Annotated in this window: 56 protein-coding genes and 3 pseudogenes (2 of these 59 cut by a window edge); 40 read left to right on the top strand and 19 right to left on the bottom strand. The window is 73.4% G+C overall.

What is annotated here, in order from left to right:
• Positions 1–167 carry the end of a class I SAM-dependent methyltransferase gene (locus ACTMS9_RS19830; protein ID WP_441165658.1) on the top strand. 625 nt of this gene lie to the left of the window's left edge, so only the last 167 of its 792 coding nucleotides appear in the window; the start codon falls outside the window, past its left edge; its stop codon occupies positions 165–167.
• Between the two features lie 557 nt (positions 168–724).
• A complete protein-coding gene (locus tag ACTMS9_RS19825) occupies positions 725–952 on the top strand; it encodes a hypothetical protein (RefSeq protein ID WP_441165657.1) in 228 nt (75 codons plus the stop codon).
• A 287-nt stretch (positions 953–1,239) separates the two neighbouring features.
• Here ACTMS9_RS19825 and ACTMS9_RS19820 read toward each other — a convergent pair whose 3' ends face one another.
• Both ACTMS9_RS19820 and ACTMS9_RS19815 read right to left on the bottom strand, forming a co-directional pair.
• Entirely contained in the window at positions 1,240–1,815 is a 576-nt protein-coding gene (locus ACTMS9_RS19820; protein ID WP_441165656.1) for a flavoprotein, read from the bottom strand.
• Entirely contained in the window at positions 1,812–3,155 is a 1,344-nt protein-coding gene (locus ACTMS9_RS19815; protein ID WP_441165655.1) for a hypothetical protein, read from the bottom strand. Before ACTMS9_RS19815 ends, ACTMS9_RS19820 begins: the two co-directional genes overlap by 4 nt.
• Positions 3,156–3,536: 381 nt before the next feature.
• Between ACTMS9_RS19815 and amcA (ACTMS9_RS19810) the strand changes: the two genes are divergently transcribed.
• The 6 genes and pseudogenes from amcA (ACTMS9_RS19810) to ACTMS9_RS19785 form a co-directional block, all read left to right on the top strand.
• Positions 3,537–3,701 (top strand): multiple cyclophane-containing RiPP AmcA, encoded by a 165-nt coding sequence (gene amcA, locus ACTMS9_RS19810; RefSeq protein WP_441165654.1) that lies wholly within the window; start codon positions 3,537–3,539, stop codon positions 3,699–3,701.
• Positions 3,698–4,030: a hypothetical protein gene (locus tag ACTMS9_RS19805; RefSeq protein ID WP_441165653.1), complete on the top strand. Its 333-nt coding sequence runs from the start codon at positions 3,698–3,700 to the stop codon at positions 4,028–4,030. Before amcA (ACTMS9_RS19810) ends, ACTMS9_RS19805 begins: the two co-directional genes overlap by 4 nt.
• Positions 4,027–4,826: pseudogene (locus ACTMS9_RS19800) on the top strand (hypothetical protein). The gene ACTMS9_RS19805 and the pseudogene ACTMS9_RS19800 overlap by 4 nt, the downstream one beginning before the upstream one ends.
• A complete protein-coding gene (gene amcA, locus ACTMS9_RS19795) occupies positions 4,823–5,005 on the top strand; it encodes a multiple cyclophane-containing RiPP AmcA (RefSeq protein WP_441165652.1) in 183 nt (60 codons plus the stop codon). Before ACTMS9_RS19800 ends, amcA (ACTMS9_RS19795) begins: the two are co-directional and overlap by 4 nt.
• A gap of 73 nt (positions 5,006–5,078) precedes the next feature.
• A complete protein-coding gene (locus tag ACTMS9_RS19790) occupies positions 5,079–5,765 on the top strand; it encodes a pentapeptide repeat-containing protein (protein ID WP_441165670.1) in 687 nt (228 codons plus the stop codon).
• A 286-nt stretch (positions 5,766–6,051) separates the two neighbouring features.
• Positions 6,052–6,221: pseudogene (locus ACTMS9_RS19785) on the top strand (cyclophane-forming radical SAM peptide maturase AmcB); the annotation flags it as partial.
• A gap of 31 nt (positions 6,222–6,252) precedes the next feature.
• Here the strand turns inward: ACTMS9_RS19785 and ACTMS9_RS19780 are convergent.
• The gene (locus ACTMS9_RS19780) at positions 6,253–7,326 is read right to left on the bottom strand and encodes a uroporphyrinogen-III synthase (RefSeq protein WP_441165651.1); all 1,074 of its coding nucleotides are present in this window, start codon (positions 7,324–7,326) and stop codon (positions 6,253–6,255) included.
• Between the two features lie 263 nt (positions 7,327–7,589).
• On the opposite strand from ACTMS9_RS19780, the gene ACTMS9_RS19775 reads away from it, so the two are divergent.
• From ACTMS9_RS19775 to ACTMS9_RS19760, 4 genes are all read left to right on the top strand, one after another.
• Positions 7,590–8,834 carry a CmpA/NrtA family ABC transporter substrate-binding protein gene (locus ACTMS9_RS19775; RefSeq protein WP_441165650.1) on the top strand — a complete coding sequence of 415 codons (1,245 nt, stop codon included), beginning with the start codon at positions 7,590–7,592 and terminating at the stop codon, positions 8,832–8,834.
• Between the two features lie 206 nt (positions 8,835–9,040).
• On the top strand, positions 9,041–9,835 hold the full coding sequence (gene ntrB / locus ACTMS9_RS19770) for a nitrate ABC transporter permease (RefSeq protein WP_441165649.1): 795 nt from the start codon (positions 9,041–9,043) through the stop codon (positions 9,833–9,835).
• Entirely contained in the window at positions 9,832–10,638 is an 807-nt protein-coding gene (locus ACTMS9_RS19765) for an ABC transporter ATP-binding protein (protein ID WP_441144736.1), read from the top strand. Before ntrB ends, ACTMS9_RS19765 begins: the two co-directional genes overlap by 4 nt.
• 165 nt (positions 10,639–10,803) lie before the next feature.
• Positions 10,804–11,523: a Clp protease N-terminal domain-containing protein gene (locus ACTMS9_RS19760; RefSeq protein ID WP_441165648.1), complete on the top strand. Its 720-nt coding sequence runs from the start codon at positions 10,804–10,806 to the stop codon at positions 11,521–11,523.
• A gap of 187 nt (positions 11,524–11,710) precedes the next feature.
• On the opposite strand, the gene ACTMS9_RS19755 is transcribed toward ACTMS9_RS19760, so the two are convergent.
• Positions 11,711–12,232: a hypothetical protein gene (locus ACTMS9_RS19755; RefSeq protein WP_441144732.1), complete on the bottom strand. Its 522-nt coding sequence runs from the start codon at positions 12,230–12,232 to the stop codon at positions 11,711–11,713.
• Between the two features lie 113 nt (positions 12,233–12,345).
• Positions 12,346–12,546, bottom strand: a complete 201-nt coding sequence (locus ACTMS9_RS19750; protein WP_154943277.1) for a DNA repair protein — start codon at positions 12,544–12,546, stop codon at positions 12,346–12,348.
• A 221-nt stretch (positions 12,547–12,767) separates the two neighbouring features.
• On the opposite strand from ACTMS9_RS19750, the gene ACTMS9_RS19745 reads away from it, so the two are divergent.
• Both ACTMS9_RS19745 and ACTMS9_RS19740 read left to right on the top strand, forming a co-directional pair.
• Complete coding sequence (locus ACTMS9_RS19745) at positions 12,768–13,430, top strand: GNAT family N-acetyltransferase (protein ID WP_441165647.1); 663 nt, start codon at positions 12,768–12,770, stop codon at positions 13,428–13,430.
• A gap of 334 nt (positions 13,431–13,764) precedes the next feature.
• Entirely contained in the window at positions 13,765–14,157 is a 393-nt protein-coding gene (locus ACTMS9_RS19740) for an STAS domain-containing protein (protein WP_441165646.1), read from the top strand.
• Positions 14,158–14,199: 42 nt separating this feature from the next.
• Here the strand turns inward: ACTMS9_RS19740 and ACTMS9_RS19735 are convergent, their stop codons facing one another.
• A complete protein-coding gene (locus ACTMS9_RS19735; protein ID WP_441165645.1) occupies positions 14,200–15,657 on the bottom strand; it encodes a glycoside hydrolase family 3 protein in 1,458 nt (485 codons plus the stop codon).
• Between the two features lie 153 nt (positions 15,658–15,810).
• Between ACTMS9_RS19735 and ACTMS9_RS19730 the strand changes: the two genes are divergently transcribed.
• Positions 15,811–16,986 (top strand): ROK family transcriptional regulator, encoded by a 1,176-nt coding sequence (locus tag ACTMS9_RS19730; RefSeq protein WP_441144724.1) that lies wholly within the window; start codon positions 15,811–15,813, stop codon positions 16,984–16,986.
• Positions 16,987–17,122: 136 nt separating this feature from the next.
• Here ACTMS9_RS19730 and ACTMS9_RS19725 read toward each other — a convergent pair whose 3' ends face one another.
• Together ACTMS9_RS19725 and ACTMS9_RS19720 are read right to left on the bottom strand one after the other, a co-directional pair.
• Entirely contained in the window at positions 17,123–18,136 is a 1,014-nt protein-coding gene (locus tag ACTMS9_RS19725; protein ID WP_441165644.1) for an ABC transporter permease subunit, read from the bottom strand.
• On the bottom strand, positions 18,133–19,152 hold the full coding sequence (locus ACTMS9_RS19720) for an ATP-binding cassette domain-containing protein (protein WP_441165643.1): 1,020 nt from the start codon (positions 19,150–19,152) through the stop codon (positions 18,133–18,135). Before ACTMS9_RS19720 ends, ACTMS9_RS19725 begins: the two co-directional genes overlap by 4 nt.
• A 75-nt stretch (positions 19,153–19,227) precedes the next feature.
• Between ACTMS9_RS19720 and ACTMS9_RS19715 the strand changes: the two genes are divergently transcribed.
• A complete protein-coding gene (locus ACTMS9_RS19715; RefSeq protein WP_357615232.1) occupies positions 19,228–20,127 on the top strand; it encodes an ABC transporter ATP-binding protein in 900 nt (299 codons plus the stop codon).
• 72 nt (positions 20,128–20,199) lie between these two features.
• Positions 20,200–21,102, top strand: coding sequence for a ribokinase (locus ACTMS9_RS19710; protein ID WP_441165642.1), 903 nt, complete (start codon positions 20,200–20,202; stop codon positions 21,100–21,102).
• Between the two features lie 35 nt (positions 21,103–21,137).
• On the opposite strand, the gene ftrA is transcribed toward ACTMS9_RS19710, so the two are convergent.
• Complete coding sequence (ftrA, locus tag ACTMS9_RS19705) at positions 21,138–22,097, bottom strand: transcriptional regulator FtrA (protein WP_441165641.1); 960 nt, start codon at positions 22,095–22,097, stop codon at positions 21,138–21,140.
• A 73-nt stretch (positions 22,098–22,170) separates the two neighbouring features.
• Here ftrA and ACTMS9_RS19700 point away from each other — a divergent pair, with 73 nt between their 5' ends.
• Positions 22,171–22,629, top strand: a complete 459-nt coding sequence (locus ACTMS9_RS19700; RefSeq protein WP_441144714.1) for a rhodanese-like domain-containing protein — start codon at positions 22,171–22,173, stop codon at positions 22,627–22,629.
• 111 nt (positions 22,630–22,740) lie between these two features.
• Here the strand turns inward: ACTMS9_RS19700 and ACTMS9_RS19695 are convergent, their stop codons facing one another.
• Positions 22,741–23,511 carry a hypothetical protein gene (locus ACTMS9_RS19695; RefSeq protein ID WP_441144712.1) on the bottom strand — a complete coding sequence of 257 codons (771 nt, stop codon included), beginning with the start codon at positions 23,509–23,511 and terminating at the stop codon, positions 22,741–22,743.
• A 112-nt stretch (positions 23,512–23,623) separates the two neighbouring features.
• Between ACTMS9_RS19695 and ACTMS9_RS19690 the strand changes: the two genes are divergently transcribed.
• Positions 23,624–25,129 (top strand): alpha/beta hydrolase, encoded by a 1,506-nt coding sequence (locus tag ACTMS9_RS19690; RefSeq protein ID WP_441165640.1) that lies wholly within the window; start codon positions 23,624–23,626, stop codon positions 25,127–25,129.
• A 164-nt stretch (positions 25,130–25,293) separates the two neighbouring features.
• Here the strand turns inward: ACTMS9_RS19690 and ACTMS9_RS19685 are convergent, their stop codons facing one another.
• Positions 25,294–25,776 carry a DUF6232 family protein gene (locus tag ACTMS9_RS19685; RefSeq protein ID WP_154943292.1) on the bottom strand — a complete coding sequence of 161 codons (483 nt, stop codon included), beginning with the start codon at positions 25,774–25,776 and terminating at the stop codon, positions 25,294–25,296.
• A gap of 561 nt (positions 25,777–26,337) precedes the next feature.
• Between ACTMS9_RS19685 and ACTMS9_RS19680 the strand changes: the two genes are divergently transcribed.
• On the top strand, positions 26,338–26,505 hold the full coding sequence (locus ACTMS9_RS19680; RefSeq protein WP_441144707.1) for a hypothetical protein: 168 nt from the start codon (positions 26,338–26,340) through the stop codon (positions 26,503–26,505).
• Here the strand turns inward: ACTMS9_RS19680 and ACTMS9_RS19675 are convergent.
• Positions 26,451–26,972 carry a DUF6232 family protein gene (locus ACTMS9_RS19675; RefSeq protein ID WP_441144705.1) on the bottom strand — a complete coding sequence of 174 codons (522 nt, stop codon included), beginning with the start codon at positions 26,970–26,972 and terminating at the stop codon, positions 26,451–26,453. The genes ACTMS9_RS19680 and ACTMS9_RS19675 overlap by 55 nt on opposite strands.
• Before the next feature lie 97 nt (positions 26,973–27,069).
• Here ACTMS9_RS19675 and ACTMS9_RS19670 point away from each other — a divergent pair, with 97 nt between their 5' ends.
• The 4 genes from ACTMS9_RS19670 (at position 27,070) to ACTMS9_RS19655 (ending at position 31,519) form a co-directional block, all read left to right on the top strand.
• Positions 27,070–27,843 (top strand): enoyl-CoA hydratase-related protein, encoded by a 774-nt coding sequence (locus ACTMS9_RS19670; protein ID WP_210777107.1) that lies wholly within the window; start codon positions 27,070–27,072, stop codon positions 27,841–27,843.
• A 123-nt stretch (positions 27,844–27,966) separates the two neighbouring features.
• On the top strand, positions 27,967–29,589 hold the full coding sequence (locus tag ACTMS9_RS19665; RefSeq protein ID WP_441144701.1) for an acetolactate synthase: 1,623 nt from the start codon (positions 27,967–27,969) through the stop codon (positions 29,587–29,589).
• 149 nt (positions 29,590–29,738) lie between these two features.
• Positions 29,739–30,710 (top strand): ATP-binding cassette domain-containing protein, encoded by a 972-nt coding sequence (locus tag ACTMS9_RS19660; protein ID WP_357617395.1) that lies wholly within the window; start codon positions 29,739–29,741, stop codon positions 30,708–30,710.
• On the top strand, positions 30,707–31,519 hold the full coding sequence (locus tag ACTMS9_RS19655; RefSeq protein ID WP_280840654.1) for an ABC transporter permease: 813 nt from the start codon (positions 30,707–30,709) through the stop codon (positions 31,517–31,519). Before ACTMS9_RS19660 ends, ACTMS9_RS19655 begins: the two co-directional genes overlap by 4 nt.
• Positions 31,520–31,628: 109 nt before the next feature.
• On the opposite strand, the gene ACTMS9_RS19650 is transcribed toward ACTMS9_RS19655, so the two are convergent.
• The 3 genes from ACTMS9_RS19650 to ACTMS9_RS19640 are packed head-to-tail and all read right to left on the bottom strand — an operon-like array spanning position 31,629 to position 32,785.
• On the bottom strand, positions 31,629–32,039 hold the full coding sequence (locus ACTMS9_RS19650; RefSeq protein WP_441144698.1) for a PLDc N-terminal domain-containing protein: 411 nt from the start codon (positions 32,037–32,039) through the stop codon (positions 31,629–31,631).
• A gap of 27 nt (positions 32,040–32,066) precedes the next feature.
• Positions 32,067–32,366 carry a DUF202 domain-containing protein gene (locus ACTMS9_RS19645; RefSeq protein WP_441165639.1) on the bottom strand — a complete coding sequence of 100 codons (300 nt, stop codon included), beginning with the start codon at positions 32,364–32,366 and terminating at the stop codon, positions 32,067–32,069.
• Positions 32,363–32,785 carry a YidH family protein gene (locus ACTMS9_RS19640; protein ID WP_441144696.1) on the bottom strand — a complete coding sequence of 141 codons (423 nt, stop codon included), beginning with the start codon at positions 32,783–32,785 and terminating at the stop codon, positions 32,363–32,365. Before ACTMS9_RS19640 ends, ACTMS9_RS19645 begins: the two co-directional genes overlap by 4 nt.
• A gap of 11 nt (positions 32,786–32,796) precedes the next feature.
• On the opposite strand from ACTMS9_RS19640, the gene ACTMS9_RS19635 reads away from it, so the two are divergent.
• Both ACTMS9_RS19635 and ACTMS9_RS19630 read left to right on the top strand, forming a co-directional pair.
• Complete coding sequence (locus ACTMS9_RS19635) at positions 32,797–33,594, top strand: GNAT family N-acetyltransferase (protein WP_441144694.1); 798 nt, start codon at positions 32,797–32,799, stop codon at positions 33,592–33,594.
• A gap of 2 nt (positions 33,595–33,596) precedes the next feature.
• Positions 33,597–34,004: a hypothetical protein gene (locus tag ACTMS9_RS19630; protein ID WP_441144692.1), complete on the top strand. Its 408-nt coding sequence runs from the start codon at positions 33,597–33,599 to the stop codon at positions 34,002–34,004.
• A gap of 3 nt (positions 34,005–34,007) precedes the next feature.
• Here ACTMS9_RS19630 and ACTMS9_RS19625 read toward each other — a convergent pair whose 3' ends face one another.
• Positions 34,008–34,214 (bottom strand): hypothetical protein, encoded by a 207-nt coding sequence (locus ACTMS9_RS19625; protein ID WP_441144690.1) that lies wholly within the window; start codon positions 34,212–34,214, stop codon positions 34,008–34,010.
• Positions 34,215–34,432: 218 nt separating this feature from the next.
• Between ACTMS9_RS19625 and ACTMS9_RS19620 the strand changes: the two genes are divergently transcribed.
• Together ACTMS9_RS19620 and ACTMS9_RS19615 are read left to right on the top strand one after the other, a co-directional pair.
• A complete protein-coding gene (locus ACTMS9_RS19620; protein ID WP_154943305.1) occupies positions 34,433–35,212 on the top strand; it encodes an electron transfer flavoprotein subunit beta/FixA family protein in 780 nt (259 codons plus the stop codon).
• Between the two features lie 11 nt (positions 35,213–35,223).
• Positions 35,224–36,183 carry an electron transfer flavoprotein subunit alpha/FixB family protein gene (locus ACTMS9_RS19615; protein ID WP_441144688.1) on the top strand — a complete coding sequence of 320 codons (960 nt, stop codon included), beginning with the start codon at positions 35,224–35,226 and terminating at the stop codon, positions 36,181–36,183.
• 171 nt (positions 36,184–36,354) lie between these two features.
• Here ACTMS9_RS19615 and ACTMS9_RS19610 read toward each other — a convergent pair whose 3' ends face one another.
• Positions 36,355–36,750 (bottom strand): anti-sigma factor, encoded by a 396-nt coding sequence (locus tag ACTMS9_RS19610; RefSeq protein ID WP_441165638.1) that lies wholly within the window; start codon positions 36,748–36,750, stop codon positions 36,355–36,357.
• Positions 36,751–36,757: 7 nt separating this feature from the next.
• On the opposite strand from ACTMS9_RS19610, the pseudogene ACTMS9_RS19605 reads away from it, so the two are divergent.
• The 6 genes and pseudogenes from ACTMS9_RS19605 to ACTMS9_RS19580 all read left to right on the top strand — a co-directional run.
• Positions 36,758–36,958, top strand: a pseudogene (locus ACTMS9_RS19605) (class F sortase); the annotation flags it as partial.
• Between the two features lie 123 nt (positions 36,959–37,081).
• Positions 37,082–38,257, top strand: a complete 1,176-nt coding sequence (locus ACTMS9_RS19600) for a cysteine desulfurase family protein (RefSeq protein WP_441144684.1) — start codon at positions 37,082–37,084, stop codon at positions 38,255–38,257.
• Between the two features lie 196 nt (positions 38,258–38,453).
• Positions 38,454–39,527, top strand: a complete 1,074-nt coding sequence (gene mnmA, locus ACTMS9_RS19595; protein WP_441165637.1) for a tRNA 2-thiouridine(34) synthase MnmA — start codon at positions 38,454–38,456, stop codon at positions 39,525–39,527.
• A 50-nt stretch (positions 39,528–39,577) separates the two neighbouring features.
• Positions 39,578–40,582, top strand: coding sequence for a methionine synthase (locus ACTMS9_RS19590; RefSeq protein ID WP_441144680.1), 1,005 nt, complete (start codon positions 39,578–39,580; stop codon positions 40,580–40,582).
• Positions 40,583–40,618: 36 nt separating this feature from the next.
• Positions 40,619–40,987 (top strand): VOC family protein, encoded by a 369-nt coding sequence (locus tag ACTMS9_RS19585; protein ID WP_280840642.1) that lies wholly within the window; start codon positions 40,619–40,621, stop codon positions 40,985–40,987.
• A gap of 37 nt (positions 40,988–41,024) precedes the next feature.
• Complete coding sequence (locus ACTMS9_RS19580) at positions 41,025–42,038, top strand: ADP-ribosylglycohydrolase family protein (protein ID WP_441165669.1); 1,014 nt, start codon at positions 41,025–41,027, stop codon at positions 42,036–42,038.
• A gap of 93 nt (positions 42,039–42,131) precedes the next feature.
• Here the strand turns inward: ACTMS9_RS19580 and ACTMS9_RS19575 are convergent, their stop codons facing one another.
• Entirely contained in the window at positions 42,132–42,635 is a 504-nt protein-coding gene (locus tag ACTMS9_RS19575) for a type II toxin-antitoxin system PemK/MazF family toxin (RefSeq protein ID WP_441165636.1), read from the bottom strand.
• A 175-nt stretch (positions 42,636–42,810) separates the two neighbouring features.
• Between ACTMS9_RS19575 and ligA the strand changes: the two genes are divergently transcribed.
• The 6 genes from ligA to ACTMS9_RS19545 all read left to right on the top strand — a co-directional run bounded on the left by ligA (position 42,811) and on the right by ACTMS9_RS19545 (position 53,473).
• The gene (gene ligA / locus ACTMS9_RS19570) at positions 42,811–44,946 is read left to right on the top strand and encodes an NAD-dependent DNA ligase LigA (RefSeq protein WP_441165635.1); all 2,136 of its coding nucleotides are present in this window, start codon (positions 42,811–42,813) and stop codon (positions 44,944–44,946) included.
• A 157-nt stretch (positions 44,947–45,103) separates the two neighbouring features.
• The gene (locus ACTMS9_RS19565; RefSeq protein WP_441165634.1) at positions 45,104–47,488 is read left to right on the top strand and encodes a putative bifunctional diguanylate cyclase/phosphodiesterase; all 2,385 of its coding nucleotides are present in this window, start codon (positions 45,104–45,106) and stop codon (positions 47,486–47,488) included.
• Between the two features lie 215 nt (positions 47,489–47,703).
• Positions 47,704–48,009: an Asp-tRNA(Asn)/Glu-tRNA(Gln) amidotransferase subunit GatC gene (gene gatC / locus ACTMS9_RS19560; RefSeq protein WP_088963593.1), complete on the top strand. Its 306-nt coding sequence runs from the start codon at positions 47,704–47,706 to the stop codon at positions 48,007–48,009.
• Complete coding sequence (gatA, locus tag ACTMS9_RS19555) at positions 48,006–49,481, top strand: Asp-tRNA(Asn)/Glu-tRNA(Gln) amidotransferase subunit GatA (RefSeq protein WP_154943319.1); 1,476 nt, start codon at positions 48,006–48,008, stop codon at positions 49,479–49,481. Before gatC ends, gatA begins: the two co-directional genes overlap by 4 nt.
• Before the next feature lie 13 nt (positions 49,482–49,494).
• Entirely contained in the window at positions 49,495–50,994 is a 1,500-nt protein-coding gene (gene gatB, locus ACTMS9_RS19550; protein ID WP_441144667.1) for an Asp-tRNA(Asn)/Glu-tRNA(Gln) amidotransferase subunit GatB, read from the top strand.
• A gap of 121 nt (positions 50,995–51,115) precedes the next feature.
• On the top strand, positions 51,116–53,473 hold the full coding sequence (locus tag ACTMS9_RS19545; protein ID WP_441165633.1) for a transketolase-like TK C-terminal-containing protein: 2,358 nt from the start codon (positions 51,116–51,118) through the stop codon (positions 53,471–53,473).
• A gap of 593 nt (positions 53,474–54,066) precedes the next feature.
• On the opposite strand, the gene ACTMS9_RS19540 is transcribed toward ACTMS9_RS19545, so the two are convergent.
• On the bottom strand, positions 54,067–54,515 hold the end of the coding sequence (locus ACTMS9_RS19540; RefSeq protein WP_441165632.1) for a metallophosphoesterase. It continues 1,129 nt past the right edge of the window; only the last 449 of its 1,578 coding nucleotides appear in the window; its start codon lies off the right edge, out of view — the gene reads right to left on this strand; it ends in the stop codon at positions 54,067–54,069.

The raw sequence follows: 54,515 nt of genomic DNA, 5'->3' as shown, positions 1-54,515 counted from the left end.
GCCGCTACGCGGAGATCTCGCTGGGCCGCATCCGCCACGGCCTGGAGGACCGCCTCCCGGCCGAGGACCTGGCCGCCCTGGAGCAGCTGGCCGCCGACCTTCCGCACCGCACCGACTTCACGGTGCGCGCGGAGCGTACGGTCTGGCTGGCCCGTCGCCCCACCTAGCTAGGCCGCCTACGGGGCGGTCTGATCGTTGCCTGGGGTCAAGGAGTCCCTGACCCCCGTACGACCCCAACGGCAATGCAAAAGCGGCACGGGGAGCAAGACCAGCACGGGGCTCCGTAGCAGGTCACACACGATGGCCGCCACCGAGCGAGGGTCCTCTTAATCTGCGGGTTCCGGGTTCGAGTCCCTGGCGGCGCACCAACGATCAAGGCCCTGACCTGGTGGTTCACACCGGGCCGGGGCCTTTTTCGGGTACGTCGGTGGTGGGTGGGTCGCTCTGTGGGTGCTCCGGAGCCGTCGGACCGGGTCGACGCCGGTTGGACGCGGCGGGTGTTCGGGGACGCCGTTCGGTGGCGGCCAGGTATGGGGTGGCCGGGTGGACGGGGTCGCGGCTGTCGGTGGTTTCCGGGTGGCCTAGCGTTGGGGGCGGGCCGATCTTGCTTGAACGCGTTATGCCGGTTCTGTGGCTTCCGTAGTCGGCTCTTCGGTTAGCGCATGGGACTGGTCCGAGCCCGTGGGACCTAGACTCCTGCTGGCGCGGCAACGGGAGGCCACCCATGATCGAGAAGATTCTGCGGGCGCTCAGTGGCGCCGCGTCTGACCGCACCGGCAGCAATACTCGGACGCTCTACCACTGGCGCTGCTCGTGCGGCGCCCACTCTCGCGGTCCTGGCGGTTGGCTCATTTCCCTGGACGCGGAGTACGCCGCCCAGCGGCACCAGTGGAACAAGGGCGCCGAACACCAGATGCCGGAGGTCTACTCGACCGAAGAGGAAGTCCCGTAGAGCGTCCCATAGGCGCCCGCTTATTTTGATCGACTTTAGAACTGGTGCGGAACGAGAGCCGGCGTTCATCGCGCTCGCTTCGGGACGTCGAGGGGGCACACCCCCGGTTTCAAAGTCGTCGTAGTAAACGGCGTCGAGGCGGGTCAGCGGGTGGCCGAGGAGCGCCGCGACCTGCCGGGCGAGGGTGAATTTGCCGCTGCCGCCGCAGTCAATGACAGCGATCCGGTTCATCTCTTCGCGGGCAGCTGGATGGGTGCGGCGTGACACGGTGGCTGACTCGATCGAGGTCAGGGGTGGCCGGGAACGGCCGATCGAGCTTCCTTGGCAAGCTGGGTTGCTGTCTCGAACGCCACCGCCCAGGGAAAGACTTTCTGCCGCTCGTTGCCGCCGCCGGGCTGGTGCGGATCCCATCCGTCCTCGGAGCCCAGCACGACGCGTATCCGCTCGTCGCGTAGGGCCGCCACCGCGCGTTGAAAGGGCGCCCGTGCGGCGAGGGCGGCGTTGACGAAGGGGACGATGACGGTCGGTACCTGCCGTCCGATGAGTTCGGCGACGGAGGTCATGGCGTAGTTGTCGGCCAGGCCGAGGGCGATCTTGCTGATCGAGTTGTAGGTGGCGGGCGCGACGACCAGCGCGTCGGCGGGAGGAAGCGACCGGCGAGCGCCGGGTGATGACTGGTAGCTGGACCGGATGGGACTGCCCGTTGCTGCCTCGATCGCGGTCGGATCGATGAAATCCAGGGCGCTGGGGGTCGCGGTGACGGCCACCGTCCAGCCACGTGCGCCCGCGACCTGGGCCAGTTGGAGTACGTCGGTGGCGGGCCCGGCGCCGCAGACGACGACTTGGAGGTGACCGGCGGTCACAACCGGATCCCGGCGTCGTGGGCGAAGCCGACAGCGGCAGTGCGGACGAAGCCGTTGGCGAGCATGGCGAGGTCGCTAGCGGTGCGCTGGACCGCTGGTCGGCAGCGGATCTCTTCCGGTGCCACCTCGTACGCGGTGCGCAGCGCGCTGAGGCCTTGCTCGTAGCGGCCCCACTGGGTGTAGGCGCGTGCCACGTCAACGAACAGGGACGCCTTGCGCTCAGCCAGCGTCACTTTCTCAAGCGGCACCTTGCGGGCGATCGCGATGGCCGTTCCGGCGTCGCCGAGGGTCAGCGCGATGTTGACCCGGTGCAGCAGGACGTTGGTGGCGCCGAAGCCGGTCCACCGGTCGTTGCCGTCGTAGCCGAGGCGGGTTGCAGCGCGGGGTGCCTCATCGAGCATCGCGTGTGCGGTGTCCCGGTCGTCTCGGCGGGCGGCGGCGATGGCCCCTCGAAGGACGAGGGCGCCGTAGACGGCCACCGCATCGGTCGACGCGAGGCGGGTGTCCCGGTCGAGCGAGTCGGCAGCATTCCCAGCGAGGGTCACCGCCTGGGCGTCGTGGCCGTTGCCCATGAGCGCATGGGTCATGATCCGGGCGCTCGCGGCGATCGCCACCGGGTCCTGGCTCATGGCAGCGGCCCTGGTGCTTCTCTCGGCCGCTACCAGGGCCATCCCGCGATCGCCCACCTTCAGCAGGACGCTGCCAACGACGTGGTACAGGTCGGCGGCCAGGACCTCGACCCGTGGCCGCTGATCGCCCTCCGCGCCGGACTTCACCGGTTCGAGGGACGGCAGCAGCGTCACAAGCCGGTCGAGTACGCGCTCGTACCGGCATGCCTGATAGTCGACCTTGGCGGAGGCGACGGACCGGGAGAACTGCGGGAAGGAGAGAGCCGCACCGTCCGAGTGCGCGGGCGAGAAGAACGCGTCGAGCAGCGGAGCGACGTTGGGCGCGGCAGCGACGCCGATCGCCGCCCCGCGTAGAAGGTCTCTCCGTCTCACGTCACCCCCCGAGCCCGAGCCCGAGTCACCGTCTCCGTCATCGCCAGTATCCGCATGCGCGCCGGCATCCGGCCGCGCGGCACCCACAGCTGCACCGCTGGTGCCAACCGCACGCAGCGCCTCGAAGCGTTCCCGTACCTCAGGTGTGGCTCGGGCCAGCACGGTGTCCAGCGCGGCTTGCATGTCCGCGCGGGGGAGCACCTTGTCGCCCTGGCTGCTCCACTTGGCCACGGTCCGCCGCGCCGCGCCGAGGTGCTCGGCGAAGGCGGTCACGCTCATCCGCAACGCATTCCGGAGCGCGTTCGCGTCCTGGCCGGTCCAGGTCGTCACCGCAGCCATCGCACCTCCTTCCGGAACGGACAGTCATCGGTGGAGGTGATGGTAGCCGCACGTGGGGTGACGGCAGGTGCACTGCGGGTGCACCGGCGAGACATTCCGTCCGGCCACCGCCCAAGCCAGCCTGGATGTGCCGACGCGCCGGCCCACAGCGGTGCGCCGGTGGGCCAGCGGCAACCTCACGGCAGGGAGATCAAGATGGACGTGCCGATCGGCGACAGGTCGGAACGCGACCCGACGCACCGGCAAGTGCTCGCGCCGGGCACTCCGTCGACCGCACGGATGACTCCCCGTTCGCGTACCGCCAGCAGGGCTGCGTGGGCGGGTGACCGGCGGTCTGCTCCCAGCCGCCGGCCGACGGCCGGCGCCGGCCGGGGGCCGGCTATGACGGTGTACGTGTCGCGGTACGCCGCGACTGGCGAGCTGACGGCAGACCGCGCAGCGGCGGCTCCGGCGTTGGCACGGCCGGGCTCCACCGATCCGCCGCTGCTGACGCACGTCTGGCGGATCGTGTTCGAGCGGCAGGCGCGGGAGAGCGACCGTCGATGAACGGCGACGGCCCATCTGCCGCTGAGGCTGACCCGAAGATGCCGTCGGAGCATCTGCCGCTGCGTCCGCTCTGGCTGTGCAGGGCCTGCGGGCAGCCCTGGCCGTGCGGACGGGCCAAGCTCGCTCTCCTGGCCAGCTACCAGGACAGCCGGCTCAACCTGCTGCTCTACCTGTCCGGCTGCCTGCACGAGGCCATCGACGACCTGCACCGACTCAACCCGCGAACCACGGGCGACGTCAGGGACATGTTCGACAGATTCCTCGGCTGGCCGGCCCGGCACCGCAGCCGCCCGGCCGCCACCGAACCGCAGATACCGGAGGAGACATGACCGTCCGGGACATCGGCATCATCGCCACGACAGGACAGCAGGCCATTGTCGGGGCCTTCCACACTCTGTTCCTGCAGCCCACCAGCTTCTGCAACTTGGACTGCAGCTACTGCTACCTACCCGACCGGCGCTCCCGCCAGCTCATGTCCGTCCCGGTTGCGACCGCCTGCGCGCGCGTCGTCACACCCGAAACCATCGGCCACGCCGACGACCTCGTCGAGTTCTTCACCGCCCTGCCGGGCTGCGAGTCGGTGGGTTTCAACATCGAGGAGCAGGAAGGCGCCGCCCGCACGCCGGTGCCGGAGGAAGCCGCGTACCGGTTCTGGTGCCGACTCGTCCGGCACCGGCTCGCCGGCGATCCACTCCGGATCCGCGACCTGGATCGCTTGGCCGACTACCTCGGCGCCACCCGCGCCGGTCTCACCGACCAGGCCCGTACGAACCGATCCCCACAGTCGCCCACGACGGTCAGGTGGTCCTGCTGTCACCGGAACTGCTCGGCATCACAAGCCCGCAGTACGCCGACTTCATTGCGGGCAACGTCCTTCGCGAGCCGATCGGCGGCATGCTCGCCCGCGCTCAAGAGCTGCGATACGTCAGCGAGTTCGTGACGGCGCTCAACGATTGTGCGGACCGCTGCACGTTCTACGACTTCTGCCGGAGCGCCCAGGCCGGCAACCGCTACTTCGAACACGGCACCTTCACCGCCCGGGAGACCGCTTACTGCCGCACGACCCGGCAAGCCCTGATCCGCGCCGCCGCGGATCACCTCACCCCTCAAGGAGGACCGTCATGACCAACGCCCTCGCCGCGCTTCTCGGCGCCTCGCCGGACCGCCTCGCCCTCCTCGGCGTCGACCCGGAGCACGCGGTAGCGTCGATCGACGCGGCCAAGTTCGACAACCGCCCCACCTGGGACAACAAGGGGAAGTTTGACAGCCGCCCCGGCCGGGACAACTGGAACAAGAAGAAGTAGCCCGTCCGACCGGCGGCTCGAGTCGACGCGCGGGGTGGCGTGCCCGCCCCGCGCCCGAACAGGTTGGAAAGACATGCGTACGACCACCGTGGGCGACGTGACGATCCTCCTGCCCGACCTCGACCCGGAAGACCTCGACCAGGTCACCGACCTACCCGACAGCGACCTCCGCGACGGCCTCGTGGAGAACGTCTCCTGGCGAGGTCAACAGATCGCCGACTGGAGCATCCGAGGCTGCCGGGTTACCGGAGCGGATCTCGGTGAGATCAACTGGGAGGGCGGCGCACTCTACGGCTGCGAGATCGTCCGGACGGACCTGTCCGGGGCGGCCCTCACCGGCGTCGGCATCGAGCGGTGCTGGGTCACCGGCTCCCGATTCACCGGGAGCCGACTCATCGACGTTCGCCTGAAGGATGTCCTGTTCGACAACTGCCGGTTCGACTACGCCACCCTGAACCGCGTCAGCGCCGCCGGTTCGGTGGCCTTCACCGACTGCACCCTCGTCCAGGGCACCTGGTCATTCTGCCGGCTCTCCGGTGTCGCATTGCGGTCGTGCGACCTGAGCGATTTGGAACTGGACTCCTGCCGTCTCGACGGTGCCGATCTGCGGGGCAGCCGGCTGCACGCCTTCGCGGCACCACTGGACAATTTGCAGGGCGTCGCCCTCACCGAGGACCAGCTTCCCGAGCTGACCCGGATGGCCGTCGATGCCCTGAGCATCGACGTCCGCGCCGATGCGGCGCGCGGCCACGACCGCTGACGCCGCTACCGGCTGCGGCTTTGATTGAGATAGCAGCCGCGAGACCGAGCGAGTGGTCCCCGTCGGTCGCAGACACCGTCCACGGCTCATGAGGCCGTCTACCTGGTCGGGAGCGCGGCTCCGTCCTCGAGGTAGACGCCGCCGCGTCCGATCGTGGTAATCGCCGCGGTGACCCGCCGAGCCAACCGGGGGATCAACGTCGCCGTCCGAGTCGAAGTCGTGAATGCCGCCTTCGCCAGCATGGTGGTGCGTGTCCGTGACGGGCAGCGTCGCGGGATGCGCACCGCTGGTATCTGCTCTTACCAGTGCTACCGGCCATCCGGCGATCGCCGGTAGCTTCCACACCCTGGTCATGCAGCCCCCACCAGCTTCTGCAACCTCGACTGCAGCTACTGCTACCTGCCCGACCGCAGGTCCCGCCGCCTCATGAGCAATGCGGTCGCGCAGGCGTGCGCCGTTCCAGATCTCGGCAATGGACGGACCGCGCTCAGTCCACGATGAGGCGGTAGCCCCGGCCGATGTCGGTGGCCACGAGCCAGCCGTATTCTCCGAGCTCCGCCCGCAGGCGCCATACGGCCTGGTCGGCGCCGAAGCTTCCGCCGCGGTGGGACATGGGTACGAACCGTTCGATGGTGCTGCGGGACAGCGTGTGACCCGGGTAGTCGGCGAGGGAGCGCATGACGGTCGCCGGCCGCGACCCGAGCCGGATAGTCGTACCGTTGACCAGCACGGCATTGCCCTGCACGGTGAAGCGATGACCGCGGGCATGGAACTGCCGGCGGCGCGCCACCAGGACCTCCACGAGGTGCCGGGCGAGTTCGTCGGAGCTGCCGTCGGCCGCCCAGGAGACCGGTATGTCCCGGGAGCGGAAGAACGAGGCCGACTCCGCGTGGGCGGTCGCGACCGCGACGTCCGTCGCCAGCGCACGCAGCAGCAGGTACCCGCGACCGGCCCGGGTCGTGAAGTCGACCAGCGCGCTCGCTCCGGCGGCGGTGGCGAACGTGACCGCGTGCACCTCGCGCTGGATGACCATCTGTGCGAGCCGGTTCAGCGGTGCCAGGCCGACTGGTCGAGCCGAGCCACGGGTCGGCACGACCATCACCTCGATGCCGTGCGTGCGGAGTCTGTCGACCGATCGCGCCGGCAGCGCGTCGTCGGTCGTCACCGCGACCCGGCGGCTCACCGGGTCGCGGCCGAGCAGCCAGGTCACCGCCTCGCCGAGGTCGCCGGTCGACGACACCCAGTCGTGGGTGAAGCCGGTCTCCACCAGTGAGGCGCTGACCGACTCGTTCATCGACAGGATGCTCGCGGAGCTGAGCCCGGACCGGAGCGGATCCGCCAGTCCCCATGCTGCCGCCGCGGACAGCCACCGTGTCCATCCCGCCGCGGTGGTGGCGAGGACATGATCGACCGGAGCCTGGATGAGCCGCCGGGTGGCGATGCGCAATCTCGCGTCCCGGTAGCCGGGCACGGTACGCAACACCGGTAGGTCAACGATCACCGCCCCGTGCTGACGTAGCAGCGCCGCGACATGTTGCAGGCCGCTGTCGGTAACGACCACCGTATATCCTGTCAACGTCGGGCCAGCTCCGGTCGACGTCATGCGGGGAGTCTGGGGGCGGTGCGTTTCTGGTACGTTGCCGGCCGTACAGCAAGTGGTGAGCCGTTTCTCCCATCGAAGCTCTTCGTGGCATGATGTCTCCGACACATCCGCTCGTCGGATTCATTAACCGCGGCGCAACAAATGCCTTGTGCACCTCGCCTCACGTGGAGTTGATGGCTCGGCAATGCCCATGATTTCCGGCGACCCTACGGTCTCGGGCCATGACCACCTCCCTGAACCGCCGCGGCTTTCTTCGCCTCACCGGATCTGCTGCCGCCGTGGCGGCTGCCGGTAGCATCCTGACCGCGTGCGCTGTCGATGAAAACCCCGGCCAGGCCGCCGGCGCTGGCGGTAAGAACCTGCGCAAGGTCAAACTCGGATTCATCGCGCTCACCGACTGCGCGCCATTGATCGCGGCCAAGCAGCTCGGCTACTTCGCCGAGCGTGGCCTGGACGTCGAACTGATCAAGCAGGCATCGTGGCCGGCGACCCGGGACAACCTCCTGAGCGGCGAGATCGACGGCGGGCACGTCCTGTTCAGCATGCCGCTGTCGGTCGCGATGGGCATCGGCGGAAAGGCCGGCACGACCGACCTCAAGATCGCCATGGTGCTGAACAACAACGGCCAGGCCATCACGCTGAAGAAGGCGTACGCCGGTGCCGGTTACGGTGACCTCGGTGCGGCGAAGGAGCTCCTCGAGAAGGAGAAGCCCAAGCTGGCCATGACCTTCCCGGGCGGCACCCACGACACATGGCTGCGCTACTGGCTCAAGGCCACCAAGGCCGACACCTCCAACATCCAGGTCTCGGCGGTTCCGCCACCGCAGATGGTGTCCAACATGGCCGCCAACAACCAGGACGGGTACTGCGTGGGCGAGCCGTGGGGTGCGGTGGCGGTTCAGAAGGACATCGGGTTCACCCACATCACCACTCAGGACATCTGGCAGCACCACCCGGAGAAGGCGCTGGTGGTGGGTGCCAAGCTCACCAATGACCAGGACACGTTGGCCGACATCATGAAGGCCACGCTCAAGGCCGCCAGGTGGCTGGACGACCTCGCCAACCGCGACAAGCTGGCCGACATGCTGGCGCCGGTGGGCTACGTCAACGCGCCGGCCGCCAACATCAAGGGCCGACTGCTCGGCCAGTACGACCTCGGCGCCGGCCTCGGCGCCAAGACCTACACCGGCGATCAGATGATGTTCTTCCGGGACGGCGAGACGTCGCTCCCGCGACGCTCCCATGTGTACTGGTTCCTTGCCCAGTACCAGCGCTTCGGCCTCGTCAAGGAAACTCCGGACTACGCCAAGCTCGCCGACGAACTCATCCTGCACGACCTTTATGCGAAGGTCGCCGCCGCCGAGGGCATCAAGATTCCGGACGACGACATGGCACCCTTCCACATCAAATTGGACAACATCATGTTTGACCCGAAGAACGTCGCGGACGAGGCCAGGCGGCCATGACCTCGGGCGACGCAACACCGAGCGCCGTCGCGCCGGCCGCGAACGACTCGAGTGGTCCCACGCTGACGTCAGTCGCCCCGGCCGATGGGGCAGGCGAGGGAATCGGCGCGCCGGCGACGCCAGCCGCCGGAAACGGATCGCGGTCGGCGCCCCCGACCGCAGACATCGACGTTGCCGGCCACCGTGGCCCGGCGACACCCTCCTGGTTGACCGCGTGGGGCAGTCGACTGGCCAGCTTCGTGGTGGCCGCCCTCTGGGCCGTGGTCGGTCTCGCGGTGTTCGTGGCGCTGTGGCAGTTCGCGACCCTTGGCTCAACCGCGGTGCCGGGTCCGCTCGACAGCGCCCGGACCCTCGGCGACCTGCTCAGCCGACCGTTCTTCAACACCACCAACGACAAGGGCATCGGTCTGCACCTGTACGTCTCGCTGAGGCGGGTGTTCCTGGGATTCGGTCTGGCCGCGCTGGTCGGCATCGCGCTCGGGCTGATCATGGGCGCGGTCCGACCCGTCTGGTCCGCGCTCAACCCGCTCGTGCAGGTGCTCCGTCCGGTGTCGCCACTGGCCTGGTTCCCGATCTGGCTCTACATCGTCGAGGAACCGGCACAGTCGGCGGTCATCGTCATCTTCATCACCGCGCTGTGGCCCACTCTGATCAACACCGCGGCGGGTGCCGGTTCCATCCCCCGCGACCAGCGCAACGTGGCACTGGTCTTCAAGTTCCGACCGCTGGCGTACCTGTGGCACGTGCTGATACCCAACGCGCTGCCCTCCATCATCACCGGCCTGCGGCTGTCCATGGGCATCGGCTGGATGGTCATCGTCGCGGTCGAGATGCTCCAGGGCAACTCCGGCATCGGTTACTTCGTCTGGAACTCGTACAACGCCCTGGAACTCGACAAGGTGGTCGCGGCAATCGTGCTCATCGGTGTGGTCGGGCTCGTCCTCGACACGATCCTGCTCATGCTCTCCCGGTGGGTCACTCCTGAGGAGGTACACGGATGACCATCGCCATCAACGGCGTCCGCAAATCGTTCCGGCGCCGGGGGCACGCGCCCCAGGAGGTGCTGCGCGGCGTCGACCTGACCATCGACACCGGCGAGTTCGTCTCCTTCATCGGGCACTCCGGCTGCGGAAAGTCGACCCTGCTCAACATCGTCGGCGGGCTGGTCACTGCGGACAGCGGCACGGTGCGGATCGACGGGCAGCCGGTCACCGGGCCGGGGCCCGACCGCGCGATGGTGTTCCAGAACTACTCGCTGCTGCCGTGGCTGAGCCTGCGGCAGAACGTCCGGGTTGCGGTGCAGGAGTCCCGCCCGGACTGGAAGCGGGCCCGGGTCGACGAGATGGTCGAGCGGTACCTGACCGCGGTATCGCTGTGGGAGCACCGCAACAAGCGGCCGGGGCAGGTCTCCGGCGGCATGGCCCAGCGTGCGGCGGTGGCCCGGGCGTTCGCGGTTGCGCCCCGAACACTGTTGCTCGACGAGCCGTTCGGCGCCCTGGACGCGCTGACCCGCTCCCGGCTGCAGCAGCAACTCGTCGACCTGTGGGACAGCGAGTCGGAGACCGAGACCGTGTTGATGGTGACGCACGGTCTGGACGAGGCGATCCTGCTTGCGGACCGGATCGTGGTGATGGCCAACCTGCCCTACCCGTCGGTGCGCACCACCATCGACGTACCGATTCCCCGGCCACGCAACCGTACGACTGTCGTGCACCATCCCGCGTACGACGGCATCCAGAAGCAACTCGTGGATCTCCTCATCGCGGACAACGACGTGGAGCCCGTCGAGGCTGCGGTGGCCTGAGCGCAACCGACGACGCCTCGGCCGGATCTTGGAGGCTTGCGGGAACACGCCGTGAGAATCCAAGGTCCGGCTCCCACGTCCCATCGGCGCATCATCGCCGCCCACGTCGATCCCGGTCGTCAACCAGTGGTTGACGCACGAGGGTCGTCAACCTATGGTTGACGCATGACGGATCCCATCCAGATGACGAACCCGGTACGCCTCGACGACCTCATCCGGGCCATCAAGAAGGCCCATCCCGACGCGCTCGACCAGCTCAGCGACGCGGTCATCGCGGCCGACCACCTGGACGAGCTGGCCGACCACCTGATCGGCCACTTCGTGGACCAGGCCCGGCGCTCCGGTGCCTCGTGGACCGAAATCGGCAAGAGCATGGGGGTCAGCAAGCAGGCCGCCCAGAAGCGCTCCGCCGCGAAGGTCGACGCGGCCGCCGCCCTCGACCCGAGCGCCGGCTTCGGCCGCTTCACCCCGCGGGCCCGCAACGTCGTGATGGCCTCGCAGAACGAGGCCCGGGCCACCGGGCACGCGGAGATCCGCGCCGAGCACCTGGTGCTGGGGCTGCTGGCCGAGCCGGACGCGCTGGCCGCCAAGGCGATCGTCGACGAGGGCGTATCGCTGGACGCCGTGCGGCAGGCGGCGACGGCGGCGCTCCCGCCCCCCGCCGACCAGGTGCCCGACCTGATCCCCTACGACGCGCAGGGCAAGAAGGCCCTCGAACTGACCTTCCGGGAGGCGCTGCGCCTCGGGCACAACTACATCGGCACCGAGCACATCCTGCTCGCCCTGCTGGAGCTGGAGGACGGCTCGGGCGTGCTCTCCGGGCTGGGACTGGGCAAGGACGGTGTCGAGGAACGGATCATGGCCACCCTGGCGCTGTACCGGTGACCCTCGCGGGGGACGCAATGTCCCCCGCACCGGGGAGTTCCCGCCCTCCGGATGTCGGCAGAGTCCCAGGTGGACCATCTCCGCCGGCGCGCACGGCCGGCGCGCGCGGCCGGCGCGGGGGCGGTGACGGTCCGTCGGTGGCCGGGGCGCGGCACGGGGGACGCCCCGGCCATCGACGGGTACGGGGTCAGGCGACGGCGACGGGGAAGCCGTAGCGGGCGGCGTGCTCGGGGTCGGTCGGGTCGACCTGCCGGATCCCGGCGTCGGCGAGGCGCTTGTTCACCTCGTCCAGCTGCTCGCGGACCAGTCGGGCCTCCTCCTCGGTGACCCGGCCGCGGTGCGGCCGGCCGGCGTGCTCGATGGTGCCGTAGTCGATCTTTTCGGCGCTCTTGCGCGCCTTCGGCGGGCGTACCCGCTCGGCGGTGCGCAGCAGTTGGGCCATCGGTACGTCGGTGGCCATCGCGTCGAACTCGCTGGCGGTCAGCACCACCCGGCGCGGCTCGCCGCCGCCGTGCCGGTCGTGGATCTCCACCACCGCCACGTCCAGCGCCGCGTCGTCGATGCTCTCCACCTCGATCGGGGTGGCGTCCAGTTGCACGGGCCCGGCCACCAGGTCAGGGTGCTCCAGCACGACGACCTTGACCACCTCGTCGTCGGCCTGCAGTACCGTGCCACTGAAGTCGGAGACGTGGATCGTCTTCTTGCCCATGCGCGGAGCTTCTCCTGTCGTAGGCCGAGTTTCGGACCACAAGACGCTACCCGACAGGTGTGCGAAAGCCCCGGCTGGACGCCCCGGGTGTGTCGCCGCTTTCTCCGGCGCGGTCAGCGGGCGGTGAGGCCCCGGCGGGAGGAGACGCCCGCGGGAAGGCTGTTGAGGTCGCCCCAGGAGAGCGCGGCGTTCACCCCGCGCCCGGTCCGCGCCTCCCGGTACGGCGGTTGGGCCGGAAATCGCCCGGCGGCCTCGGCCGCCCGCCAGATCCTCGCGGTGTCCTGCTGGTACCGGTCATTCGGCTGATTCGGCATGACCATTACCGTCCCAAAAGAAGTTGTACATGTATGGAAATGAATATGACGGTCGATCGATGTCTCGGGTTCCCGGACATCGGCCTCGCTCAGTACGTCTACCCGGGCGGCCAGGCCGTCAACCGGCCCCCGTCGAGCGCAACGGAAGGTCGGCCCGGCCGGCACGGCGTACGGTGATCACGACGAGGTGGTCGTACCCGAGCGGGCGAGGGAGGTGTCCGGTGCTCGACCGCCGGCTCTACCTGCACCTGGTCACCTGGCTGGGCCAGTGGCCGGCCGGCCCCGGCCTGCACGTCGTCGGCTCCCGCCGGCGCGGGCGACCGTCCTGGGACGGGCGGCTGCGACCGGCGATCGCCGTCCAGGCCGCCGGCAGCACCGTGCTCTCGGTGCCGCCGGAGCGGGTGGCGGCGATCCGCGCGCTGGCCCGTGGGCCGGAGGCCGAGCTGCTCGCGGCGCTGCCCGCCGCCGTCGGCCAACCGGACTGGATGCTGGCCGACGACGTCTTCCGGTGGTGCCTGGACCCGGCCCCGCTGCCCGAGGTGGGGCGCTGGGTCCCGCCGACCGACCCGGCGTTCCCTCCCTGGCTGCGGCTGTTCGACCGGGAGGTGCTGGTGGTCCGGGACACCGACGGCGGCTACCTCGCCGGTGTCGGGATCAAGCGACACGACCCGCACGGACACGAGCTGGCGGTGGGTACGACGCCGGCCGCGCGCGGCCGGGGCCTGGCCCGCCGGCTGGTCGCCCAGGCCGCCCGGCGGGTGCTCGACGAGGGCGCCGTCCCGACGTACCGGCACGACCCGGCCAACGTCGCCTCGGCCCGGGTGGCGGAGGCGGCCGGCTTCCCGGACCGGGGCTGGCGATCGTACGGCGTCTATCCCCGGTGACCGGTCGCGCGGGTGTGGCGCCGCGCTGACCGCGCCGCGCGGCGTCGTGCTGGCAGGGCGCGGACCGTGGATTCCGGGCCGAATCCACGGTCCGCAGCCTTCCCCCCAGGCCCTCCGTGTGCCGGCGTACCCGCCGACCGGTCCCGTTGATGGTGACGCTACGTACGGATCGGCCCGTGAGCAAGAGGTAACCGACCGTTTCGGCGTGTCCGGTAGTGGACTTGAGCTGCGGCAAGGGTCGTCGACCCGGTCGACGGCGATGGTGACGGAGCGTGCGGGGTGAGCGGACGGCGGACCGCGACCCAGGCTGTCGCGCCGCCCGGCGGGTATCGTCGTGCCGCGACGGTGGCAGCTCGGCGAGGAGCGGGACATGCGGGTGGACAGGCGGCACGAGGACGGCGGGCGGATCGTCCTGCGGCCCGTCGGCGACCTGGACATCGCCACCGCCGCCGTGGTGCAGGACGCCCTGGACGCCGCCCTCGACCTGCCGGACACGGTGGAGCTGGTCGTGGACCTCGCCGAGGTGCCCTTCCTGGACTCGACCGGCGTCGCCGCCCTGCTGCGCGGGGCCGCCGAGGCCGTCGGTCGGGGCGCCAGCCTCCGGGTGGTCGACCCGCAGCCGGTGGTGGCCCGGGTGCTGCGGATCACCGGCGTCGACAGCCTGGTCGGGCTCGCGCCCCGGCACCGGAACCCGTCCGCCGTCGACCCCGACGCCCCCGCCGCCTAGGAACCGGCCACCCTTGTCGGGGGGCAGCGCCGCAACCAGGTCTCAGCCGATCAGCCCCAGCCCCAGCGCCTCCGCCGCCGCCCGGCCGTTGGCGTGGCTCGCCCCGTAGGTGGTGACGAAGGCGCGCGCGCCGGTCGGCCGCCAGCGCCCCGGCCAGCCCATCTCGACCACGGTCACCGGGTACGCGGCGGCCAGCGCGTCGACCAGCTCGGCGCCGCCGGGCAGCCGGTGCAGGTGCCGCCCGACCAGCACGATCGGCCGGCCGTCGGCGAGCCGCCCCAGCGCGGCGGCATCCGTCTCGGTGGCGACGACGCGTACCTCCTCCAGGCCGTCCAGGTGCGGGCCCAGGCCCCACGGCACCCGCCCCTCGGCCATGGTGGCGGTGGCGTGCAGCTGCACCACCAGCGGCCGGGCCAGCCCGTCGACCTCGCCCTCGACGCGGACCGCCCGGCGCGCGGCGGCGTACCCGAGGTCGGTGGGGATGGTCGGCGGGATGCCGGCGGCCCGGGTCCAGGCGGCGAGCGCGGCGGTGCGGCCGGCCGCCTCCTCGACCCGGGCGCGGTCCAGCCGGCCGTCGCCGATCGCCGCGACGATCTCGCCGGCCACGTGCTCGACCAGGGCGGCGTCGACCTTCGCGCCGATGCAGAGCAGGTCCGCGCCGGCGGCCAGCGCGCGCACGGCGGCCGGCCCGACCCCGCCGGCGGCCAGCGCGGCGCCCTGCATCTCCAGCGCGTCGGTGATCACCGTGCCGGTGAAGCCGTACTCGCCGCGGAGCAGGTCGACCAGGACGGCCCGGCTGAACGTGGCCGGCCCGTCCCCGGTGAGCGCCGGCACCCGGATGTGGGCGGTCATCACGGCCCGGGCGCCCGCCTCGACGACCGCCGCGAACGGCGGCAGGTCGCGCTCGCGCAGCAGGGCCGGGGACACGTCCACGGTGGGCAGCTCGTGGTGCGAGTCGGCCACGGTGGCGCCGTGCCCGGGGAAGTGCTTGGCGCAGGCGGCGACCCCGACCGACTGGAGACCCTCGACGGCGGCGGCGGAGTGGGCGGCGACCCGGGCCGGGTCGGCGCCGAACGACCGGGTGCCGATCACCGGGTTCTCGTCGGCGGTGTTGACGTCGACGGTCGGGGCCAGGTTGACGGTGATGCCGAGGGCGGCCAGCTCGGCGCCGATGGCCGCGTAGACCCGGCCGGTGAGCGCGGTGTCGTCGACCGCGCCGAGCGCCGCGTTGCCCGGGTACGGGCTGCCGGTGGCGTGCGCCAGCCGGGTGACGTCGCCGCCCTCCTCGTCGATGGCGATCAGCACGTCCGGCCGGCCGGCGCGCAGCGCGAGGGTGCTCGCGGCCACCTGCGCGGGATCGTGGACGTTGGTGCCGAACAGGGTGTGCCCGGCCAGCCCCTCGGCGACCAGGTCGACGGCCCACTCCGGCGGCACCGGCCCCGGGTACGCGGCGAGCAGGGTGCCCAGCGCGAGCCGGCGCAGTCCTGGATCCAGCCCCACGTGTCTTTCCCCCTTCGGTGCCGGACGGCACGAGTGTCGCACCGGGAGCGGTCGGTCGTCCGAGTTCCCGGGTACGGGGTGGCCGATACGCTACGGGCACCCGCCCGCAGGTCGATTCGGTTGGCGAAGTTTACGGAAATCAGAGGACGTGGCATGAGTGCGACCCGGCTGCCCGGCACACCCCGCCTGTTGCGGGCGCTCAACGACCGAGCGGCACTGGAACTGCTGCTCGAACGGGGCCCGCTGACCCGGGCCCGGCTCGGCGAGCTGACCGGCCTGTCCAAGGTCACCGCCTCGCAGCTGGTCGAGCGGCTGGAGGAGCGCGGGCTGGTCACCCGGGTCGGTGAGCAGGCCGGCGGGCGGGGCCCGAACGCCCAGCTCTACGCGGTACGCCCGGGCAGCGCGCACGTGGTCGGCGTGGACGTCGGCGCGGAGCGGGTGGTGGCGGCCTGCGCCGACATCACCGGAGCCGTCATCGGCCGGGTGGAGCAGTCCACCCGGGACACCGACGACCCGGTCGGCGTGGTGCACAACGCGGTGGTGCGGGCGGCGAGCAGCGCCGGCGCGGAGCTGTCCAGCGTGCGGCGGGTGGTGCTGGGCACCCCCGGCCTGGTGGACCCGGGCACCGGCGACATCACCTTCGCCTTCAACCTGCCGCGCTGGCACCGGGGCCTGCTCGCCGCGCTCCGCGAGGACCTGCACACCCCGGTGGTCTTCGAGAACGACGTCAACCTGGCCGCCGTCGCCGAGGCGCAGTCCGGCGCGGCCCAGGGGCTGGCGGACTTCGTGCTGGTCTGGGTGGGCGCCGGCGTCGGTCTGGCGATCATGCTGGGCGGACGGCTGCACCATGGCAGCAGCGGCGCGGCCGGTGAGATCGGCTACCTGCCGGTGCCCGGCGTGCCGATCCCGCGCGACGTCTCCCGCCGGGCCAAGCCGGCGTTCCAGCAGCTCGCCGGGGCGGACGCGGTTCACGCGGTGGCCCGTGAGCACGGCTTCGACGCCGGCTGCGCGGCCGACGCGGTGCGCGACGCCGTCGCCGCCGGTACGGCCGGCGCCCCGATGCTCGACGAGCTGGCCCGGCGGCTGGCCCTTGGCGTGGCCAGCACCTGCGTGGTGCTGGACCCGCCGCTGGTGGTGCTCGCCGGCGAGGTCGGGCAGGCCGGCGGGGCGGCGCTGGCCGAGCGGGTGCAGCAGGAGGTCGCCGCGATCACGCTGGTCCGGCCCCGGGTGGTGCCGACCGGGCTGACCGAGGAGCCGATCCTGCGCGGCGCGCTGCGCACGGCGCTGGACGCCGTCCGGGACGAGGTCTTCGGGTCGACGGTCGGCTGACGCCCGTCGCCGTACGCCACCCGTCATGTGAAGGAATTCTTCACCACCGGCTCGGCCTCGGCAAGATCCTGCCGAGGTCGGGCCGGTGGTGACCGGGCCGTGCCGGGGCGATCGCCCGTCCCGGGCACGGCGGCAGTCAGATCAGGTCGCGCCGGCGGAAGACCGCGAACGCGGCGGCGGTCACCGCGCCGGCGAGGGCCAGCAGCACCAGCAGCGCCGGGGCCCAGGTGATCGTGTACGTGCCGTCGCAGAAGCCGAAGCCCGACGCGTTCCGGCAGATCTGGTCGTCATAGAACTCCACCTTGCCGGCGAGCCAGGCCGCGATGTAGGTGGAGAGCATCAGCTGGTCCGGTCGGGCCACGTCGAGGATCTCGAACACCAGCCGTGCGCCCAGCTCCCAGACCACCGCGTACGCGGCCACCGCGCCGAGCGCCGCCGAGGTGTGCCGGCCCAGCGTGGCGATGCCGAAGCCCAGCGCGGTGGCGAGCAGCACCAGCACCAGGCCGCGCCCGTAGCGGCCGGCCAGGTCCTGCCAGAACACCGCGTCCAGCCGACCCGGAAGCCCGGCCGCCTGCGCGATCGTCCAGAACGTGCCCAGGTAGACCACCGTCGCCACCACCGACAGCAGCGTCACCACCCCGAGCAACGTGCCCAGCTTCGCGCCGAGCACGGTGAGCCGACGCGGCCGCCACAGCAGCAGGTTGACCACCCCGCCGGAGTTCAGGTCGGCGCCGATGTACGAGGCCCCGACCAGGAAACCGAAGAGCACCAGGAACGCGATCAGGAAGTACAGCAGCGGACCGGCCTGCTGGCCGAAGACGAAGACGCCGCTGAGGTAGTCGGCGACCACCGGCAGCTGGTCCTGCAGCACCGGGTCGGCCTCACTGCAGTCGGCCGGCAGGTACCTGTTCTCGTCGACCGGCAGCTCGCCCGCCTTGACCTTCAGGCAGTACTCGTGGTTAGCCTCCATGGCCCGGATGACCTGGGCGAGCTGCGCCTCCGCCGCGGCCAGCTCGCGGGCCGACGGTTGGTGCGACCCGACCAGGGTGGTGGCCGTGGTGATGGCGAAGGCCAGGGCCAGCAGCACCAGCATCAGCTGGACGAAACGGCGGGCGGCGAGCCGCTCCACCTCGGCACGGACGAGGTTCACGCCTGCACCCCCCGGCCGGCGGTCACGTCGACGTCGATCATGGATGCGTCAGGTCCCTCCCCGGGCAGGGCGGCCTCGCCCACCTGCCGCGGCAGTGTCGGATGTGGTGCGGTGCCGGTCAGTTCCAGGAAGACGCTCTCCAGGTCGGGGCGGATCGGGGTCAGCTCGCGTACCCAGACCCCCTGCTCGCCCAGCGTGCGGGCGATCAGCTCGGGGTCCTCCGCGCCGGCGACCACCAGCAGCCCGTCGTGGTCGGTGACCGACAGGCCGGCCGCTCCCAGCAGGTCGGCGGCTCGGCCCGGCTCCGCCACCCGTACCCGCCACTCGTGCTGGTCGTAGCCGGCCAGCACCTCCTCGACCCGGCCCGCCGCCACCCGGCGACCCCGGGAGATGATCGTGACGTGGTCGCAGATCAGCTGGATCTCAGCCAGGATGTGGCTGGAGACCAGCACCGTCACCCCCGCGTCGGCCAGCGACCGCATCAGGTCCCGCATCTCGCGGATGCCCGCCGGGTCCAGCCCGTTCGCCGGCTCGTCCAGGATCAGCAGCTCGGGATCCTTGAGCAGGGCGGAGGCCACGGCCAGCCGCTGCCGCATGCCCAGCGAGTAGCCCTTCACCCGGTCGTTGCCCCGGTCGCGCAGCCCGACCTGCTCCAGCACCTCGTCGACCCGGCCGGTCGGCACCCCGCCGGCCAGTGCCAGCAGCCGCAGCGTGCGGTGACCGGTGAAGTTGCCGAAGAACTGCGGGCTCTCCACGATCGCGCCGACCCGGCCGGCCACCCGGGCCAGCTTCTCCGGGGCGGGGGAGCCGAGCACGCTCATCCGGCCGCCGTCGGCGCTCACCAGGCCCAGCAGGGCGCGCAGGGTGGTGGTCTTGCCGGAGCCGTTCGGGCCGAGGAAGCCGTGCACCTGCCCGGCCTCGACCAGCATGTCGAAGCCGTCGACCGCGACCCGCCGCCCCTGCCGCAGGGTGTGGAACGTCTTGCGCAGCCCCTCGATCTCGATGACCGCGCTCATCGGCGCTGCTCCTGACCTCGATCGGGCATGGCACGTCCTCCGGCTGTGGTGACCAACGACACGGCGCCTCACCCTATGGCCGGAGCCTCGCCCGTGGGGGGCACCCCGCAGGCTGCGTGGTTGGATGGAGCGGTGACTGGTGACCTGATCCCCGGCGCCGCCGGCGCCCCCGCCGCCCCCGCACCCGTGGACGCGGATCTGGTGGTCAGCCTCGACGGTGTCGGCGTCAAGCGCTCCGGCACCGCGCTGCTGCACGACGTGGACTGGCGGGTCGAGCTCGACGAGCGGTGGGTCGTCCTCGGCCCCAACGGCGCGGGCAAGACCACCCTGCTCAACCTGGCCGCCGGCCGGCTGCACCCGACCAGCGGCACCGCGCACGTGCTCGGCGAGCGGATCGGCCGCACCGACGTCAACGAGCTGCGGATGCGCATCGGCCTCTCCACCGCCGCGCTCGCCGAGCGGGTACCCGCCGAGGAGCGGGTCAGCGACGTGGTCGTCACCGCCGCCTGGTCGGTGGTCGGCCGGTGGCGGGAGAGCTACGACCGCACCGACGAGTCCCGGGCCCGCGCGCTGCTCGGGCAGCTGGGCGTCGGGCATCTCGCCGAGCGGGCGTACGGGACGCTGTCCGAGGGCGAGCGCAAGCGGGTGCAGATCGCCCGCGCCCTGATGACCGACCCCGAGCTGCTGCTCCTCGACGAGCCGGCCGCCGGGCTCGACCTGGGCGGGCGCGAGGACCTGGTGGCCCGGCTGGCCGAGCTGGCGTACGACCCGGACGCCCCCGCCCTCGTCCTGGTCACCCACCACGTCGAGGAGATCCCGCCGGGCTTCACCCACGCGCTGCTGCTGCGTGAGGGCGGGGTGGTCGCCCAGGGGCTGCTCGCCGAGACGCTCAGCGGTGACAACCTCTCCAAGACCTTCGGTCTGCCGCTGGTGGTCGAGCGGCGCGGCGAGCGGTACACCGCCCGGGCCGCCTGAGCCGGGCGCCCGGCTCCCGGCCGGCGGCTGGTCCTAGACTCGCCGCAACGTGCAGGTCGGCAGGAGGTCGTGGTGCGGCAGACCCGGGTCGTCGTGGTGGGCAGCGCGAACATGGACCTCGTCGGCACCGGCCCGGCGCTGCCCCGGCCGGGCGAGACCGTGCTCGGCAGCGACTTCGTGACGGTGCCCGGCGGCAAGGGTGCCAACCAGGCGATCGCCGCGGTCCGGGCCGGCGCGTCCTGCGCCTTCCTCGGCGCGATCGGCTCCGACGCCTTCGGCGTCACCTTGCGTGCCCGGATCACCGCCGCCGGCGTGGACACCGACCAGCTGCGGGTGGTCTACGGCGCGTCCGGGGTGGCGCTGGTCATGGTCAACGCCGTCGGGGAGAACGCCATCCTGGTGACCCCCGGCGCCAACACCGCCTTCACCGGCCTCACCGGTGCCGAGCTGGACGCCGTACGCGAGGCGGACGTGCTGGTCGCGCAGCTGGAGATTCCGGTCGAGACGGTGACCGCCGCGGCGCTGGCGGCCCGGGAGGCCGGCACCCGGGTCATCCTCAACGCCGCGCCGGCCCGGCCGGTGCCGGCCGAGCTGCTGGCCGCGGTGGACCTGCTCGTGGTCAACGAGCCGGAGGCGCAGGCGCTCACCGGCCGGGGCCGGGACGAGCCGCGTGCGCTGCTGGAACTCGTGCCCCGGGCGGTGCTGACCCTGGGCGGCGAGGGTGCCTGGTACGGCGACCGGGACGGCGCGGACGTGCACGTGCCGGCGGTCGAGGTGGACGTCGTCGACACCACCGCCGCGGGTGACGCCTTCACCGCCGCGCTGGCGGTGGCCTGGGGCGAGGGCCGGGAGGTGCTGGACGCGGTGCACTGGGCCGCGGCGGCCGGCGCGGCCTGCGTACGCCGGCTCGGCGCCTCGGTGGCGCTGCCCCGGCGGGACGAGATCGACGCGCTCTACGCCCCGACGGCCGGCTGACGCCACCCACCCGCGTCCCCGACACGGCGCCCAGGTCAGGCGGCGTCGCGGGGGAAGGCCCGACGGTACGCCGACGGCGAGGTCCGCATCGCCCGGCCGAAGTGGTGCCGGTAGGTGACCGCGCTGTCGAACCCGACCGACCGGGCCACCTCGGCGACCGGCAGCCCGGTCGACTCCAGCAGCACCAGGCTGGCCCGCACCCGCTGGTCGATCAGCCAGCGGATCGGGCTGGTCCCGGCGGCCCGGGCGAACTGCCGCAGGTAGGTACGGGAGGACATGTGCGCCTGCCGGGCCAGCCGCTGCACGGTCAGCGGCTCGGCGAGGTGGGCCAGCGCCCAGTCCATGCTGCGGGCGATCCGGTCGTCGCCCGGGTCGGCCGGCACCGGCGCCTCGATGAACTGCGCCTGCCCGCCGTCGCGGTGCGGCGGGATCACCAGCCGCCGGGCCACCGCGTTGGCGATCGCCGCGCCGAAGTCCCGACGGACGACGTGCACGCAGAGGTCCAGGCCGGCGGCGCTGCCCGCGCTGGTCAGCACGTCGCCGTCGTCCAGATAGAGCACGTCCGGGTCGACGTCGACGCGCGGGTACCGCCGGGCCAGCAGGTCGGCGTACCGCCAGTGGGTGGTGGCCCGCCGGCCGTCGAGCAGGCCGGCGCCGGCGAGCGCGAACGCCCCGGAGCAGATCGACATGATCCGCGCGCCGGCCCGGTGCGCCCGGCGCAGCGCGGTGACCAGCTCCGGTGACGGGTCGGCGGTCACGTCGGGCACGCCGGGGACGATCACCGTCCCGGCCCGGGCCAGCACGTCGAGGCCGTACGGGGTGTGCAGGGCGGCGCCGCCGACCACCGGTACCGGACCGGGGCGCTCCGCGCAGACGGTCAGCGCGTACCAGTCGACGTCGAACTCGGGGCGGGGCAGCCCGAACACCTCGGTGACGATGCCGGTCTCGAAGACCGACATCCCCGGGTACGCCAGCACGGCCACCGTACGGGTCATGGCGGGATGTTAGCGGAGGACGTCGTTCCCGCCACTCCCGCCGGTGGCGGTGGCCGGCCGAGGATCTACAGGCATGTCGAACACGCTCTCGGTGCCACCGGCCGATCCGGCCGTCGCCGCCGCCCACTTCCTCGACCGGCTGACCTTCGAGACCGACGTCAGCGACGTGCACGCCGACCTGACCGCCCGGGTGTCCGGCCTGGTGGTCGTCGACTCCCGGGGGCCGGACGCCTGGCGGCAGGGGCACCTGCCCGGCGCGGTGCACCTGCCGACGGCCGAGATCGCCACTCGGGCCGCCGAGCTGGTGCCCTCCGGCACGGCGGTGGTCACCTACTGCTGGGGGCCGGGGTGCAACGGCGCCACCCGGGCGGCGCTGGAGTTCGCCCGGCTCGGCTACCGGGTCAAGGAGATGCTGGGCGGCTACGAGTACTGGGTCCGGGAGGGGCTGCCGGTGCGTACCGAGACCGGGGAGACCCGCCGGCCGGTCGACGACCTGACCGCGCCGCGCGCCACCGCCCGCTGCGACTGCTGACCGGTCCCGGCGCCGGCCCCGCCCGGTCATGATCGACACCGGTTGCGGCGTGTCGCGGTCTCCCCGCCGCCGGACACCGCGACACGTCGCAAACGGAGTGGATCACGCGGGTCAATCGGCCGGGTCGTCGGTGCGGCGCTCGCCCCGGCGGCGCAGCATGCCGAGGCCGGGGATGCCGGCGACGGCGAGCTTGAGGTCGCGGGTGACGTCGAGCAGGTCGTGCAGGTCCGGGCCGACCCGGTCCAGGGTGGCCAGGATCGGCAGGATGTCGGCGGTCAGGTGCTCCTTGAGCTTGGGCAGCTCGTCCACCAGCCGGATCGCCGCGGTGACCTCCTCGTGGCTGAGCTGCTCGATGAAGCGGGTCGCCATCGGCGCGGCCCGGCGCAGCGCCGGCTCGTACGCGGCCATCAGCCCGGTCGCGGTCGCGGCGGCCTGCTCGGCGGCGACGATCGTGCCGGCGGCCCGGCTGGCGACGGCGTCCGCCTCGGCGACCACCGTGCCGGCCGCCCGGGCCACCCGCTCGGCCTCCCCGACCACCACGGCCGCCGCGCCGGACACCTGCTCGGCCTCGCCGACCACCACGGCGGCCGCCGCGGCCACCTCGGTGGCGGTCTCGATCGCGGTGGTCGCCGCCGCGCTGATCACCGCGACCTCGCGGGCCGCCGCCTCGGCGTCGGTGAGCACCCGGTCGGTCCGGTCCAGGGTGCCCTCGATCCGGTCCACCACCCCGTTGATCCGGGCCAGCAGCGCCTCCACGCCGTCGAGCACCGCGAACGCGCGGGCCGGCACGGCGGCGAACGAGGCGGCCGAGCCGAACGCCTGGTCGAGGGCGGTGCGGGTGAGGCCGACGACCGCGGTGGGCCGGGGGAGGGGGATAGCCATGTGACCAGTGTGCGTCGGCCCGGCCACCCGCGCCCGACGGCGCGGTCCCGGTCACTGCCCGGCCGGGCGTCGCGGGCACCGGCCCGCCCGCCCGGGCGATAGGGTGCCCGGCATGTCGGTCCGCCCCCTCGGCGCCACGCCGGCCGCCCGCCGGGTCGCGGTCCTCGCGGTCCTCGCCGTGCTCGCCCTGGCGTTCGGCGGGTACGGGCTGGCCCGGGCCGACGCGGGGCTGAGCACCCGACGGGCGACCGTCGACGGGGTGCCGCTGACCGAGGTGCGGGCCACCGGCGTGGCGGGCCGCCGACCCGGCGTGGTGATCGCCCACGGGTTCGCCGGCTCGGCCCGGCTGATGCGCCCGATCGCCGACACGGTGGCCCGGCAGGGCGCGGTCGCGCTGCTGGTCGACGTCGCCGGGCACGGCGCCAACCCGGCCCGGCTGCCCGGCGCCGGGCGGGACGCCGCCGACTCCCGCGCCACCCTGGAGCGCGACCTGTCCGTCGCCGTCGCGTACCTGCGTACCCGGCCGGACGTCGACCCGGCGCGGATCGTCCTGATCGGACACTCGATGGGCGCCGGCGCGGTCACCCGCTACGCCGCCGGCCACCCGGACATCGCCCGCACCGTCGCGATCTCGCTGCCCGACTCCGACGACCTGCCCGACGGCCGGCCGGACGGGCTGCTGCTGATCGTCGGCGGCGCGGAGTTCCCCGCCTTCCGCGACACCGCCGAGGCGACGTCCCGCCGGGGCGTCGGGCGGCGGCTGGTGGTCGTACCCGGCGTCGAGCACATCTCGGTGCTCTTCGCCGGTCGTACCCATGACGAGGTCGCGGCATGGGTGGGTGGCGACGGAGAGCCGCCGCGACCCCTCGCGCGGCTGGCGCCGGCCGGGTTGCTGCTGCTCGGCTTCGGGCTCGGCTTCGTCCCGCTGGCGACCCTGCTGCTCGGCCGCCGGCCCCGGCAGTCCTGGCCGGCCGCCCCGACCCCCGCGGTGCTGGCGGTGGCGGCGTCCGCCGCCGGCCTCGGTGCGCTGGCCGGCGCGCTGGCGCCGACCACCCGGCTTCCGCTCGCGGTCGGCGGTCACGTCACCGGTTTCCTGCTGGTGACCGGCGTGCTGCTGGCCGCCGCCGCGCGGTGGTGGCCGCTGCCCGCCGCCACCTCGACCCCGGTCCCGGCGACCGCGCCGGTCGCCCGCCGCGCGCCGGCCCGGTCCGCGCTCGCCGCCGTCCTGCTCACCGGGTACGCGGTGACCTCCGTCGCCGTGCCGATCCACCTCGGGTTCACCTCGGCGCTGCCGGTGGGCGACCGGTGGTGGCTGCTGCCCGTGGTGGCCGCCGCCTGCCTGGTCTTCCTCACCGGCGCGGAGCTGGCGACGGCCGGGCGGAGCTGGCGGTACGCAGCCGTCGGCGGGATCGCCGTGCTGGCCCTGACCGCCTCGGCCGTGGTGGGGCTGGCGCCCGGGTTCGTGCTGCTGGTGGTGCCGCTCTTCGCGGTGCTGGTCGGCTGGCAGGCGGCCTGGGCGGCGGTGCTGCGCCGGGCCGGCGCGCCCCGGTGGCTGCCGGCCCTGGTCGGTGCGGCGCTGCTGGCCTGGCCGATTGCCACCACCCTGCCGCTGAGTTGAGAGGTCGCCGGTACGGGATCCGGCCCGTGCCGGCAAGGGCGCAGCGCCCGCCGGTGAGACCGCCGGTCGTCATGGCCGGGTGCGGGCCACCCGCAGTGCCCACCAGATCAGCGGCGCCTGCAACGGCAGCCGGCCGTAGGCGGCAGCCTCGCCACGACGGGTGGTCATCGGTGCTCTCCCTGGTGCTCGACGGCGCGCTGCACGGCCCGGTAGATCTGCCCGAACCGTAACGCGTCCGGGGTGCGCACCAGCATCACCTCCTGCCCGTGGTGCTGCACCCACAGCTCGTGCACCCGGTTGCCGCGCTCGTAGGAGCGGTCCAGCCAACTCAGCGGCAGCTCCAGGAACGGGGTCAGGGCCAGCGCGCCGACCGCGCAACCGGCGAGGATGACCAGTGCCAGCTTCCAGTTGCCCCGGTCCTGCGCCGACCAGGCCAGCGAGACCACGCAGACCAGCGCCACCAGTGGTGGCAGCGAGAGCAGCAGCACGAGGACACCCCGGCCCAGCACCCGCCCCCGGACGGCCAGCGTCGTCGCTCCCCGCGCGTGCCAGACGTACGTCACGTCGGCGATCCGGACCGCCTGCCCACCGGCCCGGATCGACTCCGAGGTCACCTGGACGGTGTCGTCCCGGTAATAGAGCGTCATCACTAGACCCTAACCATCCGTGGACAGGACCCACCCCCGTCGTTCCGGCAGCCGGTCGCCCCTCCGGTCCGCGCGTCCGCCCGGGGTCCGGGGTGCGCTGCTGGACGCTGTGGAGCTGATGTCGTCAACGACTCACCCAACCGGCCGGCCATGCCCGGCGTGCGTCGGCGTCGAGCCGTGCCTGCGCGGTGGCGACTCCGGCCTTCGTGCGATGCACGACGGGTGGCTCGACGTCGACGAGTGGAACGTCATGGGTGTCAAGAGGCGCCGGTGACACCCATGTGGTTCCACCGGTGGCCCGGGCCGGTGGCGCAGGGGCAGTGGCGGGCGAGGCTCGGGGACGGTTCACGGTCCGCAGTGGAGGCGCGCCACTGCGGCTGAGTCGTCTACGACATCAGCTCTACAGCGTCGGGGACCACATGCTGCCGCCACAGCTCCCGGCACCGGGCCGTCAGCACGGACCAGCGCCACCGGCGCAGACCCCGCCACCGGGCTCGCCCGCCGGGTGCGCGGACCGGGGGACCGGACGGCGTCGCGGCGGGCGACCGGGTGGTCGTCTCGATGGCGCAGACCTACCGGCGGGACGCCACCGGCGCCACGGCCGTGCAGAGCGCCTGCAAGATGTACCGGTTGGCCGGCGGCCGGATCGTGCAGTTCTGGGGCGAGCAGGACCTCTACGGCCTGCTGCGGGGGCTGGAGATGGTGCCCGACGGGCCGATCGAGTTCTGAGCGCCGGGGATCGGGCGGCGGCTCTCCATCGCCCGCTGCACCGCCCGGTAGACCTGGCCGAAGCGCAGCGCGTCACCGGTGCGCAGCAGCAGCACCGGCCGGCCCCGCCAGCGGGCCCACATCTCCCACTGCCGGCTGCCCCGGGCGTACGAGCGGTCGAGGTGTTCGAAGAGGAAGTCGGCGAGCGGGCCGACGGCGAGCCCGACCAGCACCGAGGCGCCCACGATGGCGACGGTGACGGTGAGCGAGCGGTGCAGCCAGACGGCCAGCGCCACGCCCAGCACGGCGGCGACCAGGGGGCCGGCCAGGGCCGCGCCCAGGGCGCCGCGCCCGACGAGCACCCGCCACGAACGGCTGCCCCGCTGGTGCCAGACCATGCCGATCTCGGCGAGCGGGAAGGTCCGCCCGTCCACCCGGATCGCGGTGGAGGTGACCTGCACCGACCTGTCGTCGTAGTACGTGATCATGGCGGTACTCCCGGTGGCGGGGCTGACACCAGCCTACGTACCCCAACGACCGGGCCGTAAGGTTGGCACGCTACTTCGACGAGGAAGTGAGGGCAGCGTGAGCGAGTTCGTGCGGCTGGAGACCAGGGACGGCATCGGCACCATCCGGCTGGAGCGGCCGCCGATGAACGCGCTCAACACCCAGGTGCAGGAGGAGTTGCGCGCCGCGGCCGCGGCGGCCACCGCCGACGCCGGCGTCCGCGCCGTCATCGTGTACGGCGGGGAGAAGGTCTTCGCCGCCGGCGCGGACATCAAGGAGATGGCCGACATGTCCTACGTGGACATGGCGGAGCGCGCCGCGGACCTGTCCAGCGCCCTCGGCGCGATCGCCCGGATCCCCAAGCCGGTGGTCGCCGCGATCACCGGGTACGCCCTCGGCGGCGGCTGCGAGCTGGCCCTGGCCTGCGACTGGCGGGTGGTGGCCGAGGACGCCAAGCTCGGCCAGCCGGAGATCAAGCTCGGCATCATCCCCGGCGCCGGCGGCACCCAGCGGCTGGCTCGCCTGGTCGGCCCGGCCCGCGCCAAGGACCTGATCATGTCCGGCCGGATGGTGGACGCCCAGGAGGCGCTGCGGATCGGCCTGGCCGACCGGGTCGCCCCGGCCGCGCAGGTCTACGACACGGCCGTCGAGTTGGTGACGCCGTACCTGACCGGCCCGGTGCAGGCGCTGCGCGCGGCGAAGCTCGCCGTCGACGGCGGCCTGGACATGGACCTCAACTCCGGTCTGGCCTGGGAGAGCCAGCTCTTCGCGGCGCTCTTCGCCACCGACGACCGGCGCGAGGGCATGGCCGCCTTCGTGGCGAAGCGCAAGCCGGACTTCACCGGCCGCTGACCGTCGCCCGGGCCGGCGACCCCGCGGGTGGTCGTCGGCCCGCCAGGTGAACCGAGAAGTGTTCACATCCTCCGTACCGGCCAGTAGCGTGTGACACCGGTCATGTGGACGAGGGGAGCGGCGATGACGGAACGGGTCGAGGGCCACGGCGGGGAGCTCGCGCTGGCGGCGCTGCGCGCCAACGGCGTACGGGAGATGTTCACCCTCTCCGGCGGGCACGTCTTCCCGCTCTACGACGCCGCCCACAAGCACGGGTTCCCGATCTACGACGTGCGGCACGAGCAGTCGGCGGTCTTCGCCGCCGAGGCGGTGGCCAAGCTCAACCGCCGTCCCGGCCTGGCCGTGCTCACCGCCGGCCCCGGCGTCACCAACGGCGTCTCCGGCCTGACCAGCGCGTTCTTCAACGCCTCGCCGGTGCTGGTGCTGGGCGGGCGGGCGCCGCAGTTCCGCTGGGGCTCGGGCAGCCTCCAGGAGATGGACCACCTGCCGCTGGTCGCCCCGGTCACCAAGCACGCCGAGACGGTGTTCCGCACCGACGACATCCCGCGCGCGGTCACCGCCGCCCTGACCAGCGCGCTCACCCCGCACCGGGGGCCGGCCTTCCTGGACTTCCCGCTGGAGGCGGTCTTCAGCGTCGGTGACGCCGAGCTGCCCGCGCCGGTCGCCGTCGCGCCGGTCGAGCCGGACCCGGACGAGGTGGCCCGCGCCGGCCGGCTGATCGCGGGCGCGCAGCGCCCGGTGTTCATCGCCGGCTCCGACGTGTACGCCGGCGACGCGGTCGCCGCCCTCCGCGAGGCCGCCGAGGCGCTCGGGGTGCCGGTCTTCACCAACGGCATGGGGCGCGGGGCGCTGCCGCCGGAGCACCCGCTCGCCTTCGCCAAGGCCCGCCGGGTCGCCCTGAAGGGCGCCGACGTGGTCGTCGTCATCGGCACCCCGCTGGACTTCCGGCTCAGCTTCGGCGACTTCGGCGACGCGGCGGTGGTGCACATCGTCGACGCCCCCAGCCAGCGGGCCGGGCACGTCCAGCCCGCCGCCAGCCCCGCCGGCGACCTGCGGCTGATCCTCTCCGCGCTGGCCGGGCAGACCGGTGACCGGGTCGACCACGCCGACTGGGTCGCCCAGCTGCGTACGGCCGAGGACGCCGCGAAGGCCCGCGACGCCGAGGAGATGGCCGCCGACACCGACCCGATCCGGCCGGCCCGGGTCTACGGCGAGCTGCGTCGGGTGCTGGCTTCCGACGCGATCACCATCGGCGACGGCGGCGACTTCGTCTCGTACGCCGGCCGCTACCTGGAGCCGGCCCAGCCGGGCACCTGGCTCGACCCCGGCCCGTACGGGTGCCTCGGCACCGGCATGGGCTACGCGATGGGCGCCCGGGTCAGCCACCCGGACCGGCAGATCTGCGTGCTGATGGGCGACGGCGCCGCCGGCTTCTCGCTGATGGACGTGGAGTCCCTGGTCCGGCAGCGGCTGCCGGTGGTCATCGTGGTCGGCAACAACGGCATCTGGGGGCTGGAGAAGCACCCGATGCGGGCCATGTACGGCTACGACGTCGCCGCCGACCTCCAGCCGGAGCTGCGCTACGACAAGGTGGTCGAGGCGCTCGGCGGGGCCGGCGAGACGGTGGCCAAGCCGGCCGACCTCGGGCCGGCCCTGGCCCGCGCCTTCGACGCCGGGGTGCCGTACCTGGTCAACGTGCTCACCGACCCGACGGACGCGTACCCGCGCTCGTCGAACCTGGCCTGACCACGACGCCGTGACCGCCGCAGCCGGGTGACCGGCGGCGGCGGTCACGTTCTGTCAGCAGCTAAATCGGCGGAATGTCAGCGGCCGTCGTCGTAACGTCAGACCCCTCGCGCATCGTTGGGCGACCAGCGATAACGATCGGAGTTCTGATGACATACGCGATCCGCGCCGAGGGGCTGGTGCGCCGCTTCGGCGCCACCACCGCCCTCGCCGGGGTCGACCTGGAAGTTCCCACGGGGACGGTATTCGGGTTGCTCGGCCCCAACGGCGCCGGAAAGACCACCGCGGTACGGGTGCTCGCCACCCTGCTCGCCCCGGACGAGGGGCACGCCACGGTCGGCGGGTACGACGTCGGCCGCGACGCCCACCGGGTGCGCCAGCTGATCGGTCTGACCGGCCAGTACGCCTCGGTCGACGAGACCCTCACCGGCACCGAGAACCTGCTGCTCATCGGCCGGCTGCTCGGGCTCGGGCGGGCCCAGGCGCGGGCCCGCGCCGCGGAGCTGCTCGCCGACTTCCAGCTCACCGACGCCGCCGGCCGGGCGGCCAAGACCTACTCCGGCGGCATGCGCCGTCGGCTGGACCTGGCGGCCAGCCTGGTCGGGCGGCCGCAGGTGCTCTTCCTCGACGAGCCGACCACCGGGCTGGACCCGCGCAGCCGCAACGAGCTGTGGGACATCGTGCGCACCCTGGTCGCCGACGGGGTGACCGTGCTGCTCACCACGCAGTACCTGGAGGAGGCCGACCAGCTCGCCGGCCAGATCGCGGTGGTCGACCACGGCCGGGTCATCGCCCAGGGCACTCCCGAGGAGCTGAAGGCGAAGACCGGCGGGCAGGTGCTCACCGTGCGCCCGGTCGACCCGGCCGACCTGCCGACCGTGCGGGCCATCGCCGGCGAGGTGGCCCGGGCGACGCCGGAGGTCGCCCAGACCACCGTCACCGTGCCGGTGAACGACCCGGACGTGCTGCCCGCGGTGGTCCGCCGGCTCGACGCCGCCGAGATCCAGGTGGCGGAGCTGGCCCTGCGCGGTTCCAGCCTGGACGAGGTCTTCCTCTCCCTCACCGGCCACCGGGCCGAGCAGGACGCCTCCACCGACGTACTCGAAGGGACCCCGGCATGACCGCCGTCACCGCGCCCGCGCCGTCGCTCGCCCCGGCCCGCCGGCTCGGCGTCGGCGCCGGCCTGCGGCACACCCTCACCCTGGCCTGGCGCAGCCTGGTGCAGATCAAGCACAACCCGATGGAGCTGCTCGACCTGAGCATCCAGCCGGTGATGTTCGTGCTGCTCTTCACCTACGTCTTCGGCACCGCCATCGCCGGCTCGTCCGGCGAGTACCTGACCTTCATGCTGCCCGGCATCATGGTGCAGAACGCGCTCTTCGCCACCATGACCACCGGGTTCGGGTTGAACAACGACCTGACCAAGGGGGTCTTCGACCGGCTCCGGGCGCTGCCGATCGCCCGCTGGGCGCCGCTGGCCGGCCGGATCCTCGCCGACACGGTCAAGCAGGCCTGGTCGATCGCGTTGCTGCTCGGCGTCGGGATGATCCTCGGCTTCCGGGTCGGCAACGGTGCCCTCGGCGTGCTGGCCGCGTTCGCCCTGCTGCTGGCGTTCACCCTGGCCGCGTCCTGGATCTCGGTGCTGGTCGGGGTGCTGGTCAGCGAGCCGGAGAAGGTGCAGATCTTCGGCTTCATGGTGATCTTCCCGCTCACCTTCACCAGCAACATCTTCGTGCCCACCGACCGGATGCCCGGCTGGTTGCAGAACTGGGTCGAGGTCAACCCGGTCACCGTCGTCGCCGACGCGCTGCGGGGGCTGCTGGTCAGCGGCCCGGTGGCCGGCCCGGTGCTGCAGACCCTGCTCTGGGGCGCCGGCATCGCGGTGCTCTTCGCTCCGCTGTCGCTGCGCGCCCTCAAGCGTCGGGTGTGACCCGGACGGCCTCCCCGGCCGTCTCCCTCCGGGCGTCCGGACCGTTCTCCCTCCGGGCGTCCGGGCCGCTGCGGGCGCCCGTCACCGCGGATGTGCGAGCGGGATCCGCCTAGACCTCCGGGCGGTCCTCCTCGCGCGGCGGGTCGCCCTCGCGGTGGCGCAGGTCGTCCTCGCGCCGGCGCAGGTCCTCCTCCCAGCGGCGGAACAGCTCCTCGTCGTCACGACGGGAGCGTTCGGCGATGGAGTCGAGGAACTCCGGGTCGTCGTCGGGCGCGACCGGTCGGCGCCGGTCCCGTCCGGTGGAGGCGGGGCCGGCCGGGCCGGGCCGGGCGGGGGTGGCCTTGCGGCCGGCGAGGAACCAGGCGATCGAGCCGACCAGCGGGAAGAACAGGATGATCAGCACCCACGCGATGCGGGGCAGCGCGCGGATGTTCCCCTCGTCGGCGGAGAGGCAGCTGATCAGGGCGCAGACGGCCAGGACGATCTGGACCGCGAAGAGCAGGAGGGACAACCGGGCCATGCCCCCATGATGGCGCACCGCGACCCGTCACCACATCCCGCGTAGGACCAGCGCCACGGCGAGCAGCGCCAGCACGGCGGTGGCCAGGGCGACCGAGGGCAGGGCCGGCGAGCCGACCCGGATCGGCCCGCTGCCCGCGGCCCGGCGCCAGCAGGCCACCATCGCCCCGGCCCAGACCAGCACCACGGCTGCGGCGAGCAGCGCGCCGGGCACGTCCCCGGTGAGGGCGAGCCGGACCGCCAGCACGGTCACCACGGTGAGTGCCAGGGCGGTGCGCCGCCAGGCCAGCCGGGTGCGCTCCGGTTGCAGCCCCGGGTCGCCGGTCACCGGCCGCCGACCCCCCGCGCCAGCACCGCGAAGACCAGCAGCAGCGCGCCCAGCCCGACGATCAGGGCGAGTACGGCGGGGAATCGGGAGGCCGGCAGCTCCTCGCCGAGCCGGATGGCCCGTTCGGTACGCGCCCAGCGGTCCACCGCCCGCACCGCCACGGCGCCGCCGAGCAGCAGCAGCGCGACCGCGATCGCCTCGCGCAGATGGCGCACCGGCGTCGGTGGCAGGAACTGGGCGGCGGCCAGCCCGCCGGCGATCAGCGCCAGCCCGGTGCGCAGCCAGGCCAGGAAGGTGCGTTCGTTGGCCAGCGAGAAGCGGTAGTCGGGGGCGGTGCCGACCGACCTGAGTTCCGACGGGTCGAACCACCGCCTGATCGCCTGCCACACGGCGCCGATTATCCGCTTTGTACCGGGCATAGCCTGGACGGATGACCGATCTTGACCCGCACGCGTTGCGCGACAGCTACGACACGCAGATCCGCCCGGAGATCCCGGACCCGGTGCCGGCCGGGGTGACCGTCGAACGGGACGGCCCGCTGGTCCGGATCCTCGGCCTCGACCACGGCGGCTTCCTCACCTACCGGACGCTGGACGGGCTGGCCGGCGCGGAGCTGGACGCGCTGATCGCCCGGCAGGTCGAGCTGTTCCGGCAGCGGGGCGAGTCGGTGGAGTGGAAGTTGAACGCCCACGACGAGCCCGCCGACCTGGCCGACCGGCTGCGCGCCGCCGGGTTCGTGCCGGAGGACCGGGAGACCGTCCTGATCGGGCCGGTCGCGCCGCTGGCCGGCGCCATCCCGGTGCTGCCCGAGGGGGTACGCCTGCGGGAGGTCACCTCCCGGGCGGACCTGGAGCGGATCGCCGCGATGGAGCAGGAGGTGTGGCAGGCCGACCGCAGCCACCTGGTGACCGGGCTGGAGAAGGAGATCGCCGCCGATCCGCAGTCGATCACCGTGGTGGTGGCCGAGGCGGGGGACCGCGTCGTCAGCGCCGGCTGGGTCCGCTACCTGGCGAACACCGGCTTCGCCAGCCTGTGGGGCGGCTCGACGCTGGAGCAGTGGCGGCACCGGGGCATCTACCGGGCGCTGGTGGCGTACCGGGCGCGCCTGGCGGACCAGCGGGGCAAGGCGTTGCTCCAGGTGGACGCCTCGGAGGACAGCCGGCCGATCCTTGAGCGGCTCGGCTTCGTACCGGTCACCACGACCACCCCGTACGTCTACACTCCGTGATGATGGAGCAGCGGCTGACGGACGACGAGCGGCTCACCCTCAAGACCGGCGCGTTCGGGGCCGTCTTCCTGGTGTCGAACGCCGATCCGGGCATGTTCGCCATGATCCGGGAGAGCATCGCCGCGTCCGGGGCGCTCAACGGCGCCAGCGGGGTGGTGAAGGAGGCCCTCACCACCGGACCGCTGCCCAGGTTGCCCCGGGACTCCCCGCTGGAGGTCGAGTCCGTGGTGCTGCCGGCGCTCGGCCGGGCGGTCGACATCCTGCGGGAGAAGTCGCCGCAGGACCTGGCCGCGTACCGGGACGTGGTGCTGGCGGCGGCCGACCGGGTGGCCCAGGCGCACCGGGGGATCGCACCGGCCGAGGCGGCCGTGATCGAACGGATCAGGGGAGCCCTCGCCGAGCCGGCGTGACCGCTACCCGTTCGCCGGGGGCGGCCCGCCCGCCGGGTCGCCGCCGGGCGCCGTCCAGACGGTGTGCACGGTGTCGCGGACGCAGAGGTCACGGACCCGGCCGCACGCGCACCGGTACGCCTCCGGCGCCGCCGGGCGGCCGCAGCGCTCCGGTGCGCGGTCGCCGCCGGCCGTCGCGCCGACCGGACGCGCCGCGTCCTGTCCTGACATGTCGTGACACCTCCCGGTTTGTGAGTCTAGCCGGGAGCGCGGCTCCGGTGAGCTGTGTCACTCTGAGTGCCCAGGAAGCCGAAGCTACTGACAGGTAACATTGCGCCGTGGGCAACTGCACAAGCGCCCGCGGTTGACCGGGCGTCAACGGACGCGCGAGGCTGCGCCCGTGACCGGGCGAGCGATCGCCACACCAACAGGAGGGTCGTCGAAACGCGATGAACATCGTCGTACTCGTCAAGCAGGTGCCCGATTCGGGCGCGGACCGCAACCTGCGTCCTGACGACAACACCGTCGACCGCGGTTCGGCGAACAACGTCATCAACGAGATGGACGAGTACGCCATCGAAGAGGCGTTGAAGATCAAGGAGGCGCACGGCGGCGAGGTCACCATCCTGACCATGGGTCCGGACCGGGCGACCGAGTCGATCCGCAAGGCGCTCTCCATGGGCCCGGACAAGGCCGTGCACGTGGTGGACGACGCCCTGCACGGGTCCTGCGCCGTGGCCACCTCGAAGGTGCTCGCCGCCGCCCTCGGTCAGCTCAACGCCGACCTGGTCATCTGCGGTGCAGAGTCCACCGACGGCCGGGTCCAGGTCATGCCGCACATGATCGCCGAGCGGCTGGGTGTCGCGGCGCTGACCGGCGCCCGCAAGCTCACCGTCGACGGCGCCACGCTGACCGTCGAGCGGCAGACCGAGGAGGGCTACGAGGTGGTCACCGCCTCGACCCCGGCCGTGGTCTCCGTCTGGGACACCATCAACGAGCCGCGCTACCCGTCCTTCAAGGGCATCATGGCCGCCAAGAAGAAGCCGGTGCAGACGCTCTCCCTGGGTGACCTCGGCGTCGCCCCGACCGAGGTGGGCTTCGACGGCGCGACCAGCGCCGTACTGGAGCACACCAAGCGCCCGCCGCGTTCCGGCGGCGCCAAGATCACCGACGAGGGCGAGGGCGGCGTCAAGCTGGTCGAGTTCCTCGCCACCGAGAAGTTCGTGTGAGAGGTCTGGACATGTCTGAGGTTCTCGTCGTCGTCGAAGCCACCCGGGAATTCGGCGTCAAGAAGGTCACCCTGGAGATGCTCACCCTCGCCCGCGAGCTGGGCACCCCGAGCGCGGTGGTGCTCGGTGGCGCCGGCGCCGCCGAGGCGCTGAGCGCCAAGCTGGGTGAGTACGGCGCGGAGAAGATCTACGCCGCCGAGAGCGAGGAGATCGACGGCTACCTGGTGGCCCCGAAGGCCACCGTGCTGGCCGAGCTGGTCAAGCGGGTGCAGCCGGCCGCCGTGCTGCTCGCCTCCGCGCAGGAGGGCAAGGAGATCGCCGCCCGCCTCGCCGTCAAGCTCGACAACGGCATCCTGACCGACGTGGTCGGCCTGGCCGCCGACGGCACCGCGACCCAGGTCGCCTTCGCCGGCTCCACCATCGTCAAGTCCAAGGTCACCAAGGGCCTGCCGCTGGTCACCGTCCGGCCCAACTCGGTCAACCCGACCCCGGCGCCGGCCACCCCGGCCGTCGAGCAGCTCACGGTGGCGGTCACCGACACCGACAAGCTGGCCAAGGTCATCGACCGGGTCGCCGAGCAGAAGGGCTCCCGCCCCGAGCTGACCGAGGCCGGCATCGTGGTCTCCGGTGGTCGTGGTGTCGGCAACGCCGACAACTTCAAGCTGGTCGAGGAGCTTGCCGACCTGCTCGGCGGCGCCGTCGGCGCGTCCCGCGCGGCGGTCGACTCCGGCTTCTACCCGCACCAGTTCCAGGTGGGCCAGACCGGCAAGACCGTCTCCCCGCAGCTCTACGTCGCGCTGGGCATCTCCGGCGCGATCCAGCACCGGGCCGGCATGCAGACCTCGAAGACGATCGTCGCCGTGAACAAGGACGGCGAGGCCCCGATCTTCGAGCTGGCCGACTTCGGCGTGGTGGGCGACCTGTTCAAGGTCGTGCCGCAGGCCGCCGAGGAGATCCGCAAGCGCAAGTGACGCCCGCTCGGGGCGCCGCCGGCCGGCGCCCCGACGCGACGCACATACAGAGAAAGGGTGGCCATCCTTCGCGGAATGGCCACTCTTTCTCTTTCTCTGTATCTGTTCCCGTTCCCGTCGCGGTGGGAAGGGAGCTGATCGGCGGGCCGGGGAGCTGAGCCGGCCCGCCGATCAGCCCGTCAGGGTGCCCCTCAGCAAACTGTCGCCGGAGTGGGCGGGCTCGTTGTCGTACTGCTCGGCGGAGACGTCGACAACCGAGTATGCCTGAAGATCGACATTTGGTGGTAGCGGGAGCAGCGCATCCCGCGACGGATCGCGCAGCACGCCGATCGAGAACATCTCCATGCTGGTCGGGTTGATCAGCCAGACCTCGTAATACCCCGGAACGTCCGGGAGATTCGCCACGTGCAGGTGCAGTCGGCCATCGGTGAAGATCCGGGCGTCGCCGTTGGCGTCCTTCGGCGTCGTCCCGTAAGCGGACAGCGGCGCGCTGGCCAGGACGGTCTGCTGCGGCGCCCGATCCGGCTCCCGGTCGGCGGCGTCCAGCACGGCGAGGGTGCCGACCACGCCGAGCACGGCGCCCGGCGCCGACGGCAAGCAGCGGGCGTACCGGGTGGTCGCCCGCGAGGAGTACGCCAAGACGAAGATCCGGCTGGAGCGGCACTTCGCCCGGGACGGCAGAACGCGGCTGACGCTGATCACCTGCGGCGGCCCGTTCGACTCGAAGACCCGGCACTACCGGGACAACATCGTCGTCGCGGCCGTACCGGCCTGAGCCGTGACACAGCCGGACCCGGCACCCGCCGGCCCGGCCGCCCGGGTGGGCCCTCGTGCGGCGCCCGGCCCCCGGTGGTCCGGCGTCCGGCGGGACGGCTGCAGGCCGTTAGGCTGAACGGTGATGGCATACCTGGATCACGCGGCGACGACCCCGATGCTCGACGAGGCGTTGGAGGCGTACGTCGCCACCGCCCGCGAGGTCGGTAACGCGTCGTCGCTGCACGCGGCGGGCCGGCGCGCCCGGCGACGGGTGGAGGAGTCGCGGGAACGGGTCGCCGCCGCGCTGGGCGCCCGCCCCTCCGAGGTCGTCTTCACCGGCGGCGGCACGGAGAGCGACAACCTCGCCGTCAAGGGCGTCTTCTGGGCCCGCCGCGCCGCCGACCCGGGCCGGGTCCGGGTGGTCTCCAGCGCGGTCGAGCACCACGCGGTGCTCGACGCGGTGGACTGGCTGGCCGACCACGAGGGCGCCGAGGTGGGCTGGCTGCCGGTGGACGCCGCCGGCCGGCTGGACCCGGACCGGCTCCGCGCCGAGCTGGGCGCGCACGCCGACCGGGTCGCCGTGGTGACCGCGATGTGGGCCAACAACGAGGTCGGCACCGTCCAGCCGGTGGCCGAGCTGGCCGCGGTGGCCGCCGCGCACGGGGTGCCGTTCCACACCGACGCGATCCAGGCGGTCGGTCAGGTGCCGGTGGACTTCGCCGCCAGCGGCGTCTCGGCGCTCACCGTCACCGGGCACAAGCTCGGCGGCCCGACCGGGGTCGGTGCCCTGCTGCTGGCCCGCGACGTGCCGGCCACCCCGCTGCTGCACGGCGGCGGCCAGGAGCGCGACATCCGCTCCGGCACGCTCGACACCGCCGGCATCGTGGCCTTCGCGGTCGCCGTCGAGGCCGCGGTGAAGGGCCAGCAGGAGTACGCCGTACGGGTGGCCGCGCTCCGCGACGACCTGGTCCGGCGGGTCCGCGAGGCGGTGCCCGAGGTGGTCTTCAACGGCGACCCGACCGACCGGCTGCCCGGCAACGCGCACTTCTCCTTTCCCGGCTGCGAGGGCGACGCCCTGCTGCTCCTGCTCGACGCCCAGGGCATCGCCTGCTCCACCGGCTCGGCCTGCTCCGCCGGGGTGGCCCAGCCCTCGCACGTGCTGATCGCGATGGGCGCCGACGACGACCGGGCCCGCTCCTCGCTGCGCTTCACCCTCGGCCACACCAGCACCCCCGCCGACGTGGACGCCCTGATCGCCGCCCTCCCGGCGGCTGTCGACCGGGCCCGCCGCGCGGCCGCCCTGCGTACCCTCCGCTGACCCTCCGCCTCCCGCCCGGCCTCTCGTCGACTGTCGCCGGCTCCGAGGGGCGGCCGTTGGTGACGCTTCGCCCGGTTCGTCCCGGCCGTCGGTGCCCGAACGCGCGGCTGGCGGTGACCGGCGGCGCAGCGGGGCGGCGGGGGTGGGGACGGCGGCGCGGGGGCGGATAGGGTCGAGGGGTGCGGGAGATGTCACGGTGAGGGTTCTGGCGGCGATGTCGGGCGGGGTGGACTCCGCCGTCGCGGCGGCGCGCGCCGTGGAGGCGGGGCACGACGTGACCGGGGTGCACCTGGCGCTGGCCCGCAACCCGCAGACCTACCGCACCGGGGCGCGCGGCTGCTGCACCCTGGAGGACTCCCGGGACGCGCGGCGGGCCGCCGACGTGATCGGCATCCCGTTCTACGTCTGGGACATGGCCGAGCGGTTCCACGCCGACGTGGTGGACGACTTCGTCGCCGAGTACGCGGCCGGCCGTACCCCGAATCCCTGCCTGCGCTGCAACGAGAAGATCAAGTTCGCGGCGGTGCTGGACCGGGCGGTGGCCCTGGGCTTCGACGCGGTGGTCACCGGCCACCACGCCCGGCTCGGCGCGGACGGTCTGCTGCGCCGCAGCGTCGACCTCGCCAAGGACCAGTCGTACGTGCTCGCCGTGCTGACCCGGGAGCAGCTCGACCGGTCCCTCTTCCCGCTCGGCGACTCCACCAAGGCGCAGGTCCGCGAGGAGGCGGCCCGGCGTGGGCTGGCGGTGGCCGACAAGCCGGACTCGCACGACATCTGCTTCATCGCCGACGGCGACACCCGCGGCTTCCTCGCCGGCCGGCTCGGCGAGGCGCCCGGCGAGGTGGTCGACGCGCTCACCGGCACGGTGGTGGGCAGCCACACCGGCGCGTACGCGTACACCGTCGGGCAGCGGCGCGGCCTGCACCTGGACCGGCCCGCCCCGGACGGCCGCCCCCGCTACGTGCTCTCCATCACTCCGAAGACCAACACGGTGACCGTCGGCCCGGCCGAGGCGCTGGACGTCTCCCGGGTGCAAGCCGCCCGTCCCGTCTGGACCGGCGGCGAGCGGCCGACCGCACCGGTCGAGTGCGAGGTGCAGCTGCGCGCCCACGGCGACGTGGTCCCCGCCACCGTGGAGCTGGCCGACGACGGGCTCCGCGCCGAGCTGCGCCGTCCGGTGCGTGGGGTGGCCGCCGGGCAGGCGATCGTCGCGTACCGGCCGGACCCGGCCGGGGACGTGGTGCTCGGCTCGGCCACCATCACCGACTGACCGCCGCCGTCCGCCGCCGGCCGGCCACGCCGAGCGGCTACCCTTCGGCCGTGACTGATCAGCCTTGGCCCTGGCCCGCGGGGGCAGCAACCGGCATCGGTTCGCTGCCCGGCACCGACATCGCCGAAGCGCAGCGGGTCGTCCTCGGCGAGCTGCCCGCCCTGCCCCACCTGCCCGAACTGCCCGCCCGTGGGCCGGGCGCCGACCTCGTCGGGCGCACCGGCGGGTTGCTGGTGGAGCTGCCGGTCGAGCTCTACGCGGCCCGCTGGCGGATCGCGTTGCGCCCCGGCCGGGACCTGCGCCGGGCCCGGGACCTGATGGAACGCGACCTCGACCAGCTCGCCGAGCAGGCCGAGGGGTACACCGGGCCGGTGAAGATCCAGGCGGCCGGACCGTTCACCCTGGCGGCCGCGCTGGAGCTGCCGATCGGCGGGCGGCTGCTGCGTGACCCGGGCGCGGTGCGCGACCTGGCCGGATCCCTGGCCGAGGGGCTGCGGCTGCACGTCGGGGCGGTGGCCCGCCGGCTGCCCGGGGCGTCGGTGCTGCTCCAGCTCGACGAGCCGTCCCTGCCGGCGGTGCTCGCCGGGCGGGTGCCCACCGAGAGCGGCTTCGGCGCCCACCGGCCGGTCGGGTCCGAGGTGGCCCGCGCCCTGCTGCGCACCGTGATCGAGGCGGCGGGGGTGCCGACCGTGGTGCACTGCTGCGCGCCGGACGTGCCGCTGGAGCTGATCCGGTCGACCGGGGCGGTCGCCGTGGCGCTGGACCTCTCGCTGGTCACCGACCTGGACCCGCTCGGCGAGGCGATCGACGCCGGGCTCGGGCTGTTCGCCGGCGCCGCGCCCACCCAGCCGCCGTCCGCCGGTCGCGCGCCGACCTCGGCCGAGGTGGCCGACCGGGTACGCGCGCTCTGGGACCGCCTCGGCTTCCCGCGCCGCCAGCTCGCCGAGCAGGTGGTGGTCACCCCGGCCTGCGGCCTCGCCAACGCCACCCCGGGGTACGCCCGGGCCGTGCTGGCCGCCTGCCGGGACGCCGGTCGGCGACTGCACGAGGAGTGACGTTTTCCGTCGTACCCGGCGGGCAGGATGACCGGCATGATTGGACAGCTGCGTTCGACGGTGATCGACTGCCCCGATCCAAGGGCCCTGGCCGGCTTCTACGCCGAGCTGCTCGGCCTGCCGCTGGTGGAGGAGGACTCCGACGGCGACGACTGGGTGGTGCTCGGCGGCTCGCCGGGGCACCAGCCGCGGCTCGCCTTCCAGAAGGCGCTCAACCTGCGGGCCCCGGCCTGGCCGGACCCGGAGCGGCCCCAGCAGTTCCACCTCGACGTCACCGTCGACGACATCGAGGCGGCGGAGAAGGCGGCGCTCGCCCTCGGCGCGCGCCGGCTGCCGGGCGAGGGGGACGGCTGGCGGGTCTACGCCGACCCGGCCGGTCACCCGTTCTGCCTCTGCTGGGACTGAGCCGGTGGCGGCCGGCCGGGGGTTGCGGCCGGGCGGCATGATCGCGGGCGTGATCGACTCCTCGCCCCGCCGTGCCTCCGGTTCGCTCTTCGGTCTCGCCTACGGCGACGCCCTCGGCAAGCCGACCGAGTTCCTGACCGTCGCCGAGATCACCCGTCGCTACGGCCCGGGCGGCCCGCGTGCGCTGGTCGGCGATCCGGCGCTGGTCACCGACGACACGCAGATGGCGCTGGCCGTGGCGTGGGCGCTGCACGACGCGTCCGCGTACAACCCGGAGGTGGTCGAGCCGCTGCTGCGGCAGCGTTTCCTCGACTGGGCGGTCAGTCCGGACAACAACCGCGCCCCGGGGATGACCTGCCTGCGGGCCTGCGCCGAGCTGGGCCGTGGGCTGCGCTGGCAGGAGGCGACCGTGGCCGGTTCCAAGGGCTGCGGCGCGAACATGCGGGTCACCCCGGTCGGGCTGCTCGACGTCGACCTGGACACCCTCGCCGGGTTGGCCCAGCTCCAGGCCGGTCTCACCCACGGTCATCCGACCGGCCTGGCGGCCAGCGAGCTGACCGCGTACGCGGTGCGGTTGCTGCGCGACGGCGCGGGCCTGGCCGAACTGCCCGACCTGCTCATCGCGCGGGCGGGGGAGCAGCGGCGGGTCTACCGCGCCGACTGGCTCGGCGACCTGTGGCAGCGGCCGGGCGTGGACTCCCCGGAGGAGTTCATCGGCCGCGGCTGGGACGAGTGCCGGCAGGCGTTGGACCGGCTGGTCGCCGCGCTGGGTCGACCCGACGACGGCGGCGACCCGTGCCGGGACACCGGCGAGGCGTGGATCGCCGAGGAGGCGCTGGCCACGGCTCTGCTGTGCGCGCTGCGCCACCCCGACGACGCGGTCGCCGCGATCGCCCGGGGCGCGACCACCGCCGGCGACTCCGACTCGATCGCCGCCCTGGCCGGCGCCTTCGTCGGCGCCGCCCACGGCATGGCCGCCTGGCCGCGGGACTGGTCCACCCGCATCGAGTACGCCGACCAGCTCACCACCCTCGCCACCCGCTGGGACTGACCCCCGCGGCCACTCCCGTTGATCATGAGGTTGGCGGCGGTTCGAAGATCGACCACCACGGCAACCTCATGATCAACGCGGGTGGGGTGGCGGTCAGGTGGGGAGGTGGGGGAGGGAGCGGAGGCGGTTCCAGAGGGACTGGTCGCAGGTGCCGGCGCGGTGGGTGAAGGCGTTGCTCGGGACGGGGACGGACTCGGCCAGGTCGAGCCAGCTGTCGTGGTCGGCGTCGGGGTCCCACTCCCGGGTGGGGATGCGGACGTGGTCGTCGCGGTTGCTCTTGTCCTGACTGGTGATCTTGAGGACGTCGGCGCCCCGGTCGTCGGCGCGGAGCACCAGGCAGGGGCGCACCTTCGAGCCGGTCCCGTCGTGGAACGGGACGTCGGCCCACCAGATCTCGCCCGGTCGGGGCGTACCCGTCGGGGTGCGCGGGCGGGGCGGCGCGGTGGGGCGGGCCCGGTCGCGCGGCGGCGTGCCCCGCTCGGGCCGGGTGCGTTCGCCCCCCGCCGGGCGGCCGCCGCGTCGTCGCCACTCGTTCCAGGCCCAACCGGCGGCCACGGCCAGCACGACCAGCACCGCCCACCACACCCACTCAGGCATTCCCACCCCTGCCTCTCCGGCGCCGACGCCGCCGACGTCCGGCGATCGTCGCACGGCCGTCGGGTCGCCGCCCGTCGGGCGCGGCAGGGGTGGCGGGAGATTGTCCCACCGGCCCGATACGGTGCGGAGGTAGCGTGATCACGGGGAGATCCCACTGGTGTCCGGAGGCGGCAGGGTGTCCGAAGAAGCGATCCCTCAGCAGGTCAGCCCCGCGCAGGAGGCGGCGGCCGGCGGCGAGCCGACCCCCGAGGCGCGGGAACGGCACGCCACGCTGAGCCAGGAGCTCACCGAACACCAGTACCGCTACTACGTCCTCGACGCGCCGACCATCTCCGACGCCGAGTTCGACCGGCGGCTGCGCGAGCTGGAGGCGCTGGAGGCGGAGTTCCCGGCGCTGCGCAGCCCCGAGTCGCCCACCCAGCGGGTCGGCGGCACCTTCTCCACCGACTTCACCCCGGTCACCCACGCCGAGCGGATGCTCTCCCTCGACAACGCCTTCGCCGACGAGGAGTTGGCCGCCTGGGCCGAGCGGGTCGAGCGGGACGCCGGCGGCCCGGTGCCCTACCTGTGCGAGCTGAAGGTCGACGGCCTGGCCATCAACCTCACCTATGAGAAGGGCCGCCTGGTCCGGGCCGCCACCCGGGGCGACGGGCGCACCGGCGAGGACGTGACGGCCAACGTCCGCAGCATCCGGGACGTGCCCGGCCGGCTGACGCCGTCGGCCGAGTTCGGCGACCTGCCCGAGCTGCTGGAGGTGCGCGGCGAGATCTACTTCCCGGTGGCCGCCTTCGCCGACCTCAACGCCGGCCTGGTCGAGCAGGGCAAGGCCCCGTTCGCCAACCCGCGCAACGCCGCCGCCGGCAGCCTGCGGCAGAAGGACCCGCGGATCACCGCGTCCCGGCCGCTGCGCCTGGTGGTGCACGGCATCGGCGCCCGGCGCGGTTTCCGGCCCACCGCCCAGTCCGAGTCGTACGCGGCGCTCAAGGCGTGGGGCCTGCCGACCAGCGACCGCTGGCGGGTGGTGCCCGACCTGGCCGGCGTCGCGGACTACATCGCCTACTACGCCGAGCACCGGCACGACGTCGAGCACGAGATCGACGGCGTGGTGGTGAAGGTCGACCCGGTCTCCATCCAGGGCCGGCTCGGCTCGACCAGCCGGGCGCCGCGCTGGGCGATCGCCTTCAAGTACCCGCCGGAGGAGGTGACCACCAAGCTGCTCGACATCGACGTCAACGTCGGGCGCACCGGGCGGGTCACCCCGTTCGCCGTGCTCGAACCGGTGCGGGTGGCCGGCTCCACGGTCGCCCTGGCGACCCTGCACAACGCCCGCGAGGTGGAGCGCAAGGGGGTGCTGATCGGCGACACGGTCGTGCTGCGCAAGGCCGGCGACGTGATCCCCGAGGTGCTCGGCCCGGTGGTCGACCTGCGGCCCGCCGACGCCCGCCCGTTCGTCATGCCCACCACCTGCCCGGCCTGCGGCACCCCGCTGGCGCCGGCCAAGGAGGGCGACGTCGACATCCGCTGCCCCAACAGCCGCAGTTGCCCGGCCCAGTTGCGGGAGCGGGTGTTCCACCTGGCGGGGCGGGGCGCCTTCGACATCGAGGTGCTCGGCTACAAGGGCGCCGCCGCGCTGCTCGACGCCGACATCATCACCGACGAGGGTGACCTGTTCCAGCTCGACGCCGACCAGCTCGCCCGCTCGCCGTTCTTCGTCAACAAGGACGGCAGCCTCGGCAGCAACGCCACCAAGCTGCTGGACAACCTCGCCGTCGCCCGGGAGCGCGACCTGTGGCGGGTGCTGGTCGCGCTCTCCATCCGGCACGTCGGCCCCACCGCCGCGCAGGCCCTCGCCCGGCACTTCCGCTCGATGGAGGCGATCGACGCGGCCAGCGAGGAGGAACTCTCCTCGGTGGACGGTGTCGGCCCGACCATCGCCGCCAGCATCAAGGAATGGTTCGCCGTCGACTGGCACCGCGAGGTTGTGCAGAAGTGGGCCCGGGCCGGCGTACGGATGGCCGAGGAGGCGGTCGACGAGGGGCCACGCCCGCTGGAGGGCGTCACCGTGGTGGTGACCGGCACCCTCGCCGGGTTCAGCCGGGACCAGGCGTCCGAGGCGATCCAGAGCCTCGGCGGCAAGGTCAGCGGCTCGGTCTCCAAGAAGACCGGCTTCGTGGTGGTCGGCGACAACCCCGGTTCCAAGGCCGACAAGGCCGCCACCCTCAAGGTGCCGGTCCTCGACGAGGACGGTTTCCGGGTGCTGCTCGACCGGGGGCCGGACGCGGCCCGGGAGGTCGCCCGGGTCGAGGGGTGAACCGGCGCGCCGGCGGGGATCTTGGGGTCGTATACCAACTTAATTACGACTACGACCGATTCGTGACTGTCGCCTCGGGTTACGGCCACTCAGGGCGTTTCATTGGGGCACGGTGCGCGATCGGCGCGCGCCGTGGACCGCGTGCCCGGGAGGTGCGATGGAGACCGCCGACCCCCGCAACTCCGTCCCGCCCGGGCGGGAGGCGCGGTTCGCCGGCTTCGTCGCCGCGGTGGTCGGGCTGGCGCTGCTGGTCTCCGCCCTGCCGCTGATCGGGCTCCCCGACCGCCTGCCCCGGCTGCCGGCGGCGTTCTGGGCGATGGCGGCGCTCGCCGTCGCCTGTGACGCGCGGCCCTTCGTCCCGCCGGGCCGGCGGCACACCTCGGCCGTCTTCCCGTCCACCTGCTTCACCTTCGCGATCCTGCTCGGCTGGGGGCTGGGCCCGGCCGTGGCGGTGCAGGCCGTCGCGGTCGCCGTCTCCGGGTGGCGGATGCGCCACGCCCTCTGGCGGACCACCTTCAACGCCGCCCAGTACGCCTGCGCGCTCGGCGCCGCGTACCTGGTGCTCCGGCTCGGGCCGGGCGGACTCTTCGACGGCGGCCGGCTGGGCTGGACGGACGTGACCGCCGTCGGCGGCGCCACCCTCACCTGGTTCGCCGTCAACTACGGCCTGGTCAGCGGCGCGCTGCGGCTGCGCTTCGGCGGCCGGTGGTGGCCGAGCGTGCGCCAGGCGCTGCCGTACGAGCTGCTCTCCACCGGTTCGCTGCTGCTGCTCGCCCCAGTGCTGGTCACCGCCGCCCGGGCCAGCGCCGCGCTGATCCCGCTGGTGCTGGTGCCGCTCTTCGCCGTCTACCGGATGTCCCGGCTCTCCACCGAGCAGGAACACCTCGCCGCGCTGGACCCGCTCACCGGCCTGCCCAACCGCAAGGCGCTGCTCGCCGAGGTGGCCGAGCAGGTGCACCTGCACGCCGAGCGGGTCGCCAAGGGCGACCGGGACGCCCACCTGGCCCTGCTCCTGATCGACCTGGACCGGTTCAAGAACGTCAACGACGCGCTCGGCCACGCCGTCGGCGACCGGCTGCTGGTCGAGGTGAGCGCCCGGCTGGTGGACGTCGTCGGCGGCCGGGACATGCTGGCCCGCCTCGGCGGGGACGAGTTCGCGATCGTCGCCGGCCGGCTCGACGGCGTGGACGAGGCCCGCGAGCTGGCCGACCGGGTGGTCGCGGCGCTCACCGAACCGGTGTCGCTGGACGGGCTGCCGCTGGACGTCGGCGCCTCGATCGGCATCGCGCTCTTCCCCGAGCACGGCGAGGACTTCGCCACCCTGATGCGCCACGCCGACGTGGCGATGTACGACGCCAAGCACCGCAACGACACCATCGCCGTCTACGCCGCCGAGTCGGACCACAACTCGGCCGAGCGCCTGGGGCTCCTGGCCGACCTGCGCCGCGTACTCGAGGCGGGGCCGCCCGCCGGGCGGACCGTGCGGGGCGGCGACGGCGCCGCGCTGCCCGCCCGGCTCGCCGCCGGGACGGACGCCGGGGGACCGGACGGCGCCGGGGCGAACGGCGCGGGCGGGCGGTGGTGGCCCCGGCGCCGGCGGGCGCGGATCGCGGTGGACGGCTCCGACGAACTGCTGAACCAGATCCTGACCGGCGCCGACCCGACCCGCCGCCGCGCCGGGCAGCCCGCCGCCGAGCCCGAGCGGCCCGAGCCGCCGGCCGTTCCCGCCCCGGTGGAACGGGCCGAGGACGCGGCGGCCGACGTCGGCGTCATCACGATGTACTACCAACCGCAGATCGCCATCGCCACCGGCGAGGTCGTCGGGGTGGAGGCGCTGCTGCGCTGGCGGCACCCGCGCCGGGGCATGGTGGACCCGGAGGAGCTGATCCGGGTGGCCGAGCAGAGCGCGGTGATGCGGCTGCTCACCCAGCGGGTGGTCGACGACGTGGTGGAACAGCTGGCCAAGTGGTCGGCGGCCGGCATCCACCTGCGGGCGGCGCTCAACGTCAGCGTCCGTGACCTGCACACCGGCGAGATCGCCGACCGGATCGCCGACCGGCTGGCCGCCTTCGGGGTGGCCCCCGAACGCCTGCAACTGGAGATCACCGAGGGCGCGCTGATGGCCGACCCCCGGCGGGTGCTCACCACCATCTCCCGGCTGCACCGGATCGGGGTGGCCATCTCCCTGGACGACTTCGGCACCGGGTACTCGTCGTTGCAGCACCTGCGCCGGCTGCCGCTGGCCGAGGTGAAGGTGGACCGATCGTTCGTCCTCGGGATGGCCGACGACGCCGACGACGCCGCCATCGTCCGGTCGATGATCGAGCTGGCCGGCGCGCTCGGCCTGCGGGTGGTCGCCGAGGGCGTGGAGGACGAGCGGACCTGGCGGATGCTGCACGCGGCCGGCTGCGACGTGGCGCAGGGCTGGTTCCACGCCCGCCCGATGCCGGCCGACGAGCTGGTGACCTGGCTGGCCCGGTACCGGCCGGTGCACCCGACCGGCGGCCCGGACGCCGACGCGCCGCGCCGCCCCACCCGCTGACTCGGCGGTGGTGGGCCGACCGGTGAGGCGGCCGTGGCGGGCCGACCGGCTGAGCCGGCGCAGGCGACGGAACGTCCCGCCGGGCGGGTGCGGGGGGAGTCGGAGGCGTCGGCGTGACCGCAGGACAATAGACTCGCTCCGGTCACCGCGCGTCATCTCCGATCGCGCGGCCGGCACACCGCAGACGCAGCAGGACAGCCACGAAGGGGGCACCGATGGCCGCCATCTCCCGCGAGGAGGTCGCGCACCTGGCGCGACTGTCGCGGCTCGCCGTCACCGAGGAGGAGTTGGACGTCTTCGCCGGCCAGCTCGACGTGATCCTTCAGTCGGTGGCCCAGGTCGGCGAGGTCGCCGCGGCGGACATCCCGCCGACCTCCCACTCGGTGCCGCTGACCAACGTGCTCCGCGAGGACGTGGTGACGCCGTGCCTGACCCCGGAGGAGGCACTGTCCGGCGCGCCCGACGCCGACCAGCAGCGGTTCCGCGTCCCGCGGATCCTGGACGAGGATGTGGCCTCATGAGCGACCTGACGAAGCTGACCGCGACGGAGATCGCCGGTCTCGTCGCCAGCGGGGAGACCTCCGCCGTCGAGGTGACCCAGGCCCACCTGGGCCGGATCGCCGCCGTCGACGACCGGGTGCACGCCTTCCTGCACGTCGACACCGAGGGCGCGCTGGCCGCCGCCCGGGCGGTCGACGAGCGTCGGGCCGCCGGCGAGGAACTGGGCCCGCTGGCCGGCGTGCCGGTCGCCGTGAAGGACGTGCTCACCACCAAGGGCGTGCCGACCACCGTCGGGTCGAAGATCCTCGAGGGGTGGCGCCCGCCGTACGACGCGACGATCGTGCAGCGGCTGCGCGCCGCCGGCACGGTGATGCTCGGCAAGACCAACATGGACGAGTTCGCGATGGGCTCCTCCACCGAATACTCCGCGTACGGCCCGACCCACAACCCGTGGGACCTGGACCGGATCCCGGGCGGCTCCGGTGGCGGCAGCGCCGCCGCGCTGGCCGCGTACGAGGCGCCGCTGGCGATCGGCTCGGACACCGGCGGCTCGATCCGCCAGCCCGGCGCGGTCACCGGCACCGTCGGCGCGAAGCCCACCTACGGCGGCACCTCCCGGTACGGCCTGGTGGCGTTCTCCTCGTCGCTGGACACCCCCGGTCCGTGTGCCCGTACCGTGCTCGACGCCGCGCTGCTGCACCAGGTGATCGGCGGGCACGACCCGCGCGACTCGACCTCCATCCCGGCCCCGGTGCCGGACGTGGTGGCCGCCGCGAAGCTCGGCGCCACCGGCGACCTGACCGGCGTGAAGCTCGGCATCGTCACCGAGTTCACCGGCGAGGGCGCGGAGCCGGGCGTGATGGCGGCCTTCCGCGAGTCGGTCGACACCCTGGCCAAGCTGGGCGCCGAGATCGTCGAGGTGTCCTGCCCGCACTTCCGGTACGCCCTGCCGGCGTACTACCTGATCGCGCCCAGCGAGTGCTCCTCCAACCTGGCCCGGTTCGACGGCGTCCGGTTCGGCCTGCGGGTCGGCGACGACGGCAACCGGTCGCTGGAGGAGGTCATGTCGCTGACCCGGGAGGCCGGCTTCGGCGCCGAGGTCAAGCGGCGCATCATGATCGGCACGTACGCCCTCTCCTCGGGCTACTACGACGCCTACTACGGGCAGGCGCAGAAGGTCCGCACCCTGATCACCCGGGACTTCACCGCGGCCTTCGAGCGGGTCGACGCGCTGATCTCGCCGACCACCCCGTTCGTGGCGTTCCCGATCGGCGCGCGCACCTCGGACCCGTACCAGATGTACCTGGCGGACCTGTTCACCATCCCGACCAACCTGTACGGCGGCCCGGGCATCTCGGTGCCGTGCGGCCTTTCCGACGGCCTCCCCGTCGGCCTGCAGGTGATGGCCCCGACGATGGCCGACGACCGGATGTACCGGGTCGCCGCCGCGCTGGAGTCCGTGGTCGGCACGTTCACCCCACCGGCGCTGTGAGGCAGGAGCTCAGATGACCACGACACTGCCCGCGTACGACGAGGTCGTCGCGCGCTACGAACCGGTGATCGGCCTGGAGACCCACGTCGAGCTGGGCACGAACACCAAGATGTTCTGCGGCTGCCCGACCGACTTCGGCGGCGAGCCGAACACCCGGGTCTGCCCGGTCTGCCTGGGCCTGCCCGGCTCGCTGCCGGTGGCCAACAAGGCGGCCATCGAGGCGACCATCCGGATCGGCCTGGCGCTGAACTGCTCCATCGCCGAGTGGTGCCGCTTCGCCCGGAAGAACTACTTCTACCCGGACATGCCGAAGGACTTCCAGATCAGCCAGTACGACGAGCCGCTGTGCTTCGACGGCTACCTGGACGTCGAGGTCGGCGGCGAGCTGGTGCGGATCGGCATCGAGCGGGTGCACCTGGAGGAGGACACCGGCAAGACGCTGCACGTCGGCGGCGCCACCGGCCGCATCCACGGCGCGACCGAATCGCTGGTCGACTACAACCGCGCCGGCATCCCGCTGGTGGAGATCGTCACCAAGCCGGTGCCGGGCACCGGCGCGCTGGCGCCGGAGGTGGCCCGGGCGTACGTCACCGAGCTGCGCGACGTGCTCCGCTCGCTGGGCGTCTCCGACGTGCGGATGGAGGAGGGCTCGCTGCGCTGCGACGTGAACACCTCCCTCAACCTGCCCGGCGAGGAGTGGGGCACCCGCACCGAGACCAAGAACGTCAACTCGCTGCGCTCGGTGGAACGGGCGGTCCGCTCGGAGATGCTGCGGCAGGCCGCCGTGCTCGACGCCGGCGGGAAGATCACCCAGGAGACCCGGCACTTCCACGAGGACACCGGCGACACCACGCCGGGCCGGTCGAAGGAGACCGCCACCGACTACCGGTACTTCCCGGAGCCGGACCTGGTGCCGCTCGCCCCGGACACCACCTGGGTGGCCGAGCTGAAGGCCGCCCTGCCGGAGCTGCCCCGGCTGCACCGCCGCCGGCTGCAGCAGGAGTGGGGCCTGTCCGACCTGGACATGCAGTCGGTGCTCAACGCCGGCGCGGTCGAGCTGATCGAGGCCACCATCGCCGCCGGCGCGACCCCGGCCGCCGCCCGCAAGTGGTGGCTGGGTGAGCTGTCCAGGCGGGCCAACGAGGCCGGCATCGAGCTGGCCGACGTCGGGGCCACCCCGGCGCAGGTCGCCGAGCTCCAGGGCCTGGTCGACGCCGGCAAGCTCAACGACAAGCTGGCCCGTACCGTCCTGGAGGGCGTGGTGGCCGGCGAGGGCTCGCCGACCCAGATCATGGCCAACCGGAACCTGGAGGTCGTCTCCGACACCGGCGCGCTCACCGCCGCCGTGGACGAGGCCATCGCCGCCAACCCGGAGGTCGCGGACAAGATCCGCAGCGGCAAGGTCGCCGCGGCCGGCGCGCTGGTCGGCGCGGTCATGAAGACCACCCGCGGCCAGGCCGACGCCAAGACCGTCCGTGAGCTGATCCTGGAGCGCCTCGGCGCCCAGGGCTGAGCCCGACACGTCGAAGGCCGCCGTCGCAACCCGGCGGCGGCCTTCCCGCTTCCCCCCGAGTACGCGCGATCCGCGCCACCCCTCGCGAGGGCGTCAACGGCGACGCCCGGATGGAGTCACCGTGAACGAGCACGACCTCGACGTCCTCGACGAGATCCAGCGGCGGGTGCTCTGGCTCGCCACCCGGATCGTGGACGCGGCCAACCACGACCGGGACACCGGCGACGGGGTGAAGGTCGGCGGCCACCAGGCCTCCAGCGCCTCCCTGGTCACCGCGATGACCGCGCTCTGGTTCGCCCACCTCGACGCCGAGGACCGGGTCGCCGTCAAGCCGCACGCCTCGCCGGTGTTCCACGCCATCCAGTACCTGCTGGGCAACCTGGACCGGTCGTACCTGCCGAAGCTGCGGGCGCGAGGCGGGCTCCAGTCGTACCCGTCGCGCACCAAGGACCCGGACGAGGTGGACTTCTCCACCGGCTCCGTCGGGCTCGGCGCCGCCGCGCCGCTGTTCGCCGCGGTCACCCGCCGCTACGTCGACGCGCACTTCGGGGCGCGTCCGCACTCCCGGTTCGTCGCCCTGATCGGCGACGCCGAGCTGGACGAGGGGAACATCTGGGAGGCCGTCGCCGACCCGGCCACCACCGGGCTGGGCAACGTGATGTGGCTGGTCGACTTCAACCGCCAGTCGCTGGACCGGGTCGTCCCCGGCATCCGGATCAACCAGTGGCGGGGCCAGTTCGAGGCCGCCGGCTGGCACGTCGTGGAGGTCAAGTACGGCCGCAAGCTCGCCGAGGCGTACGCCCGGCCGGGCGGCGCGGCGCTGCGCGACTGGATCGACCTGATGCCCAACGAGCAGTACCAGTCGCTGTTCGGGCTGGCCGGGCCGGCCCTGCGCAAGCAGTTCCTCGACGGCGCGCCGGCCGAGGTGGGCGCCTTCGTCGCGGACATCGGAGACGACGAGCTGGGCCCGCTGGTGACCGACCTGGGCGGGCACGACCTGGAAGCCATGCTCGACGCGTACGCCCAGTGCGACGCGGTCACCGACCGGCCCAGCGTGGTCTTCGCGTACACCGTCAAGGGGTGGGGGCTGCCGATCGCCGGCAACCCGCGCAACCACTCCGCGCTGCTCAGCACCGAGCAGGTCGACGCGTTGCGCGACGCCAACGGCCTGACCACCGAGACCGAGTGGGACCGCCTCGACCCGGCGTCGCCGGCCGGCATCCGGGCCGGCGAGCGCCGGGAGGCGCTGTCCCGCGCGCCCCGCGAGCGGTCGCTGGGGGTCACCGTCCCGGAGACCACCCGGGTACGCGCCAACAAGCCCGTCTCCACCCAGGAGGTCTTCGGCCGGGTGCTGGTCGACCTGGCCCGGGATCCCGCCGTCGCGCCGTACCTGGTGACCACCGCGCCGGACGTGGCCACCTCCACCAACCTCGCCGGCTTCATCAACAAGACCGGCGTCTTCGCCCCCACCGAGCAGCGCTCGTGGACCGAGGACCGGATGCTGCGCTGGACGGAGAGCCCCGCCGGCCAGCACATCGAGCTGGGCATCTCGGAGATGAACCTGTTCCTGCTGCTCGGGCAGCTCGGCCTGTCGTGGGACCTGTCGGGGCAGCCGCTGCTGCCGATCGGCACCGTCTACGACCCGTTCGTCCTGCGCGGCCTGGACGCGTTCCTCTACGGCACCTACTCGGGCTCCCGGTTCGTGGTCGCCGGCACCCCGTCGGGCATCACCCTCGCCCCCGAGGGCGGCGCCCACCAGTCGACCATCACCGCCTCCGTCGGCCTGGAACTGCCCGGCGTCACCTTCCTCGAGCCGGCGTACGCGGCCAGCCTGGACTGGCTGCTCTGCGACGCGCTCGGGCAGATCGCCGGTGGGTCGACGCCGGCGGCCACCGCCGCGCCGGCCGAGGACGGGGCGTACTACTTCCGGCTGAGCACCCGACCGATCGACCAGGCGCCGTTCGAGGCGGCCCGGGCCCGGATCTCCGACGCGGTGCTGCGGCGGCAGGTGGTGGCCGGGGCGTACCGGCTGGTCGACGCGCACCAGGCGTACCCGCAGCTGGCGGACGCCCCGGTGGTCACCCTGGCCGGCTCCGGCGCGGTGCTGCCGGAGGTGCTCGCGGCGGCCGCGGAGCTGGCGGAGGAGGGCATCGCCGCGCACGTGGTGGACGTGACCTCGCTGGACCGGCTCTACCGGGCCTGGCAGCGGACCCTGCGCCAGGGTGTGCGGACCGCGACCGTGCCGAGCGTGCCCGGCGCGCTGCGAGCGGCGTTCGGCGACCGGGCCCCGGTGGTGACCGTGCACGACGCCGCCTCGCACGCGATGGCCTGGCTGGGCTCGGCGCTCGGCGTGCCGGCTGTGCCGCTCGGGGTGGACGAGTTCGGCCAGTCCGGCAGCGTCCGCGAGCTGTACGAGCTGCACGACCTGCTGCCCGGCAGCATCGTCAACGCCGCCCTGGCCGCGCTGTCCCTGCGCTGAGCCAGGGGCGCGAAGCCTGAGCCGAGCCCGCCCCGCCGCCATCCGCCCGTGGCGGGGGCGGGACCGGCCCGGTTCGCGTCGGGCGCATCGACCCAGCGGTCCCGGCCCCCGTCCGGTCCGTTGCGGAGGCCGGTGGCGGCGGCCGGACCGGCTCGGTTCGCGTCGGGCGCACGGACCGAGCGTTCCCGGCCTCCCGTCGGGCTGTTTCGGAGGCGCCTGTCAATCACCCGGGGTGAGGGTCGCGGAGGGTGACGGTCGGCGTGGGGCCGCGCACCTCCGGTCCCCCCTTTGCTCTGCTGCCCTCCCGGCAACACCGCTACTGACCAGGGCATCGCCGACAAGGATCTCCAGATGCTCAATCACCTTGGGTGACTGTCGCCTCCGCGGCAGCAGAGCAAAGCGTGTGAGCCGGAGTGCCGGTAGCGGAGAGAAGCTTGCGCTGGGTGACGATCCCCGGAGCCGGAGCCGGAGCCGGAGCCCAAGACGTGCTTGCGGGTCCCGGCGTCGGCTGGGCAGCCAGCGCTCGGCCCTGGGCCGCTGTCGGCACGAGCCGGCCGTGCGGCTCGCTGCCGTCGGATCGTGGCCGGGGTGGGTCAGCGGGTCGGGGTGGGGGTGACGGGGACCGGGGCACCCTTCGCCGGCTCCTTGACCACGTGGCGTTCCAGGTTGACCTGCGCCTGTCCGGTGCCGCCGACCGTGATGTCGTCGTAGGCCTGGAGCAGTTTCTGCTGGTCGAAGTAGAGCACGGTCATCGACAGCGGGGTCGGCTTCTCGCCCTCCAGACCGCGCAGCCCGGCCCCGCCGGTGGAGCCCTCCACCATCAACTGGGTGGACTGCTTGCCGAGCTGCTGCGGCAGCTTGGACACCTGCCGGGCGTGGGTGTGCCCGGCGAGTACCAGGGGGCAGGTGCCGGAGAGCGGGCCGGCCGAGGCCGGGTCGTGCACCAGCGCGATGTTCACCGGTCGGGGTGACCGCTGGACCGTGGCGGCGAGCTGCTCACCGGCCCCGATCACCTGTTCGGCGACCTGCTTGGTCAGGCCGC

Source organism: Micromonospora sp. L31 (assembly GCF_052068075.1).
GTDB lineage: Bacteria > Actinomycetota > Actinomycetes > Mycobacteriales > Micromonosporaceae > Micromonospora > Micromonospora purpureochromogenes.
Note: the sequence above shows the minus strand (reverse complement) of the source record. Positions and strands in the feature narration are given on the sequence as shown.

Excerpts from the sequence above, each read along its gene's own strand:
- ACTMS9_RS19825 (WP_441165657.1), top strand. The coding sequence starts at position 725 with ATGATCGAGAAGATTCTGCGGGCGCTCAGTGGCGCCGCGTCTGACCGC.
- ACTMS9_RS19815 (WP_441165655.1), bottom strand. The coding sequence starts at position 3,155 with ATGGCTGCGGTGACGACCTGGACCGGCCAGGACGCGAACGCGCTCCGG.
- amcA (WP_441165654.1), top strand. The coding sequence starts at position 3,537 with ATGACGGTGTACGTGTCGCGGTACGCCGCGACTGGCGAGCTGACGGCA.
- ACTMS9_RS19805 (WP_441165653.1), top strand. The coding sequence starts at position 3,698 with ATGAACGGCGACGGCCCATCTGCCGCTGAGGCTGACCCGAAGATGCCG.
- amcA (WP_441165652.1), top strand. The coding sequence starts at position 4,823 with ATGACCAACGCCCTCGCCGCGCTTCTCGGCGCCTCGCCGGACCGCCTC.
- ACTMS9_RS19790 (WP_441165670.1), top strand. The coding sequence starts at position 5,079 with ATGCGTACGACCACCGTGGGCGACGTGACGATCCTCCTGCCCGACCTC.
- ACTMS9_RS19775 (WP_441165650.1), top strand. The coding sequence starts at position 7,590 with ATGACCACCTCCCTGAACCGCCGCGGCTTTCTTCGCCTCACCGGATCT.
- ACTMS9_RS19765 (WP_441144736.1), top strand. The coding sequence starts at position 9,832 with ATGACCATCGCCATCAACGGCGTCCGCAAATCGTTCCGGCGCCGGGGG.
- ACTMS9_RS19760 (WP_441165648.1), top strand. The coding sequence starts at position 10,804 with ATGACGGATCCCATCCAGATGACGAACCCGGTACGCCTCGACGACCTC.
- ACTMS9_RS19755 (WP_441144732.1), bottom strand. The coding sequence starts at position 12,232 with ATGGGCAAGAAGACGATCCACGTCTCCGACTTCAGTGGCACGGTACTG.
- ACTMS9_RS19750 (WP_154943277.1), bottom strand. The coding sequence starts at position 12,546 with ATGCCGAATCAGCCGAATGACCGGTACCAGCAGGACACCGCGAGGATC.
- ACTMS9_RS19730 (WP_441144724.1), top strand. The coding sequence starts at position 15,811 with ATGAGTGCGACCCGGCTGCCCGGCACACCCCGCCTGTTGCGGGCGCTC.
- ACTMS9_RS19720 (WP_441165643.1), bottom strand. The coding sequence starts at position 19,152 with ATGAGCGCGGTCATCGAGATCGAGGGGCTGCGCAAGACGTTCCACACC.
- ACTMS9_RS19715 (WP_357615232.1), top strand. The coding sequence starts at position 19,228 with ATGGCCGGAGCCTCGCCCGTGGGGGGCACCCCGCAGGCTGCGTGGTTG.
- ftrA (WP_441165641.1), bottom strand. The coding sequence starts at position 22,097 with ATGACCCGTACGGTGGCCGTGCTGGCGTACCCGGGGATGTCGGTCTTC.
- ACTMS9_RS19700 (WP_441144714.1), top strand. The coding sequence starts at position 22,171 with ATGTCGAACACGCTCTCGGTGCCACCGGCCGATCCGGCCGTCGCCGCC.
- ACTMS9_RS19695 (WP_441144712.1), bottom strand. The coding sequence starts at position 23,511 with ATGGCTATCCCCCTCCCCCGGCCCACCGCGGTCGTCGGCCTCACCCGC.
- ACTMS9_RS19690 (WP_441165640.1), top strand. The coding sequence starts at position 23,624 with ATGTCGGTCCGCCCCCTCGGCGCCACGCCGGCCGCCCGCCGGGTCGCG.
- ACTMS9_RS19685 (WP_154943292.1), bottom strand. The coding sequence starts at position 25,776 with ATGACGCTCTATTACCGGGACGACACCGTCCAGGTGACCTCGGAGTCG.
- ACTMS9_RS19680 (WP_441144707.1), top strand. The coding sequence starts at position 26,338 with ATGGCGCAGACCTACCGGCGGGACGCCACCGGCGCCACGGCCGTGCAG.
- ACTMS9_RS19675 (WP_441144705.1), bottom strand. The coding sequence starts at position 26,972 with ATGATCACGTACTACGACGACAGGTCGGTGCAGGTCACCTCCACCGCG.
- ACTMS9_RS19665 (WP_441144701.1), top strand. The coding sequence starts at position 27,967 with ATGACGGAACGGGTCGAGGGCCACGGCGGGGAGCTCGCGCTGGCGGCG.
- ACTMS9_RS19660 (WP_357617395.1), top strand. The coding sequence starts at position 29,739 with ATGACATACGCGATCCGCGCCGAGGGGCTGGTGCGCCGCTTCGGCGCC.
- ACTMS9_RS19655 (WP_280840654.1), top strand. The coding sequence starts at position 30,707 with ATGACCGCCGTCACCGCGCCCGCGCCGTCGCTCGCCCCGGCCCGCCGG.
- ACTMS9_RS19650 (WP_441144698.1), bottom strand. The coding sequence starts at position 32,039 with ATGGCCCGGTTGTCCCTCCTGCTCTTCGCGGTCCAGATCGTCCTGGCC.
- ACTMS9_RS19640 (WP_441144696.1), bottom strand. The coding sequence starts at position 32,785 with ATGCCCGGTACAAAGCGGATAATCGGCGCCGTGTGGCAGGCGATCAGG.
- ACTMS9_RS19635 (WP_441144694.1), top strand. The coding sequence starts at position 32,797 with ATGACCGATCTTGACCCGCACGCGTTGCGCGACAGCTACGACACGCAG.
- ACTMS9_RS19630 (WP_441144692.1), top strand. The coding sequence starts at position 33,597 with ATGGAGCAGCGGCTGACGGACGACGAGCGGCTCACCCTCAAGACCGGC.
- ACTMS9_RS19625 (WP_441144690.1), bottom strand. The coding sequence starts at position 34,214 with ATGTCAGGACAGGACGCGGCGCGTCCGGTCGGCGCGACGGCCGGCGGC.
- ACTMS9_RS19620 (WP_154943305.1), top strand. The coding sequence starts at position 34,433 with ATGAACATCGTCGTACTCGTCAAGCAGGTGCCCGATTCGGGCGCGGAC.
- ACTMS9_RS19615 (WP_441144688.1), top strand. The coding sequence starts at position 35,224 with ATGTCTGAGGTTCTCGTCGTCGTCGAAGCCACCCGGGAATTCGGCGTC.
- ACTMS9_RS19600 (WP_441144684.1), top strand. The coding sequence starts at position 37,082 with ATGGCATACCTGGATCACGCGGCGACGACCCCGATGCTCGACGAGGCG.
- ACTMS9_RS19585 (WP_280840642.1), top strand. The coding sequence starts at position 40,619 with ATGATTGGACAGCTGCGTTCGACGGTGATCGACTGCCCCGATCCAAGG.
- ACTMS9_RS19580 (WP_441165669.1), top strand. The coding sequence starts at position 41,025 with ATGATCGCGGGCGTGATCGACTCCTCGCCCCGCCGTGCCTCCGGTTCG.
- ACTMS9_RS19575 (WP_441165636.1), bottom strand. The coding sequence starts at position 42,635 with ATGCCTGAGTGGGTGTGGTGGGCGGTGCTGGTCGTGCTGGCCGTGGCC.
- ACTMS9_RS19565 (WP_441165634.1), top strand. The coding sequence starts at position 45,104 with ATGGAGACCGCCGACCCCCGCAACTCCGTCCCGCCCGGGCGGGAGGCG.
- gatC (WP_088963593.1), top strand. The coding sequence starts at position 47,704 with ATGGCCGCCATCTCCCGCGAGGAGGTCGCGCACCTGGCGCGACTGTCG.
- gatA (WP_154943319.1), top strand. The coding sequence starts at position 48,006 with ATGAGCGACCTGACGAAGCTGACCGCGACGGAGATCGCCGGTCTCGTC.
- gatB (WP_441144667.1), top strand. The coding sequence starts at position 49,495 with ATGACCACGACACTGCCCGCGTACGACGAGGTCGTCGCGCGCTACGAA.